58 protein-coding genes (1 of these 58 only partly in view) are annotated in these 54,740 nt (G+C 74.0%); 27 read left to right on the top strand and 31 right to left on the bottom strand.

Features of this window, described 5'->3' with window-relative positions; translation table 11 throughout:
* Nucleotides 1-336: 336 nt before the first annotated feature.
* From IF27_RS07260 to mshA, 3 genes are read right to left on the bottom strand one after another with little or no spacing between them, the layout of a single operon-like run.
* Nucleotides 337-1,095, bottom strand: a complete 759-nt coding sequence (locus IF27_RS07260; RefSeq protein ID WP_052848561.1) for a phosphoglyceromutase — start codon at nt 1,093-1,095, stop codon at nt 337-339.
* 46 nt (nt 1,096-1,141) lie between these two features.
* A complete protein-coding gene (locus IF27_RS07255; RefSeq protein WP_052848560.1) occupies nt 1,142-1,645 on the bottom strand; it encodes a type III secretion system chaperone family protein in 504 nt (167 codons plus the stop codon).
* Nucleotides 1,646-1,664: 19 nt separating this feature from the next.
* Complete coding sequence (mshA, locus tag IF27_RS07250) at nt 1,665-2,990, bottom strand: D-inositol-3-phosphate glycosyltransferase (RefSeq protein ID WP_110945645.1); 1,326 nt, start codon at nt 2,988-2,990, stop codon at nt 1,665-1,667.
* 77 nt (nt 2,991-3,067) lie between these two features.
* Here mshA and IF27_RS07245 point away from each other — a divergent pair, with 77 nt between their 5' ends.
* Nucleotides 3,068-3,862 (top strand): class I SAM-dependent methyltransferase, encoded by a 795-nt coding sequence (locus IF27_RS07245; protein ID WP_052848558.1) that lies wholly within the window; start codon nt 3,068-3,070, stop codon nt 3,860-3,862.
* On the opposite strand, the gene IF27_RS07240 is transcribed toward IF27_RS07245, so the two are convergent.
* The 3 genes from IF27_RS07240 to mshD form a co-directional block, all read right to left on the bottom strand.
* Nucleotides 3,843-4,265, bottom strand: coding sequence for an NUDIX hydrolase (locus IF27_RS07240; protein ID WP_052848557.1), 423 nt, complete (start codon nt 4,263-4,265; stop codon nt 3,843-3,845). The genes IF27_RS07245 and IF27_RS07240 overlap by 20 nt on opposite strands.
* On the bottom strand, nt 4,258-6,426 hold the full coding sequence (locus tag IF27_RS07235) for an RNA degradosome polyphosphate kinase (protein WP_110945644.1): 2,169 nt from the start codon (nt 6,424-6,426) through the stop codon (nt 4,258-4,260). Before IF27_RS07235 ends, IF27_RS07240 begins: the two co-directional genes overlap by 8 nt.
* Before the next feature lie 148 nt (nt 6,427-6,574).
* On the bottom strand, nt 6,575-7,483 hold the full coding sequence (gene mshD / locus IF27_RS07230; protein WP_052848841.1) for a mycothiol synthase: 909 nt from the start codon (nt 7,481-7,483) through the stop codon (nt 6,575-6,577).
* A 163-nt stretch (nt 7,484-7,646) separates the two neighbouring features.
* Between mshD and IF27_RS07225 the strand changes: the two genes are divergently transcribed.
* The gene (locus IF27_RS07225; RefSeq protein WP_052848556.1) at nt 7,647-9,458 is read left to right on the top strand and encodes a bifunctional metallophosphatase/5'-nucleotidase; all 1,812 of its coding nucleotides are present in this window, start codon (nt 7,647-7,649) and stop codon (nt 9,456-9,458) included.
* A gap of 88 nt (nt 9,459-9,546) precedes the next feature.
* Here IF27_RS07225 and IF27_RS07220 read toward each other — a convergent pair whose 3' ends face one another.
* Nucleotides 9,547-10,209: a 4'-phosphopantetheinyl transferase family protein gene (locus tag IF27_RS07220; RefSeq protein ID WP_052848555.1), complete on the bottom strand. Its 663-nt coding sequence runs from the start codon at nt 10,207-10,209 to the stop codon at nt 9,547-9,549.
* Nucleotides 10,206-11,045, bottom strand: a complete 840-nt coding sequence (locus tag IF27_RS07215) for a metallophosphoesterase family protein (RefSeq protein WP_052848554.1) — start codon at nt 11,043-11,045, stop codon at nt 10,206-10,208. The genes IF27_RS07220 and IF27_RS07215 overlap by 4 nt, the downstream gene beginning before the upstream one ends.
* A gap of 94 nt (nt 11,046-11,139) precedes the next feature.
* Here IF27_RS07215 and soxR point away from each other — a divergent pair, with 94 nt between their 5' ends.
* Nucleotides 11,140-11,763 (top strand): redox-sensitive transcriptional activator SoxR, encoded by a 624-nt coding sequence (gene soxR / locus IF27_RS07210; RefSeq protein WP_110945643.1) that lies wholly within the window; start codon nt 11,140-11,142, stop codon nt 11,761-11,763.
* Here the strand turns inward: soxR and IF27_RS07205 are convergent.
* Nucleotides 11,717-13,660: a glycosyltransferase gene (locus IF27_RS07205; RefSeq protein WP_052848553.1), complete on the bottom strand. Its 1,944-nt coding sequence runs from the start codon at nt 13,658-13,660 to the stop codon at nt 11,717-11,719. The genes soxR and IF27_RS07205 overlap by 47 nt on opposite strands.
* Nucleotides 13,661-14,031: 371 nt before the next feature.
* On the opposite strand from IF27_RS07205, the gene IF27_RS30905 reads away from it, so the two are divergent.
* Entirely contained in the window at nt 14,032-15,063 is a 1,032-nt protein-coding gene (locus tag IF27_RS30905) for a hypothetical protein (protein ID WP_190232845.1), read from the top strand.
* Nucleotides 15,064-15,143: 80 nt separating this feature from the next.
* On the opposite strand, the gene IF27_RS07195 is transcribed toward IF27_RS30905, so the two are convergent.
* The 6 genes from IF27_RS07195 to IF27_RS07170 form a co-directional block, all read right to left on the bottom strand.
* Entirely contained in the window at nt 15,144-16,592 is a 1,449-nt protein-coding gene (locus tag IF27_RS07195) for a HAMP domain-containing sensor histidine kinase (protein ID WP_223290949.1), read from the bottom strand.
* Nucleotides 16,593-16,600: 8 nt separating this feature from the next.
* Nucleotides 16,601-17,314 carry a response regulator transcription factor gene (locus tag IF27_RS07190; protein ID WP_052848550.1) on the bottom strand — a complete coding sequence of 238 codons (714 nt, stop codon included), beginning with the start codon at nt 17,312-17,314 and terminating at the stop codon, nt 16,601-16,603.
* 40 nt (nt 17,315-17,354) lie between these two features.
* A complete protein-coding gene (locus tag IF27_RS07185; protein WP_110945642.1) occupies nt 17,355-18,320 on the bottom strand; it encodes a S1C family serine protease in 966 nt (321 codons plus the stop codon).
* 63 nt (nt 18,321-18,383) lie between these two features.
* On the bottom strand, nt 18,384-18,989 hold the full coding sequence (locus IF27_RS07180; RefSeq protein WP_052848549.1) for a Uma2 family endonuclease: 606 nt from the start codon (nt 18,987-18,989) through the stop codon (nt 18,384-18,386).
* A 132-nt stretch (nt 18,990-19,121) separates the two neighbouring features.
* Nucleotides 19,122-20,138: a LacI family DNA-binding transcriptional regulator gene (locus tag IF27_RS07175; RefSeq protein WP_052848839.1), complete on the bottom strand. Its 1,017-nt coding sequence runs from the start codon at nt 20,136-20,138 to the stop codon at nt 19,122-19,124.
* A gap of 63 nt (nt 20,139-20,201) precedes the next feature.
* A complete protein-coding gene (locus tag IF27_RS07170) occupies nt 20,202-20,957 on the bottom strand; it encodes a winged helix-turn-helix transcriptional regulator (protein ID WP_052848548.1) in 756 nt (251 codons plus the stop codon).
* 360 nt (nt 20,958-21,317) lie between these two features.
* Between IF27_RS07170 and IF27_RS07165 the strand changes: the two genes are divergently transcribed.
* From IF27_RS07165 to IF27_RS07145, 5 genes are all read left to right on the top strand, one after another.
* Nucleotides 21,318-21,584: a MoaD/ThiS family protein gene (locus tag IF27_RS07165; protein ID WP_052848547.1), complete on the top strand. Its 267-nt coding sequence runs from the start codon at nt 21,318-21,320 to the stop codon at nt 21,582-21,584.
* Nucleotides 21,581-22,372: a hypothetical protein gene (locus IF27_RS07160; RefSeq protein WP_052848546.1), complete on the top strand. Its 792-nt coding sequence runs from the start codon at nt 21,581-21,583 to the stop codon at nt 22,370-22,372. The genes IF27_RS07165 and IF27_RS07160 overlap by 4 nt, the downstream gene beginning before the upstream one ends.
* Nucleotides 22,373-22,486: 114 nt before the next feature.
* Nucleotides 22,487-23,203, top strand: coding sequence for an LmeA family phospholipid-binding protein (locus IF27_RS07155; protein WP_052848545.1), 717 nt, complete (start codon nt 22,487-22,489; stop codon nt 23,201-23,203).
* 343 nt (nt 23,204-23,546) lie between these two features.
* Nucleotides 23,547-24,386 (top strand): sulfurtransferase, encoded by an 840-nt coding sequence (locus IF27_RS07150; RefSeq protein ID WP_052848544.1) that lies wholly within the window; start codon nt 23,547-23,549, stop codon nt 24,384-24,386.
* A 38-nt stretch (nt 24,387-24,424) separates the two neighbouring features.
* Nucleotides 24,425-24,712 carry a DUF1416 domain-containing protein gene (locus IF27_RS07145; protein WP_052848543.1) on the top strand — a complete coding sequence of 96 codons (288 nt, stop codon included), beginning with the start codon at nt 24,425-24,427 and terminating at the stop codon, nt 24,710-24,712.
* Nucleotides 24,713-25,094: 382 nt separating this feature from the next.
* Here the strand turns inward: IF27_RS07145 and IF27_RS07140 are convergent, their stop codons facing one another.
* Nucleotides 25,095-25,457 (bottom strand): DsrE family protein, encoded by a 363-nt coding sequence (locus tag IF27_RS07140; RefSeq protein WP_052848542.1) that lies wholly within the window; start codon nt 25,455-25,457, stop codon nt 25,095-25,097.
* 414 nt (nt 25,458-25,871) lie between these two features.
* Between IF27_RS07140 and IF27_RS07135 the strand changes: the two genes are divergently transcribed.
* Nucleotides 25,872-26,450 carry a heme-binding beta-barrel domain-containing protein gene (locus IF27_RS07135; protein ID WP_052848541.1) on the top strand — a complete coding sequence of 193 codons (579 nt, stop codon included), beginning with the start codon at nt 25,872-25,874 and terminating at the stop codon, nt 26,448-26,450.
* A 27-nt stretch (nt 26,451-26,477) separates the two neighbouring features.
* Here IF27_RS07135 and IF27_RS07130 read toward each other — a convergent pair whose 3' ends face one another.
* Nucleotides 26,478-27,233 (bottom strand): SDR family oxidoreductase, encoded by a 756-nt coding sequence (locus IF27_RS07130; RefSeq protein ID WP_052848540.1) that lies wholly within the window; start codon nt 27,231-27,233, stop codon nt 26,478-26,480.
* A 286-nt stretch (nt 27,234-27,519) separates the two neighbouring features.
* Between IF27_RS07130 and IF27_RS07125 the strand changes: the two genes are divergently transcribed.
* Both IF27_RS07125 and ygfZ read left to right on the top strand, forming a co-directional pair.
* Entirely contained in the window at nt 27,520-27,978 is a 459-nt protein-coding gene (locus IF27_RS07125) for a Fur family transcriptional regulator (RefSeq protein WP_052848539.1), read from the top strand.
* 10 nt (nt 27,979-27,988) lie between these two features.
* Entirely contained in the window at nt 27,989-28,963 is a 975-nt protein-coding gene (gene ygfZ / locus IF27_RS07120) for a CAF17-like 4Fe-4S cluster assembly/insertion protein YgfZ (protein ID WP_052848538.1), read from the top strand.
* Between the two features lie 38 nt (nt 28,964-29,001).
* Here ygfZ and dtd read toward each other — a convergent pair whose 3' ends face one another.
* Nucleotides 29,002-29,427 carry a D-aminoacyl-tRNA deacylase gene (dtd, locus tag IF27_RS07115; RefSeq protein ID WP_052848537.1) on the bottom strand — a complete coding sequence of 142 codons (426 nt, stop codon included), beginning with the start codon at nt 29,425-29,427 and terminating at the stop codon, nt 29,002-29,004.
* A gap of 130 nt (nt 29,428-29,557) precedes the next feature.
* Between dtd and IF27_RS07110 the strand changes: the two genes are divergently transcribed.
* Genes IF27_RS07110 through IF27_RS07100 form a run of 3 tightly spaced genes read left to right on the top strand, consistent with a single transcriptional unit; the run spans nt 29,558 to nt 32,388 of the window.
* Complete coding sequence (locus tag IF27_RS07110; RefSeq protein ID WP_052848536.1) at nt 29,558-30,097, top strand: RsiG family protein; 540 nt, start codon at nt 29,558-29,560, stop codon at nt 30,095-30,097.
* Between the two features lie 41 nt (nt 30,098-30,138).
* Complete coding sequence (locus IF27_RS07105) at nt 30,139-31,083, top strand: asparaginase (RefSeq protein ID WP_052848535.1); 945 nt, start codon at nt 30,139-30,141, stop codon at nt 31,081-31,083.
* A gap of 57 nt (nt 31,084-31,140) precedes the next feature.
* Nucleotides 31,141-32,388 carry a GNAT family N-acetyltransferase gene (locus tag IF27_RS07100; protein ID WP_052848534.1) on the top strand — a complete coding sequence of 416 codons (1,248 nt, stop codon included), beginning with the start codon at nt 31,141-31,143 and terminating at the stop codon, nt 32,386-32,388.
* Between the two features lie 119 nt (nt 32,389-32,507).
* Here the strand turns inward: IF27_RS07100 and IF27_RS07095 are convergent, their stop codons facing one another.
* Nucleotides 32,508-32,693, bottom strand: coding sequence for a hypothetical protein (locus IF27_RS07095; RefSeq protein WP_052848533.1), 186 nt, complete (start codon nt 32,691-32,693; stop codon nt 32,508-32,510).
* Between the two features lie 157 nt (nt 32,694-32,850).
* Between IF27_RS07095 and IF27_RS07090 the strand changes: the two genes are divergently transcribed.
* From IF27_RS07090 to IF27_RS07080, 3 genes are all read left to right on the top strand, one after another.
* Nucleotides 32,851-33,717, top strand: coding sequence for a winged helix-turn-helix domain-containing protein (locus IF27_RS07090; RefSeq protein ID WP_223290947.1), 867 nt, complete (start codon nt 32,851-32,853; stop codon nt 33,715-33,717).
* Nucleotides 33,718-34,410, top strand: a complete 693-nt coding sequence (locus IF27_RS07085) for an HAD family hydrolase (RefSeq protein WP_052848531.1) — start codon at nt 33,718-33,720, stop codon at nt 34,408-34,410.
* A 105-nt stretch (nt 34,411-34,515) separates the two neighbouring features.
* The gene (locus IF27_RS07080; RefSeq protein WP_110945641.1) at nt 34,516-35,667 is read left to right on the top strand and encodes an aminoglycoside phosphotransferase family protein; all 1,152 of its coding nucleotides are present in this window, start codon (nt 34,516-34,518) and stop codon (nt 35,665-35,667) included.
* Here the strand turns inward: IF27_RS07080 and IF27_RS07075 are convergent.
* The 3 genes from IF27_RS07075 to IF27_RS07065 all read right to left on the bottom strand — a co-directional run bounded on the left by IF27_RS07075 (nt 35,555) and on the right by IF27_RS07065 (nt 38,832).
* Nucleotides 35,555-37,720, bottom strand: coding sequence for an MMPL family transporter (locus IF27_RS07075; RefSeq protein WP_110945640.1), 2,166 nt, complete (start codon nt 37,718-37,720; stop codon nt 35,555-35,557). The two genes, IF27_RS07080 and IF27_RS07075, sit on opposite strands and share 113 nt — an antisense overlap.
* 150 nt (nt 37,721-37,870) lie before the next feature.
* Nucleotides 37,871-38,572 (bottom strand): response regulator, encoded by a 702-nt coding sequence (locus tag IF27_RS07070; protein WP_052848529.1) that lies wholly within the window; start codon nt 38,570-38,572, stop codon nt 37,871-37,873.
* A gap of 71 nt (nt 38,573-38,643) precedes the next feature.
* Nucleotides 38,644-38,832, bottom strand: a complete 189-nt coding sequence (locus tag IF27_RS07065; RefSeq protein ID WP_052848528.1) for a hypothetical protein — start codon at nt 38,830-38,832, stop codon at nt 38,644-38,646.
* A 243-nt stretch (nt 38,833-39,075) separates the two neighbouring features.
* On the opposite strand from IF27_RS07065, the gene IF27_RS07060 reads away from it, so the two are divergent.
* On the top strand, nt 39,076-39,483 hold the full coding sequence (locus tag IF27_RS07060) for a hypothetical protein (RefSeq protein ID WP_190232844.1): 408 nt from the start codon (nt 39,076-39,078) through the stop codon (nt 39,481-39,483).
* A 19-nt stretch (nt 39,484-39,502) separates the two neighbouring features.
* Here the strand turns inward: IF27_RS07060 and IF27_RS07055 are convergent, their stop codons facing one another.
* Complete coding sequence (locus tag IF27_RS07055; RefSeq protein ID WP_052848526.1) at nt 39,503-40,009, bottom strand: DinB family protein; 507 nt, start codon at nt 40,007-40,009, stop codon at nt 39,503-39,505.
* Between the two features lie 45 nt (nt 40,010-40,054).
* Here IF27_RS07055 and IF27_RS07050 point away from each other — a divergent pair, with 45 nt between their 5' ends.
* A complete protein-coding gene (locus tag IF27_RS07050; protein WP_190232843.1) occupies nt 40,055-41,452 on the top strand; it encodes a hypothetical protein in 1,398 nt (465 codons plus the stop codon).
* Here IF27_RS07050 and IF27_RS07045 read toward each other — a convergent pair.
* Nucleotides 41,410-42,645 (bottom strand): sensor histidine kinase, encoded by a 1,236-nt coding sequence (locus tag IF27_RS07045; RefSeq protein WP_110945639.1) that lies wholly within the window; start codon nt 42,643-42,645, stop codon nt 41,410-41,412. The two genes, IF27_RS07050 and IF27_RS07045, sit on opposite strands and share 43 nt — an antisense overlap.
* Before the next feature lie 78 nt (nt 42,646-42,723).
* Between IF27_RS07045 and IF27_RS07040 the strand changes: the two genes are divergently transcribed.
* Entirely contained in the window at nt 42,724-43,140 is a 417-nt protein-coding gene (locus IF27_RS07040) for an ankyrin repeat domain-containing protein (RefSeq protein WP_052848523.1), read from the top strand.
* A gap of 19 nt (nt 43,141-43,159) precedes the next feature.
* Here IF27_RS07040 and IF27_RS07035 read toward each other — a convergent pair whose 3' ends face one another.
* The 3 genes from IF27_RS07035 to IF27_RS07025 form a co-directional block, all read right to left on the bottom strand.
* Nucleotides 43,160-43,972 carry a phosphotransferase gene (locus tag IF27_RS07035; RefSeq protein ID WP_052848522.1) on the bottom strand — a complete coding sequence of 271 codons (813 nt, stop codon included), beginning with the start codon at nt 43,970-43,972 and terminating at the stop codon, nt 43,160-43,162.
* 20 nt (nt 43,973-43,992) lie between these two features.
* Nucleotides 43,993-44,934, bottom strand: coding sequence for an NADP-dependent oxidoreductase (locus IF27_RS07030; protein WP_052848837.1), 942 nt, complete (start codon nt 44,932-44,934; stop codon nt 43,993-43,995).
* 118 nt (nt 44,935-45,052) lie between these two features.
* A complete protein-coding gene (locus IF27_RS07025) occupies nt 45,053-45,700 on the bottom strand; it encodes a nitroreductase family protein (RefSeq protein ID WP_052848521.1) in 648 nt (215 codons plus the stop codon).
* Nucleotides 45,701-45,935: 235 nt separating this feature from the next.
* Here IF27_RS07025 and IF27_RS07020 point away from each other — a divergent pair, with 235 nt between their 5' ends.
* Nucleotides 45,936-46,406, top strand: coding sequence for a MarR family winged helix-turn-helix transcriptional regulator (locus tag IF27_RS07020; RefSeq protein ID WP_223290946.1), 471 nt, complete (start codon nt 45,936-45,938; stop codon nt 46,404-46,406).
* Nucleotides 46,407-46,433: 27 nt separating this feature from the next.
* Here the strand turns inward: IF27_RS07020 and IF27_RS07015 are convergent, their stop codons facing one another.
* Nucleotides 46,434-47,309, bottom strand: coding sequence for an NAD(P)-dependent oxidoreductase (locus tag IF27_RS07015; protein WP_052848520.1), 876 nt, complete (start codon nt 47,307-47,309; stop codon nt 46,434-46,436).
* A gap of 96 nt (nt 47,310-47,405) precedes the next feature.
* On the opposite strand from IF27_RS07015, the gene IF27_RS07010 reads away from it, so the two are divergent.
* From IF27_RS07010 to IF27_RS06995, 4 genes are all read left to right on the top strand, one after another.
* Entirely contained in the window at nt 47,406-47,780 is a 375-nt protein-coding gene (locus IF27_RS07010; protein WP_052848519.1) for a winged helix-turn-helix transcriptional regulator, read from the top strand.
* 215 nt (nt 47,781-47,995) lie between these two features.
* Complete coding sequence (locus tag IF27_RS07005; RefSeq protein WP_223290945.1) at nt 47,996-48,529, top strand: TetR/AcrR family transcriptional regulator; 534 nt, start codon at nt 47,996-47,998, stop codon at nt 48,527-48,529.
* A 53-nt stretch (nt 48,530-48,582) separates the two neighbouring features.
* Nucleotides 48,583-50,082, top strand: a complete 1,500-nt coding sequence (locus tag IF27_RS07000) for an MFS transporter (RefSeq protein ID WP_052848518.1) — start codon at nt 48,583-48,585, stop codon at nt 50,080-50,082.
* Nucleotides 50,079-51,035, top strand: coding sequence for a phosphotransferase family protein (locus tag IF27_RS06995; RefSeq protein ID WP_052848517.1), 957 nt, complete (start codon nt 50,079-50,081; stop codon nt 51,033-51,035). Before IF27_RS07000 ends, IF27_RS06995 begins: the two co-directional genes overlap by 4 nt.
* Before the next feature lie 274 nt (nt 51,036-51,309).
* Here the strand turns inward: IF27_RS06995 and IF27_RS30900 are convergent, their stop codons facing one another.
* From IF27_RS30900 to IF27_RS06985, 3 genes are all read right to left on the bottom strand, one after another.
* Entirely contained in the window at nt 51,310-51,489 is a 180-nt protein-coding gene (locus IF27_RS30900; RefSeq protein WP_190232842.1) for a hypothetical protein, read from the bottom strand.
* 526 nt (nt 51,490-52,015) lie between these two features.
* Nucleotides 52,016-52,954, bottom strand: a complete 939-nt coding sequence (locus tag IF27_RS06990) for a LolA family protein (protein WP_190232841.1) — start codon at nt 52,952-52,954, stop codon at nt 52,016-52,018.
* A 317-nt stretch (nt 52,955-53,271) separates the two neighbouring features.
* Nucleotides 53,272-54,282, bottom strand: coding sequence for a polyprenyl synthetase family protein (locus IF27_RS06985; RefSeq protein ID WP_052848515.1), 1,011 nt, complete (start codon nt 54,280-54,282; stop codon nt 53,272-53,274).
* A gap of 218 nt (nt 54,283-54,500) precedes the next feature.
* On the opposite strand from IF27_RS06985, the gene IF27_RS06980 reads away from it, so the two are divergent.
* Nucleotides 54,501-54,740: the 5' end (the start) of a hypothetical protein gene (locus IF27_RS06980; RefSeq protein ID WP_190232840.1), read on the top strand. The gene runs 330 nt beyond the window's last position; the window shows 240 of its 570 coding nt (coding positions 1-240); the start codon lies at nt 54,501-54,503; its stop codon lies beyond the right edge, outside the window.

Below are 54,740 nucleotides of genomic sequence, written 5' to 3'. Positions count from 1 at the left end.
GTTGGCCGAGCTGATCGCGCGGAGCGTCACGGCCAACCTCTGCGGCTTCGTGCTGCCCGCAGTGGCAGGACCGGTGGAGGTCGTGCCGCTCGCCGCCCTGGCGACCGAGGAGACGTCCGAGAACCCTCCGGGTCGTGGCGAACCGTGGCGGGCTGCGCGCCGTCAAGGCAGGGGACAGCTCATCGCGCAGCAGCAGGAAGTGGCTGGAACAGTACGAGCGGTCGAGGTACCGGCGAGCGCGGCCCGCAGGAGGGTGCTGACCGTCCTGGGCACTGGGGAAGTGCCCTCTGCCACCGGAGGAACCGGCGGCAGAGGGCACCTGCGTTCCGCGGTGCGTTACTTCTTGCCCTGGTTCTTGACGGCCTCGATGGAGGCGCGGGCAGCCTCGGGGTCGAGGTAGGTGCCACCGGGGGTCACGGGGTGGAAGTCGGCGTCCAGCTCGTAGAGCAGCGGGATGCCCGTCGGGATGTTGAGGCCGACGATGGCGTCGTCCGAGACGTTGTCGAGGTGCTTCACGAGGGCGCGCAGGCTGTTGCCGTGGGCGGTCACGAGGACGGTGCGGCCCGCGCCGAGGTCGGGGACGATCGCGTCGTACCAGTACGGCAGCATGCGGACGACGACGTCCTTCAGGCACTCGGTGCGCGGGCGCAGCTCGCTCGGGATGCCCGCGTAGCGCGGGTCGTCGCTCTGCGACCACGCGGCGCCGTCGGCCAGCACCGGCGGCGGGGTGTCGTAGGAGCGGCGCCACTGCGTGAACTGCTCCTCGCCGAACTCGGCGAGCGTCGCCGCCTTGTCCTTGCCCTGGAGCGCGCCGTAGTGGCGCTCGTTCAGCCGCCACGAGCGGTGCACCGGCACCCAGGCGCGGTCGGCGGCGTCGAGGGCGAGGTTCGCCGTGCGGATGGCGCGCTTGAGCGTCGAGGTGTGCAGCACGTCGGGGAGCAGCCCGGCGTCCTTCAGCAGCTCGCCGCCGCGGACCGCCTCCTTCTCACCCTTCTCGGTGAGATTGACGTCCACCCAGCCGGTGAAGAGGTTCTTCGCGTTCCACTCGCTCTCTCCGTGGCGGAGGAGGATCAGCTTGTACGGTGCGTCGGCCATGGTGCCGAGGGTAGACGGCGCGCGGGCCCGGTGGCGGGGCGACCCCCTATCCGCCGGTGGGGCGTGTGAGGTGCGCGAACGCGTCCAGATTGCGGGTGGACTCGCCCCGCGCGACGCGCCAGGCGTACTCCTTCCTGATCGCGGTCGCGAAGCCGAGTTCGAGGAGCGTGTTGAAGGAGCCGTCGGCGTTCTCCAGGACGGTTCCCAGGACACGGTCGATCTCGTCGGGCGCGAGGGCCGTCAGGGGGAGGCGCCCGGCGAGGTAGATGTCGCCGTGCGCGTCGATCGCGTACGCGACGCCGAACAGGCGGAGGTTCCGCTCCAGCAGCCAGCGGTGGACGGCGGCGTGGTTCTCGTCGGGGCTGCGGATGACGAAGGCGTTGACGGAGAGCGCGTGGCGTCCGACGACGAGGGAGCAGGTCGTCGAGAGCTTGCGGGTGCCGGGGAGGGAGACGACGTAGTGCCCGGGGGACGGGCTCTCCCAGGGGGCGCCGCACGCGCGCAGCGCCTCTTCGACCGCGTGCAGGGCGCGGGGATCGGGTGCGGGCATGCGGTCGATGGTAGGCCGGTCAGCCGGTGGCGGGCTGGGTGAAGCGGTGGGATTCGCGTGCCGTCTGGTAGACGGTGAGGGTGTCGGCGGCCGTCGCGTCCCAGCCGAAGCCGTGGGCGTGCCGGTGGGCCTCGGCGCCGAGCCTCGCGGTGAGGGGCGGGTGGTCCACGAAGTGGCGCAGGGCCCGCGCGTAGTCGGCGGGGTCGTGGCCGTCGATCAGGAAGCCGGTCCGCCCGTCCCGTACGACCACCGGCAGGCCGCCCACCGCCGCGGCGATGACCGGGGTGCCGCACGCCTGGGCCTCGGCCGCCGCGAGGCCGAAGGACTCGCTGTACGACGGCATGACCAGCACGCTCGCGGCCCGGTACCAGTCGGCCAGCACCTCCTGCGTGACCGGCGGGCAGAAGCGCACGAGGTCGGTCAGGCCGAGGCGGGCGGCGAGCTTCTGAAGGCGTTCCGGCCGCGCCAGCCCCGACCCGGACGGGCCGCCCACGACGGGGACGACCATCCGGCGGTGCAGCTCAGGCCGCGCGTCCAGCAGGTGGCGGACGGCGTACAGCAGGATGTCGGGCGCCTTCAGCGGCTGGATGCGCCCGGCGAACAGCGGCACCAGCGCGTCCTGCGGCAGCCCGAGGCGGGCGCGTGCGGCGGCGCGGCCGTCCGCCGGGCGGAAGCGTTCGAGGTTCACGCCCGGGTGGACGACCATGGTGCGCGCCGGGTCGGCGTCGTAGTGCCTGACGAGGTCGGCGGCCTCCTCGGCGGTGTTGGCGATCAGGCGGTCGGCGGCACGGACGATCTGCGTCTCGCCGATGACGCGCGCGGCCGGTTCCGGGGTGTCGCCGGTGGCGAGGGCGGCGTTCTTCACCTTGGCCATGGTGTGCATCTGGTGGACGAGGGGGACGCCCCAGCGCTCGGCGGCCAGCCAGCCGACCTGCCCCGACAGCCAGTAGTGCGAGTGGACGAGGTCGAAGTGGTCGGGCCTGCGCCCGGCCCAGAAGCGCATGAGGCCGTGCGTGAAGGCGCACAGCTGGGCGGGCAGCTCCTCCTTGCTGAGGCCCGCGTACGGTCCCGCGTCCACGTGCCGTACCAGCACGCCGGGCGCCAGTTCGACGGTGGGGGCCAGGCCCCCGGCCGTGGCGCGGGTGAAGATCTCGACCTCGACGCCCTGCCGCGCGAGCTGCCGTGACAGCTCCACGATGTACACGTTCATCCCGCCCGCGTCCCCGGTCCCCGGCTGGTGGAGCGGCGACGTGTGCACGCTCAGCATCGCGACGCGGCGGACCTGTGGCACGGCTCTTCCTCTCCTCGGCGGGTGCGACCTGTCAGCCGGGGGCACCGCTCCCATTGTGCCCACCCGCGTTCGCGGCCCGCTCTCCCGTCCACCCCCGGTGCCCGCCCGGCGCGGGGGTTACGCTCTCGCGCATGCCGGAGGGGAACGTGACCAGGGGGACGACGGGGCCCAACCGCCTGCGCCGCATGGACCGCTGGATCGCCGCCGCGCACGGCCCCGCGCTGCGCCGTGCCGCCGCGCCCCCGGCGGCCGTTGACCTGGGGTACGGCGCCGCGCCGTGGACCGCCGTCGAGCTGCTGGAGCGGCTGCGCCGGGTGCGGCCGGACCTGCGGGTGACGGGCGTGGAGATCGACCCGGCGCGGGTCGCGGCGGCCCTGCCGTACGTGCGGGACGGGCTCGCCTTCGTCCGCGGCGGCTTCGAGGTGCCGCTGCCGGGCGGGGAGCGGCCCGCGCTGATCCGCGCGGCGAACGTCCTGCGCCAGTACCCGGAGGACGGCGTGCCCGCCGTGTGGGCGCGGCTGTGCGGGCGGCTGGCGCCCGGCGGGCTGCTGGTGGAGGGCACGTGTGACGAGATCGGGCGGCGGCACGTGTGGGTGGCGCTGGGTCCCGAGGGGCCGCGCAGCGTGACGTTCGCCGCGCGGCTCGGCTCGCTCGGCACCCCGTCCGACCTGGCGGAACGCCTGCCGAAGGCGCTGATCCACCGGAACGTGCCGGGCGAGCCGGTGCACGCCTTCCTGCGCGGCTTCGACCGCGCCTGGGCCGCCGCCGCGCCCTGGGCGCCGCTGGGCGCACGGCAGCGCTGGCTGCGCGCCGTGCGGGCGCTGGCGGCCGACTGGCCGGTGCTGGACGGTCCGGCGCGCTGGCGGCAGGGCGAGGTGACGGTGGCGTGGGCGGCGCTGGCGCCGGTCAGCGGGCCGGGAGCGTGACCAGCGCCTCGTCCAGCAGGGTGCGGTCCGGCTCGCCGGTGAGGCGGACGCGGGCCTCGGGCGGGGCGAGCCAGGCGACGGCGTCCACCTCGTCGTTCGGCACGAACCGGCCGCGTACGGCCTCGGCGATCCAGTAGCGGACGATCTTGGCGCGCCCGCCCTCGGTCAGGTAGCGCGCCGTGGGCAGGGCGTGGCCGAGGACGCACTCCATGCCCGTCTCCTCGCGGACCTCGCGGACGGCCGCGGCGTCGTGCGGCTCGCCGAGGTGCAGCTTGCCCTTGGGGTGCGACCAGTCGTCGTACTTGGGCCGGTGCACGAGCGCCACCTCGATGCCGCCCCCGGCCGACCTGCGCCACAGGACGCAGCCGGCCGCGCGTATCGGCGCGGGCGCCGGGTCAGTCACCGGCCGCACGGCGCTTCCTCCGCACGTCTATGAGGGCTTCCTGGACGTTGGTGAGGCGCCGCCCGTCGGCGTCCTCGGCGTGGCGTGTCCAGCCGCCGTCCGCGTCGAGGTGCCAGGACTCGGAGCCGTCCGACATGCCGGTGGTCAGCAGGCGGCCGAGCGTGGCGCGGTGGCCCGGGTCGGTGACGCGGACGATGACCTCGATGCGGCGGTCGAGGTTGCGGTGCATCAGGTCGGCGCTGCCGAGCCACACCTCGTTCTCGCCGCCGGCGGCGAACGCGTAGAGGCGCGAGTGTTCGAGGAAGCGGCCCAGGACGCTGCGGACGCGGATGTTCTCCGACAGCCCCGGCACGCCGGGGCGCAGGGCGCAGATGCCGCGCACCCACACGTCCACGGGGACGCCCGCCTGCGAGGCGCGGTAGAGGGCGTCGATGATCGCCTCGTCCACGATCGAGTTGACCTTGATGCGGATGGCGGCGGGGCGCCCGGCGCGCTGGTGGTCGATCTCGCGGCGGATGCGGGTGATGAGGCCGTCGCGCAGGGAGCGGGGGGCGACGAGGAGGCGGCGGTAGTTGTCGCGCCGCGAGTAGCCGGAGAGGCGGTTGAAGAGGTCGGACAGGTCGGCGCCGACCTCGGGGTCGGCCGTCAGGAGGCCCAGGTCCTCGTACACGCGGGCCGTCTTCGGGTGGTAGTTGCCGGTGCCGACGTGCGCGTAGCGGCGCAGGCCGTCGCCCTCCTGGCGGACGACGAGGGACAGCTTGCAGTGCGTCTTCAGGCCGACCAGGCCGTACACCACATGGCAGCCGGCCTCCTCCAGCTTCCGCGCCCACTTGATGTTGGCGTGCTCGTCGAAGCGCGCCTTGATCTCCACGAGGACGAGGACCTGCTTGCCCGACTCGGCGGCGTCGATCAGGGCGTCCACGATCGGCGAGTCGCCCGAGGTGCGGTAGAGCGTCTGTTTGATGGCGAGGACGTCGGGGTCGGCGGCGGCCTGTTCCAGGAACGCCTGGACGGAGGTGGAGAACGAGTCGTACGGGTGGTGCAGGAGCACGTCGCGTTCGCGCAGCGCCGCGAAGATGTCGGGCGCGGACGCCGACTCGACCTCGGCCAGGTCGCGGTGGGTGCGGGCGACGAACTTGGGGTACTTCAGGTCGGGCCGGTCGAGGGAGGCGATGGCGCGCAGACCGGTCAGGTCCAGCGGGCCTGGCAGCGCGTACACCTCCTCGCGGCTGATCTTCAGCTCGCGGATGAGGACGTCGAGCACCTCGGGGTCGATGGACTCCTCGACCTCCAGGCGGACGGGCGGGCCGAAGCGGCGGCGCAGCAGTTCCTTCTCCAGGGCCTGGAGGAGGTTCTCCGCGTCGTCCTCCTCGACCTCCAGGTCCTCGTTGCGCGTCACGCGGAAGACGTGGTGCGCCAGCACCTCCATGCCGGGGAACAGCTCTTCGAGGTGGGCGGCGATGACGTCCTCGACGGGGACGTAGCGCTGCGGCGACGCCTCCATGAAACGGGTCAGCAGCGGCGGGACCTTCACGCGTGCGAAGTGTTTGTGGCCGCTGGCCGGGTTGCGGACCATCACGGCGAGGTTGAGGGAGAGCCCGGATATGTAGGGGAAGGGGTGGGCCGGGTCCACGGCGAGCGGGGTGAGGACCGGGAAGATTCGTTTGCGGAAGAAGGAGAACAGGCGGGTCTGCTCCTCCTCGTCGAGGTCGGGCCAGCGCAGGAGGTGGATGCCCTCCTCGGCGAGCCGCGGCCCGACGTCCTGCCGGTAGACGGCGGCCTGGCGGGCGAGCTGGTCGCGCGCCATGGTCCAGATCGTGCCGATGACCTCGCGCGGCGGGCGGCCGGTGAGGGAGCGGGTCGCGACGCCGGTGGCGATGCGGCGCTTGAGCCCGGCGACGCGCACCATGAAGAACTCGTCGAGGTTGCTCGCGAAGATGGACAGGAAGTTGACGCGCTCCAGCAGCGGCGTGCCGGTGTCCTCGGCGAGTTCGAGGACGCGTTCGTTGAAGGCGAGCCAGCTGCGCTCGCGGTCGAGGAAGCGGTCCGGGGGAAGCTCACCGCCGTCGCCCCCTGACGTGGCGGACGCGGCGCGTCCGTCCGGGGACACCGGCTGGGGCAGTGCGGGCGTGTCCGGGCGGACCGTGGCTCCCTGAGTCATGGCTCCATTCTCGCGCCGTCCGGGCTAACGGGGCACGTCGGAGAGGTGAACAGGATGAACAGCGCCGTCCGCACACGGGCGCGCGCCGTGCCCGCGTCGCCCGCGCCCCGCTCGCCGTCGCGGCGCGGGCCCGGCGCGTGCGGGCGTGTCAGTGCTCCGTGCGGTACATGAGGTCGGTCTCGAACGTGCGGAAGCCCAGGCTCTCGTACACCCGGACGGCCGCCGTGTTGTCCGCGTCCACGTAGAGCATCGCCGTCGGCAGCGACCGGTCGGCGGCCAGGTGGCGCAGACCTGCCGCGGTGAGGGCGCGGCCGAGGCCCTTGCCCTGCGCGTCGGGCGAGACGCCGACGACGTACACCTCGCCGAGGCGCTCGGCCTCGTGGACCTTCGTCCAGTGGAAGCCGAGGATGCGGCTCTCGTCGTCGTCCGGCACGGCGAGGAAGAACCCGTCGGCGTCGAACCACGGTTCGGCGACGCGCGCGTCCAGGTCGGCCTGGGTGAGGGCGCCCTGCTCGGGGTGGTGGGCGAACGCGGCGGCGTTCACGGCGAGCCAGGCGGCGTCGTCCTGCCCGGGGCGGAACGTCCGCACGCGCACGCCGGGCGGCAGGTCCACGGGCGACGAGCCGAGTCCGCCCAGCGGACGGCGCAGTTGGCGCAGTTCACGGAAGGGGGTCAGCCGCATCGACTGCGCGAGGTGGCGGGCCGCGGCGTGGCCGCCGTGCGCCCACACGCGCAGCCGGTTCCCCGACTCGGCCAGCAGGGCGGCGCCCAGCGCGCGCCCGTACCGCCTGCCCCGGTGGCCCGGATGGACGACCAGCTCGCCGGTCGGCGGCTCGACGACGTCGCGGCCGTCGAGCTGCGCGTAGCCGACGAGCGTGCCGTCCTCGGCGCGCAGGAGGAGGTGGAGCACGCCCGCGCGCGGGCCGCCGCGCAGCAGCAGCCTGCCCTGCTCGGAGACGGCGCTCTGGCCGTCCCGTCCGGCCGCCGCCTCGATGAGCGCCAGCGCCTCGTCCCGCTCCTCGGGCGTCACCTGGTCCTGTACCACGACGTCACTCATGGACACGACTGTAGTGCGGGCGCCGGGCGTCCCCCGGCTTCGTCCGCCCGTTACGCCGTCGTCATCTCGGGCGCCTGTATGGCTACGCGCGTAGCCACTAGGGTGCGGCGCGACGGGTATGTCTCAGGATCAGCTCCCTTGACACGAAAGGGATTCACCCCACATGCAGGTAGCACGTAGGTACAGACTGACGGCGGGCGCGGCGGTGCTCGCGGTCGCGGGGGCGCTCGCCGTCGCCCTGCCGAGCGCGCAGGCCGCGCCCGGCGCGCAGGGTGGCGGTCACGGCGGCCACGGCGGCGGTCACGGGCACGGCAGGACCGTCGATCTGCAACTCCTCGCCCTCAACGACCTGCACGGCGCGCTGGAGCCCCCCAGCGGCTCCAACGGGCAGGTGACGCACGAACATCCGGACGGCACGACCGAGACCGTGACCGCGGGCGGCGTCGAGTACCTGGCGACCGGGCTGCGCGCCGCGCGGCGCGGCGAGCCGCGGTCGCTGACGGTGGCGGCGGGCGACCTGGTCGGCGCGTCGCCGCTGTTGTCGGGTCTCTTCCACGACGAGCCGACGATCGAGGCGCTGAACGAGCTGGACCTCGACGTCGCGGGCGTGGGCAACCACGAGTTCGACGAGGGCTGGGCCGAGCTGACGCGGCTCCAGGACGGCGGCTGCCACCCGGTGGACGGCTGCTACACGGAGGGCCGCGAGTTCGAGGGCGCCGACTTCCCCTACCTGGCGGCGAACGTCGTGCGCGAGGACACGGGACGGCCGATCCTCGCGCCGTACACGATCGAGCGGGTCGGCGGCGTCGAGGTCGGCTTCATCGGCGTGACGCTGGAGGGCACGGCCGACATCGTGACCCAGGCGGGCATCGAGGGCCTGGAGTTCCGCGACGAGGTCGAGACGATCAACCGGTACACGCGTGAGCTGCGGCGCAAGGGCGTGAACGCGGTGGTCGCGCTGATCCACGAGGGCGGCTACCCGGCGACGGCGGCCTACAACCGCGACTGCGACGGCGCGGACGGCGGCCTGTCGGGCCCCATCGTGGACATAGCGGAGCGCACGGACCCGGGCGTGGACGCGCTGGTCACCGGCCACACGCACCAGCCGTACGTCTGCACGATCCCCGACCCCGCGGGCCGCGACCGGCTGGTCACCTCGGCGGCGTCGAACGGGCGGCTGTTCACCGAGCTGACCATGGAGTACGACCTGCGGACGCGCGACATCGTGCGCGCCTCGGTCGAGGGCACGAACCGCGTCGTGGACCGGGAGCAGCGGCGTGACCCGCGGCTCACCCGGCTGATCGGCGAGTGGAACGAGCTGGCCGCGCCGGTCGCGAACGCGCCGATCGGCTGGATCTCCGAGGACATCGCGGGCCGGGGCACGGGCGCGCCCGAGTTCCCGCTCGGCGACCTGATCGCGGACGCGCAGCTCGAACACGCGCGGGAGATCGACCCGGAGGCGGACCTCGCGCTGATGAACCCGGGCGGCGTGCGCGCCGACCTGGTGTACGCGGCGTCCGGCGCGGAGGGCGACGGCGTCGTGACGTACGGGGAGGGCTTCACCGTCCAGCCGTTCTCGAACACGGTGAATCTCGTCGATCTGACGGGCGAGCAGCTGCTGAGCGTGCTGCGCGAGCAGGTGACGGGCGGGAACGAGGCGGCGCCCAAGTACCTCCAGCCGTCGGACGGCCTGGCGTACACGCTGGACCTGTCGGCGTCGGGCGCCGACCGGATCGTCGCGGACTCGGTGACGGTCGCGGGCGAGCCGCTCGACCCGGCGGCGACGTACCGGGTGGCGGTGAACTCGTTCCTCGCCGGGGGCGGCGACGGCTTCGCCACGCTGGCCGAGGGCGGGAACCCGGTGGTCGGCGAGGACGACATGGCGGTCCTGCGCGACTACCTGACGGCCCATTCGACGGCCGACGCCCCGCTGGCGGCGCCCGCGGCGGACCGGATCACGGTCATCGGCGGCTGAGCCGGGCCGGACGCAGGGCGGCGGCGCCGCGTCCCCGTACGTGCGGGGGCGCGGCGCCGCCGTGCGTGCGCGGGGGTCGCGCGCGTGGTCACAGAGGCAGCGCGATCGCCGTCACGAGGAGTCCTTTTTCGGCCACGAACCGGCCGTGGAGGGTCCGGAAGGGGCTGTCGGCGGGCAGCAGGCGGGCGGTGAACGTGCCGTCGTCGGGGTGGAAGGTGACGGTGGCCTCCTCGAAGCCGAGCCAGCGCCCGGTGAGCGGGAACCACGTCTTGTAGACGCTCTCCTTGGCCGAGAAGAGCAGCCGTTCCCAGTGCAGCTCCGGGCGCTCGGCGGCGAGGCGGGCGAGGTGGGGGCGCTCGTCCGGCAGGGAGATCATCGGCAGGATGCCGGGGTCGGGCAGGGGCGCGTCCGGTTCGGCGTCGATGCCGAGGGAGGCCAGGTCGCCGACGCGGGCGACGGCGGCGGCGCGGTAGCCCGTGCAGTGGGTCATGCTGCCGAGGAAGCCCGGCGGCCAGCCGGGGGCGCCGTGTGCGCCGGGGAGCAGGGGCAGGCGGGGCGCGCCGAGGCGGGCGAGGGCGGTGCGCGCGCAGCGCCGCACGGTGGCGAACTCGGCGCGGCGTGCGGGGACGGCGCGCGCGATGTGGACGGTCTCCTCGGGGAGGAGGTCGTCGGGGCCCGGCGGGTCGGTGAACACCTCCTCGGTCGCGGCCGGGGCGCCGAGGAGCCGGGCGAGCGGCCCGCCGTCCGTCACGGCGCGACCGTGGCCGGGAGCACGGGCACCAGCAGGCGCGGCGGGGTGGAGCGGGGCAGCCACTCGCGGGGATAGCCGAGGGAGACCTCCTGGTGGGGGATGCCGTCGTGGTGGATCAGCCGGGGGATGTGGAGGTGCCCGTAGACGACGGTCGCCGCGCGGAAGCGGCGCGGCCAGTCCTCGGTGGCCTCGGTGCCGCACCAGAGGGCGAACTCGGGGTGGCGCAGGATGCGGGTGGGCTCGCGGACCAGCGGCCAGTGGTTGACGAGGACGGTCGGCAGCCCGGCGGGCAGTTCGGTGGCGAGCCGCGCGGCGGTGGCGGCGACGCGGGCGCGGGACCACGCCTCGCGGCTGGGGTACGGGTCGTGGTGCAGGTGGAACTCGTCGGTGCAGACGATGCCCGCCGCCTCGGCCACGGCGAGCGCGGACGCCTTGTCGTGCGTGCCCGGCGGGCGGAACGTGTAGTCGTACAGCGTGAACAGCGGCACGACCACCGCGGGGCCGCCCTCGCCCTCCCACACCGGGTAGGGGTCCTCCGGCGTGACGACGCCGAGCCGTCGGCACAGGGCGACCAGCGCCTCGTACCGTGCGACGCCGGTGAGGGGCACCGTGTCGTCCTGGAGGGTCCACAGCTCGTGGTTGCCCGGGGCCCAGACGACCTTGGCGAAGCGGCGCGCGAGGGTCGTCAGCGTCCACTCGATGTCGTCCCACAGCTCGCCGACGTCCCCGGCGACGAGCAGCCAGTCGTCGTCCGCCGTGGGCCGCAGCCCGCCCGTGATGACGCGGTTCTCGCCGTAGCGCACATGCAGATCGCTGATGGCCAGCAGTCTCCCCATCGCCCTCCCCCTCGCCGACGGCCCGTCCCGTCGCGGGTGACCGTACCCAGCGCGATGTTGAAGCAAGCTTGAGATCGGTGGCTACGATGACCGTATGACCGCCACCATCGCCAAAGAGCTGACCATCGGCCAGTTGGCCCAGCGCAGCGGTGTCGCGACGTCGGCGCTGCGCTTCTACGAGGAGCAGGGCCTCATCTCCAGCCGCCGCACCTCGGGCAACCAGCGGCGCTACCCGCGCGACATGCTGCGGCGCGTGGCGTTCATCCGCGTCTCGCAGAACGTCGGCATGCCGCTGAGCGCCATCCGCTACGCCCTCGACCGGCTCCCGGAGGGCCGTACGCCCACCCACGAGGACTGGGCGCACGTCTCCGAGTACTGGCGCCAGGACCTCGACGCCCGCATCGCGCAGATGAGGCGGCTGCGGGACAACCTGTCCGAGTGCATCGGCTGCGGCTGCCTGTCGCTGGAGAGCTGCATGCTGGCCAACCCGTACGACGTGCTCGGGGAGCACGGTGCCTGCGGGCCGGTGCGGCTGCTCAGCGACGACCGCCGGGTGGCGGACGAACCCGAGGCGGAGGGCGAGGCGCTGGCGCGGGCGAAGGCGGCGGGCGGGGCGGCGGCCGTGGGCGCCACCGTCGTCAAGGACCCCTGCGCGCCGCCGCCCACGCCCCTCAACCCACCGCGTCCGCCGCGACCGCGAGGCCGTGCTGGGCGGTGAAGAACGGCCGCAGCCACGTGCCGCCGAGGGCCACGGGCGGGAACGCGTCGGTGCGCGCCAGGTCGATCGTGTCCCCGCCGATCCGGCCGACCGGCACCAGGCCGCGCCCTGACGGGCCGAGGCGCAGCTTGAGGTCCCAGACGTCGCGGCGGACCGCCGCCGTACGGCGCGCCAGGGCGTCGGCGTAGGAGAAGGTGAACGCGACCCGGCCGTCCGGCAGCGCGCGCAGGGGCATGCGCAGGTCGCCGCCGTCGCCCGACCGCGCGATGGCGACGGCCTCGGCCTCCCGCACGGCGCAGCGCCGGGCGCCGGGGCCCAGGAGGACGGCGGTGACGGTCGCGGCGCCGTCGGCGACGGTGACGCGCTCCACCTCGGCGTGCACGCGGCGCAGCCAGGTGCGCAGCGTCAGGTCGCCGTCGGCCGTGGTGTAGGGCAGCCAGCAGGAGACGCCGTGCTCGTTCTCCGTCGGGGCGAGGGTGACGAGCGCGGCGGCGTCGATGGTGTCGGCGGCGATGCGGCGGCGCAGCCCTTCGTCGCGCGGCTCGACGTAGCAGTCCCAGCGGCCCTCGGGCAGGACGCGCGAGGCGCGGTCGAGGGTGACGGCGGTCTCGCCGGTGCCGGGGGCGCGGCGGATGGGCACGCGGATGCGGTGGCCGTCCGGGTCCTCGCGGCGCTGGGCGACGAAGTCGGACTGCCCGGCGGGCGGCAGGGTGTCGGGCGCGAGGACGACGGTGAGCGAGCCGTCGGGCGCGACCGTGCAGTGGCCCCGTGCGCGGGGACGGCCGTCCGGCTCGGTGGGCCGTGCGGGGGGCGCGGAGCGCAGGCGCAGGACGCTGCGGAGGCGGCGCGGGCGGCGGCGCAGGGTGGCGGCCAGCTCGGCGAGGCTGCGGGCGGCGTGGGCGGGGCCGTGCGCGGCGGCGGTGCGCAGGGCGGCGGCGCCCATGCGGCGGCGGTCGGCCGGTGAGTCGATCAGGCGCAGCAGGGCGTCGGCGTACGCCTCGCTCCCGCCGTCGCGGGGGACGAGCAGGCCGTCCGTGCCGTGGGTGATGACCCCGGCGGAGCCGAAGGCGCAGTCGGTGGAGACGACGGGGAGGCCGCAGCTCATGGCTTCGAGGAGCGTGCGGTCGAACGGTTCGCCGCTCGTGGTGACGGCGGCTATCGCCCCCTTGATCCACTCGGTCTCCATCCGCTCCATCGGCGGCAGCGCGCCCATGAGGCGGACGCGGTTGTAGAGGCCGAGGTCGTCGATGCGCTGCCGGAGGCGCCCGGCGAGACGGCCCTCGCCGTAGATGCGCAGGCTCCAGTCGGGCCGCCGGGGCGCGAGGGTCGCGAAGGCGTCCACGAGCAGTTCGTGGCGGCCGACGGGGATGAGCCTGCCCGCCGCGACGATCGTCCGGGACGCGCCGGACGCGGGGCCGACCGTGACGGCGGGCGCGGGGCCAGGGATGGCGACGACGCGGGTGGTCGCGCCGGGGGGCAGCGCGGCGCGGTGGCGGGCGGCGTCGGCGTCGGAGGTGGCGGCGAACGCGTCGAGCCTGGCGAGGACGGCGCCGGGCAGGTGGGCGTGCGGCTCGGGGCTGCGGCGCCCGATGCGGACGTACCGGTCGTGGCCGTACTCGGCGAGCCAGCGCACGAGGGTGGGGCGGGTGGCGATGACGACGTCGGCGTCGGTGCGGCGCAGGTAGGCGGCGACGCGGTGGCGGGAGTCGATGACCGGGCCGAGGGTGACGCCGGGGGTGAGGCGGGGGCGGGGGCGCCCCGCGGGCGTGGCGTGGGGGTCGCGGACGACGGCCAGCTCGACGTCGTGCGTGGCGCCGAGCGCGGACGCGAGGTCGGCGGTGGCGCGGTCGGCGGTGCCGGTGCCGTTCAGGTCGTGCAGCAGGAAGGCGATTCTCACGTGGCTTCACTCGTGCCGGACCGCCGCGGGGCATGGTGCCGGTGCGGCGCAGAGGCCACCGTCCGCCATGGCGCGCGGGCGGGTCAAGGCCGGGGCGGGTGTCTTTACGTGATGCTGACGCGGCGGCCCGGAACCGGTACCGGCGGCGGGGCGGGGGTGCGGCGGCCGGTGCGCGGCGGGAATTCCGGACGGACTGTCAGACCCGGCTGTTAGCTTGTGCGTGTCAGTGGGGCGGCGCCTTCAACGGCCTTCACCTGCGGGCTTGTTGTGCATCCGACGCTTTGGCGAACGGTTTGCGGAGCATGCCCCTCCGGGTGCCGGTCGGGTGCCGGACCGCTGCACGTCACCGATCCGCTCCGAAAGGAAGCCGTGTGAGGACATCAGGACTGTGGGCAGCCGCCACCGTCGCGGGAGTCGTGCTGGCCGGGCAGGGTGCGCTCGGCGCAGCCGCCGCCGAGCGGCCCACGGACGTACGCGCCGACACGTGGGAGGTCGTGGAGAGCGGCGGGCCGGAAGGGGCCCGCGCCTGGGAGTACGTGGAGAGCACCTCCTCGGGCGACGTGCTGTTCGCCGAGGAGGACCAACCCGTCCGCTGCTGGGACGGCACGGACATACGCGCGATCGGCGCCCCGCCGATACCGGAGGGCCCCGGCCGGAGGATCGCCTCCGTCGGGGGCGTCTCCTGCACCGACGTCACCCTCTTCGACCGGCAGGACACGCCGCACCGCTGGCACTACGACGGCACGTCCTGGACCTCGGCCCCGACAGGCACCCGGTTCCCCGTGGACACGGTGCGCGCGTTCGCCGAGGACGACATCTGGGGCTTCGACTCCATCACCGGCGAGACCGTGCGCTTCGACGGCACGGTCTGGGGAGCCGCCACCCGGCCGCCGATCGAGACGGAAGGTGTCGTCGGTACGTCGGGCGACGACTTCTGGGCGCTGGGCGACGCACCCGGCGGCTGGGACATGCTCGCCTCCCACTGGAACGGCACCCGCTGGACGGCCGCGCCCGTCCCCGCCACCTGGGAGGGCTCGGCGCACGAGACGGTGGCGGTCTCCGCCGACGAGCTGTACGTCTTCGGCACCACCACGACCCAGGGCTACCTGCGCTGGGACGGCACGGCATGGCGGCACGAGAACACCGGCGTCAGCGGTGAGTACGTGCACGGGGCCGCCGCCGCGGACGGCACCCTCTGGCTCGGGCTGTACGACAGCTTCCTGCGGCTGCGTGACGGCGCGTGGGAGCCCGTCGCCTTCCCCGAGGTGGACGACCCGTACGGCCTGGTCATCAGGGACCTTGCGGCCGACCCGCGCACCGGGACCGTCCTCGGCGGCGGTGCCACCGGCTACGTGGAGGGGGCGAGGACACCGACCGTCATAGCCAACCGCCCGGCGGGCTGACGGGCACCTGAGCCGCCGACCCCCTGAACCGTCCGGTGGCGGCGCTGGTCGCCGCCACCGGACGCGGCGGGCGTCCCGGGCTACGCCTGGGGCAGCGCGGGGGGACCTGCCGGGGTGCCGGGCGGCGGGACGGCAGCGCCCGGCAGCGTCAGGACCGCCTCGGTGCCCCCGCCCTCCGCCGGGCGCAGGGTGATGTCGCCGCCGCTCTCCCGGACGGCCCGCGCCACGATCGACAGGCCGAGGCCGGAGCCGGGCAGCCCGCGGGCGCCCGGCGCCCGCCAGAACCGTTCGAAGACGTGCGGCAGCTCGTCGGCGGGGATGCCGGGGCCGTGGTCACGGATGCGCAGCACACCGTCGTGCAGCGTGACGCGGACCGCGCGCTCGCCCTCCGACACGGCGCCGAACTTGACCGCGTTGTCCAGCAGGTTGACCACCGCGCGCTCCAGCGCGGACGGCTCTGCCCGGACGAACCAGGGGTCGAGCTGCGCCGTCAGTGTCATACCGTGCGCGCGCAGCCGGGCGCGGGAGACGGCCCGGCGGGCGACGTCGTGCAGGGGGATGACGTCCAGACGCGCCGTGCCGATGGCGCGCTCGGGACGCGACAGCTCCTGGAGGTCGCCGATCAGCACGCCCAGCTCGCCGAGCTGCGCCGTCACGGACGCGAGCAGCTGGCGGCGGTCGGTCTCGGGGATCGGCCGTCCGGTCTCCTCGCTGCGCACGAGCAGTTCGATGTTGGTCCGCAGCGACGTGAGCGGGGTGCGCAGCTCGTGTCCCGCGTCCGCGATGAGCTGCTGCTGAAGGTCGCGCGACGCGGCGAGGGCGGCCGTCATCGAGTTGAACGAGCGGGACAGGCGGGCGATCTCGTCGTCGCCGTCCGCCGGGATGCGGACGTTCAGGTCCTCGGTGCGGGCGATGTGCTCGACGACGCCGGTCAGCCGGTTCACCGGCCGCAGCCCGGCGCGCGCGAGGACGACGCCGATCCCGGCCGCCCCGACGGCGCCCGCCGCCGCGACCAGCGCGAGGACGAGGACGAGGGACCGCAGCGGGTCGTCCACCTCGCTCAACGGCCGGGCGACAGTGGCGGCGGCGCCGCGCCCCGAGGTGTTCGGGGTGTCGAGGCTGTAGGTGAGCACGCGGTACGTGCGCCCGTCGGAGCCGGTGGCGTCGTGCAGCGCCTCGACGCGCTCCCGGTTGGCCACGGCGATGTCGGCGTCCGAGACGTCCACGGTGGCCTGGCCGTCGAGGATGCAGCTGTCGCCGTTGGCGAAGGTGACCTGGAGGATGTTGCCGAACGAGGGCAGCCGCTGGTTCTCCGGCACCTGACCGACGCGCGTCCAGCAGTCGCCCGCGCTGACGCGGCGGATGATGTCGGCCGGGTTGGCGCGGTTGTCGTGCAGCGTGTCGTCGAGCGACGAGCGGAGCTGGTCGCGCACCAGGAACCACGCCGCCGTCGCGCACACCGCCACCGCCAGCGCGACGGCCAGCGCCGTCAGCAGCGCGAGCCGCGAGCGCAGCGGCAGCTCCCGCACGCGGCGCCTCACGTGCGCAGGACGTAGCCGACGCCCCGGACGGTGTGCAGGATGCGGGGCTCGTGGCCCGCCTCGGTCTTGCGGCGCAGATACATCATGTAGACGTCGAGGGAGTTGGACGAGGGCTCGTAGTCGAAGCCCCACACCGCGTGGAGGATCTGCTCCCGCGTGAGGACCTGGCGGGGGTGGGCGAGGAACAGTTCGAGCAGCGTGTACTCCGTCCTCGTCAGCTCCATGGTGCGCCCGCCGCGGGTGACCTCGCGGGTCACCGGGTCCATCCGCAGGTCGGCGAAGGCCAGCCCGCCGGGCCGCGGCGCGGCGGACACCGCGGCGGCGCCGTCCGCCGCGTACGCGCCACGGCGCAGCAGGGCCCGCAGCCGGGCCAGCAGCTCGTCCAGCTCGAACGGCTTGACCAGGTAGTCGTCCGCGCCCGCGTCAAGGCCGCTGACGCGGTCGCCGACCGTGTCGCGGGCGGTCAGCATAAGGATCGGGACGCGGTCGCCCGCCGCGCGCAGTCGGCGCGCGGCGGTCAGACCGTCCATCCGGGGCATCAGGACGTCGAGGACGAGGGCGTCGGGGTCGTACGCCTCCCGCTTCGCGAGGGCGTCGAGGCCGTCCACGGCGGTCTCCGTCGCATAGCCCTCGAAGGAGAGGCTGCGCCGCAGCGCCTCCCGTACGGCGGGCTCGTCGTCCACGATCAGCACACGGGAACCGTCACTCACGGGGCCAGTCTCGCATCGGGGCGCGTCGGGCGGCGCGGTCTCACGCCCGGCCGTCCGCCCCGGCGCCGGTGTCGAACCCGAGGTCGGCCAGCGCGGCCTTCGCGGTGTTGGCGGGGATGGCGAAGCCGAGCCCGGCGCTGCCCGCGTCCTGGGCGGTGCTGTACATGGCCGAGTTGATGCCGACGACCTCGCCCGCCATGTTGACGAGGGCGCCGCCCGAGTTGCCCGGGTTGAGCGAGGCGTCGGTCTGGATGGCCTGGTAGGTGGTGGTGGTCTGCCCGACGTCGCCGTTGTACCGGCCGCCGCCGAACTCGAACGGCCACTCCTCCGGGCTGCCGCCCTGCCCGCCGCCGTCCTCGCGCGGGACGGTCACGTCGCGGTGGAGCGCGGAGACGATGCCGCTGGTGACGGTACCGGTCAGCCCCTCGGGCGACCCGATGGCGACGACCTGGTCGCCCACGGCGACGCCGTCGGAGTCGCCGAGCGTGGCGGCGGTGAGGCCGCTGACGTCCTGGGCCTTGATGAGCGCGAGGTCGTTGTCCGGGTCGGTGCCGCTGACGGTCGCCGACGCGGTGGAGCCGTCGCTGAAGGTGACCTGGACGCCCGAGCCGGGCGCGGCACCGGCGACGACATGGTTGTTGGTGAGGATCTGGCCGTCCGAGGAGAGGATGACACCGGACCCGGTGGCGTTCCCGGTGGAGATCTCCACGACGCTCGGGCTGACGGCGGCGGCGACGGAGGCGACCGTGCCGTCCGTGTGCTGGGCCACGGCGGTACCGGCGACGCTGCTCGCCGCAGTGCCTGAGCCGTCGGGACCGTCCAGCAGGGCGGCCGTGCCGCCGCCCACGGCGGCGGCCACGAGGGCGACGGCCGCCATCAGCGCGGCGGGCCGCCCCGCACGCGCGCGCCCCTTCGCCCGGTGCTGTCCGCCGCCCGGCGCGGGCTCCTGCTCCGGCATCGGCGGGTAGAGGGGGATCGGCCGGTAGACGTGCTGCTCATCGCTCATGTCTTCGACTGTGCGCCGCGAACATGAGAGGAGTCTGAGTACCGCCTCAGAAGTCTCTGGGGATCATGGTCTACGGCGACCGTCGGACAGGGCGAAGTCCTTTGTCTCCAGTACCCCTCCAAGCGGCTTCGGCAGGGAGACGGTCTCCCCGAATTTGACCGAGGCGAGCGTCTCGTATGCGTCGGCGATCGGGTTCCCGTAGAGCGTGATCAGGGGACCGTGGGCATCGAACGGGTCCACCAGCAGGTAAAGCGGAACGGCCGCCGCCGCGTATCCGGCAGGCTTCGCCACCCTGTCGTGCCGCAGGCTGCTGGGAGAGGTGATCTCCACGACCAGTTCGACCATGTCGGCCATGACGTAGTGCCCGTCGGTGTTCACAGCGGTCTTGGGGACCACGACGAGGTCAGGGCTGTACAGACCTGCGCGGGGTGGTGCAGCCACACCGAGCGTCTGATAGATGCCCCACTCCCGACCGAGCGCCGTGAAGAGCTGTCCGTGCAGCTCAGAGGCGATGTGGTTGTGGCGCATCGACGGTGGCGGCGACAAGGCGATGATCCCCTCAATGATCTCCGCCTTATACCCCTCGGGGGCGTCGAGCTCTTCCCAACCCCTGACAAGATCGTCCCAGCCGTATTCACTGTCCTGCTGCTGGACGGTAGCTACGCTCATGGCGGTCTCCTCCGACAACTCTCGACACCCACTCCAGCATGCGACCGGTCAGGTATCCAAGGCTAGCGGGAACCCTTCACTCGAACGAGTGTTCTCAGGGCCGGACGGGTGACGCCGCGTCCCGCCGCCGCGTCACTCGCAGCCGCAGGAACGGCGGATCGTCAGCGTCACGGGGAACTGCCGCACCCGGTCGTTCAGCGCCTCGTCCTGGTCGCCGATCGCCAGGTCGAGCGCCGCGCGGGCCATCGCCTCGCGGTCGGAGGCCACCGTCGTCAGCGGCGGATCGGTGAGCGCCGCCTCCTTGACGTCGTCGAAGCCCGCCACCGCCAGCTCCCCCGGCACGTCGATGCGCAGCTCACGCGCCGCCCGCAGCACGCCGATCGCCTGGTCGTCCGTCGCGCAGAAGATCGCCGGGGGCCGGTCGGGACCGGACAGCAGGTCGAGCGCGACCTGGTAGGAGCCGTAACGGCTGTACGGGGACAGGAAGAGCCGGCCCTCGGTGTCGAGCCCCGCCTCCGCCATCGCCTGGCGCCAGCCCGTGATGTGGTCGGTCACCGGGTCGCCCGACTCGGGCGTGGAGTCCATGCCGCCGAGGCACGCGACGTACGGGTAGCCGTGGTCGGCGAGCAGGTGCCTGACCAGCCGCTGCGCCCCGCCGATGTCGTCCAGCACCACCGCCACGTCGTCGATCGCGTCGGGACGCCGGTGCAGCAGCACCACACGGGCGTCCCACGCGTCGATCTCCACGGCGGCCTGCTCGCTCAGGCCCGAGCTGATCAGCACGAGCCCCGAGACCCGCATCCCGAGGAAGGCCCGCAGGTAGTGGACCTCCCGCTCGTCGCGGTAGTCCGAGTTGCCGACCAGCACCATCTTCCCGCGCTCGGCGGCGGCCTGCTCGACGGCGTGCGCCATCTCGCCGAAGTACGGCTGCCGGGCGTCCGGCACGATCAGCCCTATGAGGTCAGTGCGCTGCGAGGCCATCGCCTGCGCGACGCGGTCGGGGCGGTAGCCCAGCTCCTTGATGGCGGCGAGCACCCGCTCCCGGGTGGCGGCGGCCACCGGCCGCGGACCGTTGTTGATGACATAGCTCACGACGGCGGTCGAAGTCCCCGCCAGTCGCGCCACGTCGTCCCGCGTCACTTTGGCCACGGCGGTCAGTCTACGCGCGAAGCGGCCCACCCCGGTACAGGGTCCGGCCACCGGACACCCGGCTCAACTGCGCCGGGCCGCCGCCTCCTTGACGAGCTGCTCCGCCTCACGCGTGACCGCGCGCGCGTGCTCGTCCTCGTGCTTCTCCTTCTCAGGAACGACGAAGCGGTACCCGACGTTGCGCACCGTCCCGATGAGCGACTCGTGCTCGGGGCCGAGCTTCGCCCGCAGCCGCCGCACGTGGACGTCCACCGTGCGCGTGCCGCCGAAGTAGTCGTAGCCCCAGACCTCCTGGAGGAGCTGCGCCCGGGTGAACACGCGGCCGGGGTGCTGCGCCAGGTACTTGAGGAGCTCGAACTCCTTGAAGGTCAGGTCGAGGACCCGGCCCTTCAGCTTGGCGCTGTACGTCGCCTCGTCCACGGACAGGTCGCCGTTGCGGATCTCCATCGGGCTGTCGTCGGCGGAGAGCTGCTGGCGGCCGGTGGCCAGGCGCAGCCGCGCCTCCACCTCGGCCGGGCCCGCCGTGTCGAGCACGACGTCGTCCACGCCCCAGTCGGCGGTGACGGCGGCGAGGCCGCCCTCGGTCACGATGAGGACGAGCGGGCAGCCGGGGCCCGTCGAGCGGAGCAGCTGGCACAGGGAGCGGACCTGCGGGAGGTCCTTGCGGCCGTCGATGAGGATGACGTCCGAGCTGGGGGCGTCCACGAGGGCCGGTCCCTCGGCCGGTGCGACGCGGACGTTGTGCAGGAGCAGTTCGAGAGCGGGCAGTACTTGCGAGGACGGCTGAAGCGCATTGGTCAGGAGAAGCAGCGAACTCATGTCGGGGGCGTTTCCTTCCTCAGTCCTGGCGGGGACGATCGAGCGGCTCTGCCCGGAAAGCACAAAAGGACCCTGTTCGGCGTCTGCGCCCGGGTCCTTCCTGCCGAGCAGCATAGCCGAAACATTTCTCGGTGCGCAGGGGCGCGTATCACACTGCGCCTCGTGCTCCCCCGAACCCGCCGCGTACACGGGGCGAATCCGCGGCGGACGGACGGCATCATGGTGCGGCGCGGACGGGCCACGGCCGCCCCACGCGTGACAGCGCGGTCACGGGCGTGTGACGGTGGCGGCCCGGGGCGGCACGTCAGGAGCGGCGGCGGTATGACTGCGGTACGAGAGCGACACGAGAGCGGAGGCCAGATGGCCAGCGGCACGATCCGGTACTGGGCTGCGGCGAAGGCCGCGGCGGGTACGGCGGAGGAGCGCTACGAGGCGCCGACGCTCGCGAGCGCCCTGGCCGCGGCCAGGGACCGGCACGCGGACCGGCCCGAGTTCGAGCGGGTGCTGCTGCGCTGCTCGTTCCTCGTGGACGGCAGGCAGGTCGGTCCGCGGGCGCACGAGCAGGTGCGGCTGGCCGACGGGGGCACCGTCGAGGTGCTGCCGCCGTTCGCCGGGGGTGCCAGGTGACGGCGCAGGCGGGGGTCGCGTCCCCGGCGCCGCCGCCGTCCCGCAGACACCGGGCGCGGTCGCCGATCATCCCGCCCGGCCCGCAGCCCGCGGCGCTGACGGCCGTCCTGGCCGGGCTGCTCGCGGTGACGGCGCCGCTCGGGGAGGCCGCGGCCGTCCCCGCGGTCGTGGTGCTCCAGCTGGTGACGGCGGCGGGCTGGTTCCGGCTGAACGGGATGTGGCCCGCCAGGCAGGGCATCGCGCTGGCCTTCGCGAGCGGCCTCGCGGTGGACGCCGCGCTCCTGCTGGCGCCTGACGACCGGCTGCCCGAGGCGCTGATCGGGGTGCTCGGCGCCTGGTTCATGGCCGTGCTGGTGCTCCAGCTGCGGCACCGCGGCTCGGCGGACGAGCGTCTCGACGCGCTCACGGCGACGGCCGCGTCCAGCGTGCTGACGGTGCTCGCGGGCGGGCACCTGGCGGCGGCCGACCTGTCGGGGGACGCCGTGGCGGCCACGGCGATGGGGGTCGGGGCGGCGGCGCTGCTGCGGTCCGTGCCGGTGCCGTTCCTCTCCTTCCTGCTCGCGCTCGGCGCGGCGGCGGGCGCCGGGGTGGCCGCGGGCCGGGTGACCGAGCTGGCGGGCGGTGACGCGCTGGCGTTCGCGCTGGCGGGCGGCGTGGCGGCGCTGATCGGGCTGCGGGTGGCGAGCTACGACTTCCCGTCCCGGTTCGTCCACTTCACGGCGGGGGTGGCGCTGCCCCTGACGGCGGCGGCGCCCGTCGCGTACACGCTGGTCCGCGCCCTGTTGTGACGGCGGGTGCGTCTGTAACGGCCGTGCTGCAAGTCCGGGTCACGACCGCGCCCGCCGTACGGACGCATTACGCTCACCGCATTTGCACCATTGACCACGTGGGGGCCCGTCCCGATGCGCGCACTGCGAATACTCTCGATCCTTCTCGGCATCCTGATCGTGCTCGGCATCGCCGCCGACCGCCTGACGGTCTGGTTCGCCGAGAACGAGGTGGCGGGCCGCCTCCAGACCCGGTACGGGCTGGCCGAGGAGCCGGACGTGACGATCCAGGGCTTCCCGTTCCTGACGCAGGTCGCCGGGCGGAGCTTCGACCACGTGGACGCGACCCTGAACTCGTACGAGGCCGCCGTGGACGGCCAGTTGCTGACCGTCGAGGACCTGCGGATCGAGCTGCGCGACGTCGAGGTGACGGGCGGTTTCACGGACGCGGCGGCCGAGACGGCGACGGGGTCCGGGCTGATCTCCTACGAGGAGCTGACCCGCGCCTACGGTGAGCTGCTCGGCGGCGTGGACAACGGTTTCAGCGTCGAGTTCCGCCAGGGGGAGGGCGATCAGCTGCTGCTGGCGCTCCAGGTGGCGGTGGCCGGGCAGTCCCTGACGCTGGACGAGATCCCCGGCACGCTGGTCGTGGACGACGGCGCGATCACGCTGGAGGTGGACGACGCGGACATCCCCGACATGCCGGGGGACGCGGGCGCCACCGTGCGGGAGCAGCTGAACACGCCCCGCAGCATCGAGGGGCTGCCGCAGGGGCTCGCCCTGGACAGCCTGACGCCGACGGAGGGCGGGCTGCGGGCGGACGTCTCGGGCAGCGGCGTCGTCCTGAACTGACCCGGCGGGCCCGCGCGGGCGGGGGCGTGAGGGCCGGTCCCACATGTCAGACACGGGCGTCTCAACATGCGGGCAGACGGTGACATGGGCGGTATGCCCTCCGATACGATCTGCCGCATGACGCGACAGGCTGCGGGCACCCCGGCCGGGGGACTGACCAAGCGACGGACGGTGGATCTGTGCCGCGTCGCCGCCATGCTCTGTCGCCGCGACGGCTGACCGCCACACCGCCGGACCTCGATCCCCCCCGTGCCGCGCCCCGCCCCGCCTCCCGGCGGCGGCTCTTCCGCGCGTGCCCGGCCACGCACCTCCCGCAAGAGCCAGATCGCCGAAGGAGAACCGCATGAGCCGCAGTGACGTCCTCGTGGACGCCGACTGGGTCCAGGAGCACATCGACGACCCGAAGGTCGTGCTCGTCGAGGTGGACGAGGACACCTCGGCCTACGACAAGAACCACATCAGGAACGCCGTCCGCATCGACTGGAAGACCGAGCTGCAGGACGCCGTCCGCCGCGACTTCGTGGACCAGGCCGGCTTCGAGAAGCTGCTGTCCGCCAAGGGCATCGCGGGCGACGACACGGTCGTCCTGTACGGCGGCAACAACAACTGGTTCGCGGCGTACGCCTACTGGTACTTCAAGCTCTACGGCCACAGCGACGTGCGGCTGCTGGACGGCGGCCGGAAGAAGTGGGAGCTGGACGCCCGCGAGCTGGTCGAGGAGACCCCCGAGCGCGCCGCGACCGAGTACACCGCGCAGCCGCAGGACACCTCGATCCGCGCGTTCCGCGACGAGATCGTGCCGGCCATCGGCGTGCAGAACCTGGTGGACGTCCGCTCCCCCGACGAGTTCTCCGGCAAGCTGCTGGCCCCGGCCCACCTGCCGCAGGAGCAGTCCCAGGTCGCGGGCCACATCCCGTCGGCCCGGAACATCCCGTGGTCCAAGGCGGCCAACGACGACGGCACCTTCCGCTCCGACGCCGAGCTGAAGGAGCTGTACGAGGAGGCCGGGGTGGACCTGTCCAAGGACACCATCGCCTACTGCCGCATCGGCGAGCGCTCCTCGCACACCTGGTTCGTGCTGCACGAGCTGCTCGGCGCGCCGAACGTCAAGAACTACGACGGCTCCTGGACCGAGTACGGCTCCCTCGTGGGCGTCCCGGTCGAGACCGGCCCCGCCAAGTAACCACAGCACCTTCCCGCCGAGACGAGAGAGAGCGCGCCATGTGCGGAGCGAAGCCGGGCGGCCCCGACGCCGCCTCCATCAAGCCGGGTGAGACCACCATCCAGGGGTCGGTCACCCGCGAAGGCCAGCCGGTGAGCGGCTACGTCCGGCTGCTGGACAGCACGGGCGAGTTCACCGCCGAGGTCCCGACGTCGGCGACCGGCCAGTTCCGGTTCTACGCCGCCGAGGGCACCTGGACGCTCCGCGCGCTGGTGCCGGGCTCGACGGTGGACCGTACGGTCGTCGCCCAGCAGGGCGGTCTGACCGAGGTCGCCATCGCCGTCTGACGCCCTCACCCACGGCGAGGCGGGTGGACAGGCAGGGAGGCCGTGTCCCGGTGTGTGCCGGGGCACGGCCTCCGCCGTCTTCTCCCGATGCGGGTCGTGCTCAACCGCTCGCCGAACGCGGCTCGAAACTGATCGAGCACGGACCGCGGTGCGGCCATGTCCGGCCTGCTCCCGATCGGCCGCGGGCCGAAAGTGAACGGGCGGCGGTTCCCCCCGGTACCGCGCGGACCGCATGGCCGTGGATGGTTGCGGGTCGTTCCGGACAGGGCGCGGAGCGCTCCGCGCCGTCAGGCGGTACGGCGGGCCCTTCCCGGCGGCGTCCGGCCGCTCCGGGACGTCCCGCGCCGTTCCGTCTCGCTGATCGGCGTCCGTGACCAGTGGCTCAGTAGACGAGGGCCCGCACGCCGTCGGGCATGATCTCGCTGACGAAGACCTGGGCCCCGGCGATGCGCACTCCGTCCATCACATCCTCCTCCTTGATCCCCCTCCTCGCGGCACACTGCGTACACAGTGTGATCCGCCCGCCCGCCTGAACACCGGCGATGAGGTCAGGCAGCGGCGCCGCGTGCGGCAGTTCGAACTCCGCCGCCCGGTCGGGCAGCGCGAACCACGCGGACTCCCCCGTCAGCCAGAGGGACACGTCCACTCCGGCGGCGGCGGCGACCGCCGCCACGGTGAAGCCCTGCGAACACCTCTCGGGGGCGTCGGCCCCCGCCGTCACCTTCAGCACCAGTTTCTCGGCCATGACGGCACGGTAACCCGCGCCGTGGAGCTAACGTGTCGTGCCGCAGATGGCGCAGACCCAGTCGCCCGCGGGGCCCTGGTGCATCATCCCGCCACAGTTCGGACAATTCATGATCACATCCTTTCCACGCGCTTAGACGCGCGTCGTGCCAAACGCGTTCAGCCGCAGTGATCACAAAACGGTCAAGGCCGCCCGCGGTGCCGGACAGTCGAGCGGCCCACCCTCAGTGAGCTTCCCCGGATGCCGGGGACTAGACTCCCCGGTGGACCGTAAATTCCTGGCCCCGTCGCCACCTGTCGCAAGGAGCAGCCGTGGAGGCTTTCTTCATCACCCTCATGGCGCTGGTGGTCGTCGGCACCGCCGCGTTCACCGCCCTCGTCGTGGCGAAGCTCTACCAGGGACAGCGCTGACCGCATGATCGAGATCCCCTCCGACCTGCACCCCGGGCTCGTCCCGCTGGCCTTCCTCCTCGGCACCTGGCAGGGCGCGGGCGTGGCGGCGCTGAACGCCGAGCGCACCGGCCCCGGCGAGGAGTCCTGCAACTTCGGCCAGCAGGCCACCTTCTCCCACGACGGGCGCGACTTCCTGGAGTACTCCTCCCGGTCGTGGCAGCTCGACGCGGAGGGCAACCGCACGGAGCCCCTGGAGTCCGAGCACGGCTTCTGGCGCATCACCGACCGGCAGGTCGAGGCCGTCATGGTGCGCGACCAGGGCATCGTCGAGATCTGGTACGGCGAGCTGGCCGAGGGCAAGCCGCAGATCGACCTCGTCACGGACGCCGTCGCCCGGACGGCGGGCGCGCCGCCCTACACCGGCGGCAAGCGGCTCTACGGCTACGTGAACGGCGACCTGCTGTGGGTCGGCGAGCGCGCCACCCCTGACACGCCGCTGCGGCCCGCCATGTCGGCGCAGCTGAAGAAGTCGGTCGATCCGCGCGAGTGGATCGCGGACGTCAAGGACCTGCCGGACGACGGCATCGCGTTCTTCCGCTGACGCGCCCGGCCCGGCCGTCCCGCGCCCTCACAGCGCGCGGGACGCGCCGCCGTCCACGGGGACGACCGCGCCCGTCACGTAGCTGGCGGCGGGCGACAGCAGGAACGCGGCCGTCCGCCCGAACTCCTCCGGCTCGCCGTAGCGGCCGAGCGGGATGCCCTGCTCGGTCCGCTCCTTGGCGCCCGGCCCCGCCGCCGCGTCCAGCTGCACCATGCGGTCGGTCGCGATGCGGCCGGGCAGCAGCCCGAAGACGCGTATGCCGCGCGGCCCGAACTCGTCCGCCATGTCCTTGGCGACCATGGCGAGGCCGGGCCGCAGCCCGTTGGAGATGCCGAGGCCGGTGATCGGCGAGCGCGCCGAGCCGGAGAGCACCATGCCGATCGCGCCGCCGTCCGTCAGCCGGGCGGCGACGGTGCGGGCGGCGCGCACGGCGCCGAGGAACACGGATTCGAACGCGGCACGCCACTGGGCGTCGCTGGCGCCCGCGGCCGTCGCGGGCGGCGGGCCGCCGACCGACACGAGCGCGCCGTCCAGCCTGCCGAAGGTCTCCAGCGCGAGCGTGACCAGCCGCTCGGGCGCCTCGGGGTCGGCGAGGTCGGCGGTGGCGCCCGCCGCGCTCGCGGGGCCGCCGAGCCGCTCGACGGCGGCGCGGACGTGCTCCGGGTCGCGCGAGGACGTCACGACGCGCGCGCCGTCCGCGGCCAGCGCGGCTGCGGTGGCGAACCCGAGGCCCTTCGTGCCGCCCGTGACGACGTACACCCGGCCCGACAACCCGAGATCCATCCGCGCGTCTCCCCTCTCGCCCACGGGGCACCCACGTCGCACCCGCCCCGCCCCAGCATCCCCCGGGAGGCCCCCCGCGGACAACGCCGGGACGCGTCCTTACGGCGGCTTGACATACGACGGCGCACGATAGGCAGTGCCTCCTCGCACGGGCCCCGCCCACTCCCCTCGGACGGGGCCCGTGCCCCCTTCGGCGCGGAGTCGGCCGGACGGGTCACGGCGGCCGGGCGGCCCGCTCGGCTCCGGGCTTTCCGGCTACGCCGCGCTTCCTCCTACACTGGGTCCCGTGGTGAGCACCGACTGGCAGACCGACCTGCGCAACCGCGGATACCGGCTGACCCCGCAGCGGCAGTTGGTGCTCGAAGCTGTGGACAAGCTGGAGCACTCGACGCCGGAGGACATCCTCACCGAGGTGCGCCGCACGGCGGGCGGCGTCAACATCTCCACGGTCTACCGGACGCTGGAGCTGCTGGAGGAGCTGGGCCTCGTCTCCCACGCCCACCTCGGCCACGGCGCCCCCACCTACCACCTCGCCGAGCGGCACCAGCACCTGCACCTGATGTGCCGCGACTGCGAGAAGGTGCTCGAAGCCGATCTGGACGTCGCAGAGCCGTTCGCCGCACAGCTGCGCGAGAGCTTCGGATTCGACACCGACATGCGGCACTTCGCGATCTTCGGCCGCTGCGCGGACTGCGCTGGGGCCGCGCCTCCGAGCGCCCGCGGGACCGGGGACACGACGACGTAGGCTTGTCCGTATGTCGTCCTACGAAAGCCCCTTGCTGACCCTGCCGAGCGCCGTGGCCGCGGAGGGCCAGGACGCCGGAGTCGCCGCGCACTACGGAGACCTCTTCCGTGAGCAACGCGCGCTGGCGGGCGGCGAGGGGTTCGTGGACCTGTCGCACCGGGCGGTCGTCACCGTGTCGGGCCCCGACCGGCTCGGCTGGCTGCACCTGCTGATCACCCAGCACGTCGCGGAGCTGGCCCCCGGGCACGCCACCGAGGCGCTGGTCCTCTCCGCGAAGGGCCACATCGAGCACGCGCTCTACCTCGTGGACGACGGAGAGACGACCTGGCTGCACACCGAGCCCGGCGGCGCCGAGGCGCTGGTCGCCTATCTGGAGAGCATGAAGTTCTTCTACCGGGCGGAGGTCGCCGACCGCACGGCCGAGTTCGCGCTCGTGCACCTGCCCGCCGGGTCGATCGCCACCGCGCCCGAGGGCACGGTGGTGCGCGAGACGGCGTACGGACGTGACCTGTTCCTGCCGCGCGCCGAGCTGCCCGCGTTCGCCGCGGAGCACGGCCCGGCGGCCGGCGTGCTGGCGTACGAGGCGCTGCGCGTGGAGGCGCACCGGCCGCGCGTGGGCCGCGAGACGGACCACAGGACCATCCCGCACGAACTGGGCTGGCTGGAGAGCGCCGTGCACCTCCAGAAGGGCTGCTACCGGGGCCAGGAGACCGTGGCGCGCGTGCAGAACCTCGGGCGTCCCCCGCGCCGTCTGGTGTTCCTGCACCTGGACGGCAGCGAGGTCGCGATCCCGGAGCACGGCGACCCGGTGCGGCTGGCGTCCGACGGGCCCGAGGGCCGGGCGCTCGGCTTCGTCACGACGGCGGTCCGTCATCACGAGCTGGGGCCGATCGCGCTGGCGCTGGTGAAGCGGAACGTCCCGGCCGACGCCACGCTGCTCGCGGGCACGACCCCGGCGGCGCAGGAGACGGTGGTCGCTCCCTAGGGACCGTCGCTACCACGGAGCGGTGGAGCCGCGCCGTGTCAGACGTCGAGCAGGACCGTGAAGGGGCCGTCGTTCGTCAACGTGACGCGCATCTGCGCGCCGAAGCGCCCGGTGGCCACCTCCGCGCCCAGCGCGCGCAGTTCGGCGCACACCGCGTCCACCAGCGGCTCGGCGACCTCGCCGGGCGCGGCGGCCTGCCAGGTGGGTCGGCGCCCCTTGCGGGCGTCACCGTAGAGGGTGAACTGCGAAACGACCAGCAGGGGGGCGCCCACGTCCGAGCAGGACTTCTCGCCGTCGAGGACGCGCAGCGTCCACAGCTTGCGGGCGAGGCGCACGGCCGTCTCCGCCGTGTCGCCGTGCGTGGCGCCGACCAGCACACACAGACCCTGGCCCACGATTTCACCGACCGTCTCACCGGCGACCACGACGGCCGCGCCGTCCACCCGCTGTACCACCGCTCGCATGCGGCCCATCATGCCGTACGCCGCCCGGCGCACCCGGTGACAGCCGGATGGGTGCCAAGTCGCTGCGCACGATGGGTACACAGTGACACGATGCGTGTCACGGGGTACGTACCGCGCGCCACCGCACCGAATGGGGACGAGGGGACAAAAGCGCATGATCACACCGGGTCGGGACCTGTGCCGGCGTATCGACCAGCCCGAGCTGCGGACACTGCGCCTGTCCGAGCTGCGCGACCTGCGGCGCTCGGCGCAGCGCGAGGAGGCGGACCTCAGCTTCGTCCGGCGGCTGCTCCAGGGCCGCATCGACATCCTGGAGGCGGAGCGGCGGCGGCGGATCGCGAGCGATCCCGGCGTCCTGGACCAACTGCCCGCCATCCTGACCGACGGCCCCTCGCGGCACCGCACGTCGGCGCGTCACGTGACGCTCGGCATGCCGCTCGACGACCGCTACCGGCGGCTCGCCGAGGAGATGCTCGGGCAGGTCGGGCTCTCCGACCTCGCCGGTCTCGACGACGCCGAGCTGCGCGACGCGCTGGCCCGGCTGGCGCGGCACGAGGCGCAGGTCTCCCGGCGGCGGCAGCGGCTGCACCGCACGGCGGACGGATGCAGCGCCGAGATGGCGCGCAGGTACCGTGAGGGCGAGGCGCAGGTCGAGGACCTGCTGACCTGACGATCCGCCCGCACGCCCCGCACGCCTTGGAAGGCCCGCGCATGTCCGCACCCATAGCCGTCCCGCCCGAGCCGTCCGCCCCGGCGGCACCCCCCGTCCTGGCGGAGGTGGTGCGCTCGGGATTCGTCGAGGGGCGGCACCGCGGCTCGCTCGTGGTGCTGGCGGCCGACGGCTCGGTGGCCCGCTCGCTCGGCGAGCCGGGGACGCCGGTCTTCCCCCGGTCGAGCAACAAGCCGATGCAGGCGGCCGGGGTGCTGCGGGCGGGGCTCGACCTGGCGGGCGAACGGCTCGCGCTCGCCGCCGCGAGCCACGCGGGCGAGGACTTCCACCAGGAGCTGGCCCTGCGGATGCTGGACGAGGCCGGGCTCACCGAGGACGCGCTCCACTGCCCGCCGGTGGACGGCCGCCGCATCGCCATGAACTGCTCTGGCAAGCACGCCGCGATGCTCGCCGCCTGCGTCGCCAACGGCTGGCCGACCGCCACCTACACCGATCCTGACCACCCGCTTCAGCTCCTGATCCGCGACACCGCGGAGGCGGCGACGGGCGAGCCTGTGGCCGCCACCGGCGTGGACGGCTGCGGGGCGCCGCTGTTCGCGTTCTCGCTGACGGGCCTGGCGCGGGCGTTCCGCGCGTTCGTGCGGGCGGCGCCCGGCAGCCCCGAGCGGCGGGTCGCCGACGCGATGCGCGCGCACCCGGAGTACGTCGGCGGCACGCTGCGGGCCGACTCGCTGCTGATGAGGGCCGTGCCGGGGCTGCTGTCCAAGGCAGGGGCCGAGGGCGTGCAGGCCGTGGCACTGCCGGACGGGCGGGCGCTGGCCTTCAAGATCGAGGACGGCGCCGCGCGGGCACGCGGCCCGGTGCTCGCCTCGCTGCTGCGCGCGCTGGACGTGCCGTTGCCCGACGTCCCGGGGCTGCGCGCGTCGCTGCGCTCCGACCTGGACGGGGGCGACGGGATCGTCGGCGAGGTGCGCGCCGTCGTCTGAGACCGGGTGGCCCTATGCCTTGGCGGAGCGGGCGGGCGGGTCCGTAGTGTTCCCGGCATGTCTGTACACACCCGTTTGGTCGCCGGCAACAAGGAAGACACGGAGGCGTGGGTCCGCGCCGTACACGTCGGATTCCTGAGACTCCAGGAGCTGACCGAGGAGGACCTCGCGACGCGGCAAGCGCGGCAGGACTTCTCCCGGGCGGCCGGGGTCTTCGACGGCGACCGCTGCGTGGCGACGTACAAGAGCTTCGCGCAGGAGATGACCGTTCCCGGCGGCGGCGTCGTCTCCTCGAACGCGGTCACCGGCGTCACGGTGACCGCCACGCACCGCCGCAAGGGCCTGCTGCGGGGGCTGATCACGGAGGACCTGCGGGCCGCCAAGGAACGCGGCGACGTGGTGTCGGCGCTGGACGCCGCCGAGTACCGGATCTATGGCCGATTCGGGTACGGCCCGACGACCTCGGCCGTCACCTGGCGGGTGGACGTGACGCGGGCGGGGCTCGACGCGCGGCGGACGGGCCGGGAGGGCGAGGGCGGCATCAGCTTCCTCGACGCGGCACAGGTGCGCGAGATCGGACCGGAACTGCACGAAAGGTTCCGCCGTACGCAGCCGGGCGCGATCGATCGCGACCCGCTCTTCTGGGACCTCCACACCGGAGCCGTCCGGGTCGGCTCCCGGCCGTGGGAGCTTCCCTACTGGGCGCTCCACCGCGACGCGGACGGTGTGCCGCAGGGGCTCGTCAGCTACCACGTGACGCACGGGCGTCGCGGCAACCTCGACACCGCCGAGCTGAAGGTCGGCAGCCTCATCGCGGCCACCCCGGCCGCCGAACGCGCGCTGTGGCTCTTCCTGCTCTCCCACGACCGCGTGACCACCCTGACGGCCGAGCTGTCCGCCCCCGACGCGATGCTGCCCCTGCTCCTGCCCGACCGGCGCGCCGCGTCGGTCACCGAGGACTCCGACTTCATCTGGCTGCGCCCGCTCGACCTGCCGCGCATGCTGGAGGCCCGTACCTACGGCGTGGAGGACGAGATCGTGCTCGACGTCCGCGACCCGCTGGGCCTCGCGCAGGGCCGCTACCTGCTGGCGGCGTCCCCCGAGGGCGCGTCCGCCACCCCGACCGGACGTGACGCGGACCTGACGCTGGACACGACGGCGCTCGCCCAGCTGTACCTGGGCGACGAGTCCGCCGTGCGGCTGGTGGCGGCCGGGCAGGTGACGGCCGGACGCGCCGAGGCGCCGGTCCGGGCGGATCTGCTGTTCCGCACCGGCCGGCGCCCGTGGTGCCCCGACGGGTTCTGAGGACCCGTCCGCTCCCTGCTCCGACCCACGCGGGCCCGACGCCCACGTGCCCTGCTCACGCCTCTCACGGCCACGTCCGCGGCGGGCCGGATCACCGGCCCGCCGCTCCACGCCCCGCGTCAGACGCCCGTGACCACCAGGGTCACGAGCACCGACGCGCCCACACAGGTGCAGGTGAAGTTCCGCCTGCCGAGACCGGTCCGCAGTATCAACAGACCGATCAGTCCCGGAAATCCGAGATGGCCTTCGACCGCCCGCTCCAGCGCGATGCCGAGGGCGGCCACAGCGATCGTCGATACGAGCATTGCATCCCTCCTTACATCACGACAACTTGATTCAAGTTCTTCGAAGTTGGTTAGGTTGTCCACCAACTATATGCTTGTTTTCCCCAGTTGGCGGTCAGTTGGAAACGTCCTGGTATCAACCTTCCGCATCTGTCCGAAAGTTGTAGGGTGTTGAGCCGTGAGTCAGGAGATCGCACCGGACAGCGATGCCATACGGACCACCGATGAGGCGGCCTCTCCCGACCACGTGGCGGGGGTGCTGCGCGAGCGGATACGGGTGGGGAAGCTGCCGGAGAACGCCCGGCTGCCCACCCAGCGGGCCCTGGTGGAGGAGTTCGGCACCAACCGGACCATCGTCCGCCAGGCGCTGGCGATCCTGGAACGCGAGGGCTACCTCAGCGCACGTGGCCGCGGCGCGCCCGCCGTCGTCACCGTCCCCGGGCAGGCCGTGCCCCGCCCGGCCGGGGTCGAGGTGGTGGACCGCATCGCCGTGGCGTTCCACGCCGAGGACGTGTCCATCGACGCCTTCTGCCTGACCACCGAGACCCTGAACGCCGCCCTCGCCGGGCCCATCATGGCCATCTCCACCGGGCGGCTCACCCCCCGGTCCATCTCCATCCGGGCCCTGCTGCCCAACCCGGACGCCCCGCTGGCCTACCCCCGGCTCGTGTCGGACCCGAACGACCCCCGCCCGCTGGCCAGGTTGCGCCAGATCACCCGGACGTTCTCCACCTCGCTGCGCCACCAGCTGACGTCCCTCGCGGAGATGCAGCTCGTGCCGAAGGTCAGCGTGGAGATCCGCAGCGTGCCGATCACCCCTGTGCAGAAGCTCTATCTGCTGAACGGCGCCGAGGTGCTCAGCGCCTACTACCAGGTGGTGCCGCGCGTGGTCGAGTACGAGCACGAACAGCTGGAGATCTACGACGTCCTCGGGCTCAGCTCCAAGATCTTCCGCTCCTCGTCCGACACCGCGTTTGTTGAAGAGTCACAGCTCTGGTTCGAGTCCCTCTGGTCAACGCTGGCGCAACCGCTCACACTCGGTTAGATGAGGGAACTCATCAGTAACGCCCGCTGTGTTCTCTTCGACTTCGACGGGCCGGTCTGCCGTCTGTTCGCCGTCCACAGCGCCGAGATCATCGCCGGGAAGCTCCGCGAGCTGACCGCGGAGCTGTCCGCGTCCGCCCTGCTGACGGAGGAGCTGCGGACCTCCCCCGACCCCCACGAGGTGCTCCGCCAGATAGCGCGCCGCCGCCCCGGGGGCGCGCTCGTCGAGCGGCTGGAGGCGGCGCTCACGCGGGAGGAGGTGTCGGCGGCGGCCAGCGCGCACCCGACGCCGTACGCCGCCGCGCTCATCGCCGCGCTCTCCCGGCGCGGGCGGCAGGTCGCCATCGCGACGAACAACTCGGCGCTCGCCGCCGAGCACTACCTGCGCCGCCACCACCTCTCCGGCTACCTCGGAGGCCGGGTGCACGGGCGCACGGGCGACATCACCCTGCTCAAGCCGCATCCCGATTCGCTCCAACGCGCCCTCGCCTCCACGCGGACCGCCGCGCACCGCTCCCTGATGATCGGCGACAGCGTCGCCGACCTCGACGCGGCACGCGCGGCGGGCGTGCCGTTCCTCGGGTACGCGCCGACCGAGCCGGTCGCCGCGGCCTTCCGCACGGCGGGCGCCGAGCACGTGGTCACCTCCCTCGAACTGGTCCTGACGGCCCTGATCGCCCCCACCTACGGATGAGTTGCACTCTTTTGAGCCATCGGCAGGGGACGGTGCGGGGCGTACGGTTCTGCTACTCGCACGCACCGGTGCCGGGGGACGCACGACCGTCGGGGGACGCACGCCATGAGCCAGCCGCTGCCACGGCCTACCCTTCGCGGGAACCACCGCGTCTGGCAGGTCGTGAAGGCGGAGGGCGAACTGGCTTCCCTCGGGCGGCTCAAGGCCGGGCGCCCGCGCCCCGGCGTGCACCGGTTCGACCCGCGCTGCTTCGGCAGCGAGGAGGACGTGCTGATCGAACTGGCCCTGCTGGGGATGCAGCGCATCGCGCCCGTCTACCAGCTGGGCAGCCCGGACGACGACCTGCGCGTGCACGGCTACATCGAGGGCGAGGCGCTGTCCGTCTCCCGGCCCCCGGGGTCGCCGCTGAGCGGTGGCGAGCTGACGCAGCTCGCCGAGCTGTCCGGGCGGCTCGCGACCGTGCCGCCGAGCGCCATGGCGCTGGTGCACCGCTGCCCCGTGGTGCTGCGCCCGCGCAACAGCCGCGAGTTCCTGCACGGCCTGATCCGCTTCACGCGCCGCCGTGTGTACGCCGTGCACCGGCCCGCGATGGAGGGGCTGTTCACCGCGCTGCACATAGGGCCTGGCGTCCTCGCCCCCTCGGGGCCGCTGTCGCGCGAGGCGTCCCGGCTGACGGACCGGCCGTTCTGCCTGCTCCACGGCGACCTGCACCGCGACAACCTCATCGTGGCCGAGGCGGACGGGCTGCTGTGGACCATCGACTGGGAGCTGGCGCTCGTCGGCGATCCCCTCTACGACCTCGCCACCCACCTGCACCTGATGCGCTACCCGCCCGGCCAGGAGCCGGAGATGCTGACGCGCTGGGCCCGCGCGGTGGAGGCGGCCCTGCCGGGCGCCACGGACGGGCTCGCGCGTGACCTGCCGCGCTACCTGGCGTACAAGCGGGTGCAGTCCGTCTTCACCGACGTGATCCGGCAGGCGCTGCTCGTCCGGGCCGCGCCCCCCGACGAGGTGGACGCGCAACTCGCGCGCGCCGCCGAGGTGGTGCGCGCGGCGCTGCGGGCGGCGGCGCGGATGCTGGGGCTGGGCAGAGTGCCCAGCCCCAGTGCCGTACAGGGGGCGTACGCCGCCTGGCGTACCGGTCTCAGTGGCGCTCCAGCTCCACCTTCGGCAGCGACCGGGCCAGTGACGCGGGCAGCCACCAGGCCCGGCGGCCCATCAGCTGCATCGCGGCGGGGACCATCAGGCAGCGGATGATCACCGCGTCCACGAAGATGGCCACCGCCATGCCGAATCCCATCTGCTGGAGCATCCGGTCGGAGCTGAGCAGGAAGGCGCCGAAGACGACGATCATGATCGCCCCGGCGGCCGTGACGACCGAGCCGGTGTGCGCCAGGCCCTCGCGCACGGCCCTGCGGTGGTCGCCGTGGGTGCGCCACTCCTCGTGGATGCGGGAGACGAGGAAGATCTCGTAGTCCATCGACAGGCCGAAGACGACGGCGAAGATCATGACGGGCAGGAACGACTCGACCGGTCCCGGCTCGACGCCGAACAGCCCGTTCTGGAAGACGGCGGTCATGGCGCCGACGGCCGCGCCGATGCTGAGGAGGTTCAGCAGGGCGGCCTTGAGCGGTATGAGGAAGGAGCGGAAGACGACCAGCAGGATGAGCAGGGAGACGCCGACGACCAGGCCGACGAACAGCGGCATCCGCCCGGCCGTGGTGGCGGCGAAGTCCTCGTTGGCCGCCGTGGCGCCGCCGACGACGTGCTCCGCGCCGGTCCGCTCAGCGAGCCCTGGCAGGACGTCGTCGCGCAGGTCGTCGAACAGGTCGGCCGTCGCGGCGTCCTGCGGCGCTGAGTCGGGGAAGGCGACGACGGTCGCGACCGCGCCGTCGGGGGACGGGACGGGCGGGGTCGTCGCGGCGATGCCGGGGGTGTCGGCGAGCAGGGCGGAGGCGTCGGCGGCGGCGCGCTCCGCGCCGTCGTGCCCGCCCGCGGTGACGACGACGAACGGTCCGTTGAAGCCGGGGCCGAAGCCGTCCGAGAGCAGGTCGTACGCGGCGCGGCTGGTGGTGGTCTCGGGGTCGTTCCCCGCGTCGGCGAAGCCGAGGCGCATGCCGAGCGCCGGGGCCGACAGCCCGAGCAGCGCGGCCACGGCGAGCAGGAGCGCGAGGAGCGGACGGCGCTGCACGGCGCCCGCCACGGTGCGCCACCGGTCGCCCGAGGGGCGTGCGCCGCGCGCGGCGCGCTTGGTGTCCCGGGCCGCGAAGCGGCGGGCGAGGCGGGCGCCGGTGAAGCCGAGCAGCGCGGGCAGCAGCGTCAGCGCGGCGGCCATGGTGACCAGGACCGTGAGCGCGACGGACAGACCGATGCCCTGGAGCGAGCCGAGCCCGAGGGCCACCAGGCCGAGCAGGGCGACGATGACGGTGCAGCCCGCGAAGAAGACGGTGCGGCCCGCGGCGTCCAGGGCGTTGACGGCGGCGCGTTCCGGGGTCTCGCCCCCGGCCAGTTCGGTGCGGAAGCGGGCGAAGATCAACAGCGCGTAGTCGATGCCGACGCCGAGGCCGACGAGCATCATCATGTAGGGCGTGTAGTCGGCGATGGTGAAGGCGTGCGAGGCGATGACGATGACGCCCAGCGTGGAGCCCACGGCGAGGAGCGCGGTGATGATCGGGAGACCGGCCGCGACGACGCTGCCGAACAGCAGGACCAGGACGACCAGGGCGGCCAGGATGCCGAGGCCCTCGCCCGCGCCGCCGCTCTCGGCGAGCAGCCGGGCCGCGTCGCCGCCGAGTTCGACCCGGAGCCCGTCGGTCTGCGCGTCCCTCGCGGTGTCGAGGATCTCCTGGACCGCCGGGGCCGTCATCCGCTCGGACGGGACGGCCAGGACGACGGTCGCGTAGCCCGTGGTGCCGTCGCCCGAGAGGGCGGCCCCGGCGGCGTAGGGGCTGACGACCTCGGTGATGTCGGGGAGGCGGCCGACCTCGTCCAGCATCGCGGTGACGCGGCCCTCGGTGCCGCCCGCGCGCAGCCCCGCCTCGTCGTACAGGACGATGTCGAGGGTGTCGGCGCCCTGGTCGGAGCCGTGCGCGGCCAGCAGGTCGGCGGCGCGCTGGGAGTCGGTGCCGGGGAGCGAGTAGTCCGCGCGGTAGTCGTCGCCCGTGGCGCTCGCGACGCCCCAGACGGCGGCGAGGAGGGCGATCCACAGCAGCACCACGAGCTTGCGGCGCCGGAAGGAGAAGGCGGCGGTGCGGGCGAAGGGTGAGGGCTTCGAGGCGCGGCGCGCCCTGCCGGGTGAGGTCTCGGTCATGTCCACGGATCAACAGTCGCGGCAGGGCACCGTGGTGCGCGTCCCACAGCGGAGGACACCTGCCGTACGCCCGGGGTGGTAGGGCGGAGGGCCCGCGTACCACCGAAGTTGATCCCGACGGGCGCCCGGGACGTGGTGCCGGGCCGTGGGTCAGGCGAGCCAGCCGGGCGTGATCATGCCCGACTCGTATGCCAGGACGACCAGTTGGGCGCGGTCGCGGACGGCGAGCTTCGTCATGACGCGGCTGACGTGCGTCTTGGCCGTGGCCGGGCTGACGACGAGGCGTTCGGCGATCTCGTCGTTGCTGAGCCCCGCGCCGACCAGCGCCATGACCTCGCGCTCGCGGTCGGTCAGCCCGTTCAGCCGCGGTCCCGGGTCGGGCTGCCTGGCGCGGCCCGCGAACTCGGCGATGAGGCGGCGCGTCACCGTGGGCGCGATGAGGGCGTCGCCGCGGGCGCAGACCCGTACGCCGTGCAGCAGTTCCATCGGCTCGGTGTCCTTCACGAGGAAGCCGGAGGCGCCCGCGCGCAGGGCGCCGTAGACGTGGTCGTCCACGTCGAAGGTGGTGAGGATCAGGACGCGGACGTCCGCGAGCCGTGCGTCGGCGACGATCTCGCGGGTGGCGGCCAGGCCGTCGAGCCCCGGCATGCGGATGTCCATGAGGACGACGTCGGGATGGAGTTCGTGGGCCAGCCGGACGGCCTCGGCGCCGTCGGACGCCTCGCCGACGACGGTGATGTCGTCCTCGTCCTCCAGGATCGAGCGGAACCCGGCCCGTACGAGCCGCTGGTCGTCGGCGAGGAGGACTCTCACGCGGGGTGTGTCCTGGTGGCCGGGGCGCGTCGCGGTCATGGGCCACAGCGTAGGCGGCCGTCGCCGAGGGCCCCCGGCCGCGTCCGGGCCGGGCGACTCCCCGGCGGCGGTCAGACGCCGCCGGAGCTGGACGACGAGCCCGCGTCGGCCGAGTTGCCGGGCGTCGAGGTGTACCGGCCCTCCCGCCTCCCCTTCCGCGCGCGGCGCCCGAGGGTCGCGCCGAGCAGGGCCATGAAGCCGAGGCCCACCACGAGCCAGCCGAGGACGACGGCCAGGATCACCAGCAGAACGTCAGGCATGTCCCTACCCCCTCGCGGCTCGCCCTGTCGGCACCCTCAGCGTAACGACGGCCCCGCGCACGGGCATCGCTCCGGCGGGCGGCAACCCGAGGCGGGAGCGCAACACTCCGAACGCACGGGGCAGCCGCGCTGCCGCGCTCCACCACCCCGGCGCAGTCGTCCGCGTCCCGCGCGTGTGCCGGGGCGGCCGGGCCGGGCAGCCGTGATAGGCACGGCAGGCGGGGCGGGCGAGAGGAGCCACACATGGGGATTCCCGGGGAGATCCGCGAAGTGCACTGGCGGGCATGCGGGCTGGACTGTCCGGTGCTGGACAGCGGCACGTGCCGGAGGACCTGGGGCCTGCGGTGCAGCGCGCCCGAGTGCGGCTCGGCAGCCGCGGAGATCCTCTCGCTCTGGACGGTGCACACCCTCCAGGACGAGGAGTGCGGGACCGTCAACCTGGGGAACGGGTGGCACGCCCTGTTCCGGCGCGAACTGGCCGTCCTGCGCAACATCGGCGCCGTGCAGGACATCGATCTGTACGGCGACGTCGGCAGCCAGCGGTCCCTGTGCGCGTTCCGCTTCGGCTCGGACGCCGACCTGGACGAGGCGTGGCACCGGTTCAGGGCGGGGGCCGCCTATCCGCCGGTGGCGCCGCACCGCTGGTACTGAGGGCTGGTACCGAGGGCGCTCAGACGCCCGTGCGCCCGTCGATCGCCTCCCGCAGGAGGTCGGCGTGCCCGTTGTGGCGCGCGTACTCGTGGATCACGTGCTGCACGACCATCCGCAGCGAGACCGTCTCGCCCGTCCTCGCCACCACCCCCGTCACGTCGAGGGACGGCGCGGCCCGTTCGATCCGGCGCGCCTCGCCGATCTCGGCCCGCCAGGCCGCGTACGCCTCGGCGCGGGTCGTGGCGCCCGGGTCGTAGGCCGCCTGGAAGTCGCCGTTCGCGGACCACACCAGCGGGACGTCCTGCCCGTCGATGACGCGCCGGAACCACGCGCGCTCGACCTCCGCCATGTGGCGCACGAGGCCGAGGAGGGACAGCGACGACGACGGCACGGCGCGGCGGCGCAGCTGGGCGTCCGTCAGGTCGTCGCACTTCCAGGCCAGGGTGGCGCGGTGGTGGTCGAGGAAGCCGCGCAGGGTCGCGCGTTCGCCGCCGGTGAGGGGCGGATCGGGGCGCTCGGTGGTCATCGTGGGTCCTTCGCTCCACCCCAAGGGTGTGATATCCGGGCATATATGGATGTTCGTGAGGTACCGGCCGAGGAGCCGGTGGCGCGGGTCAAGTGGATCAGACGGGTCGGACGGGCCGGGGTGGTGGGGGGCCCGGCGCGTCCGCTGGGCGTCGTCGCCGTGCTGTTCGGCGCCGTCGCGCTGGTGCTGGTGCCCCCCTGGCTGGCGCTGGGGTGGGACGAGATCGTGTACGTGAGCCGGTGGGACGCGTTCGGGCCCGCCACGCCGTTCAGCGCGCCGCGCTCACGCGGGGTGCCGCTGCTCGTCGCGCCCGTCGCCGCCGTCACGGACTCGGTGGTGGCGCTGCGCTGCTACCTGGCGGTCACGGCGTCGCTGGCGCTGTACTGGGGTTTCCGGCCCTGGGTCGGCGAGTTCACGAGCCGCGCGGCGGTCCCGGTGGCGGCGGGGGCGTACGGCAGCCTGTGGTTCGCGCTGTTCTACGCGGGCTCCGCCATGCCGAACCACTACGTCGCGATGGCCGCCGTCGCCGCCGTGGGCTGCGCGCGCCGGAACCTGTGGCTCGGGCTCGCCGCCGCCGTCGCCGTGGCCGGGCTGATGCGCGCGACCGACGCCCTGTTCCTGGCCCTCCCGCTGCTGCTGTCGGCCTGGCGGCGGCCGAGGACGCTGAGCGCGGTCCTCGTGGGGCTCGCCGCCGGGGTCGGCCCCTGGGTGGTCGAGGCGCAGCGGCGCTTCGGCGGCGTACGCGAACGGCTGGCGGAGGCGAGCGAGATCCAGGGCGGGACCGACTGGACGTTCTCCCTCTTCAAGCACGCCACCGCGCTGGACGGCCCGCTGCTGTGCCGCCCCTGCGAGGGCGACCCCATGGCGTGGCAGTTGCTGGTGTGGTGGCTGCTGCTCCCGCCGCTCGTGGCGCTCGGGCTGTACGCGGCGCGCCGTCAGGTCGGGCTGCTGGTGGTGACGGCGGCCTCCATGTCGTTCACCTACCTGTTCCTCATCGACTACGCGGCGGCCCGATTCCTGCTGCCCGTCTACGCACTGCTCGCGCTGCCCGCCGTACTGGGCCTGGAACGCTTCACTTCCCACCTGTCCTCACCCGCCGCGGCCACGCTGCTCGTCGCCATCGTCGCGGGGCAGCTCGCGCTACAGCTGACCGTGCTACGCGGCCACGCCCGCATCCAGGAGGACGCGCGCGCCGACTGGGACCGGGTGGCCGGGGTGCTGCGGGACGAGGGCGTCGGGCCCCCGTGCGTCCTCGACGGCCCGCAGGCCATCCCCGTGGCGCACACACTGGGCTGCACGACGGCGGGTCCTGGGCAGTCGCCGCCCGACGCCACGGTGCTGCGCGGCGACGACGACCCGGGCCCGGCCGCCGGTGGGCGCACCGTGGACGTGCCTGGCACCTACAACGCGGACTGGCGCGTCGTCGTGCCCGCTACGCGCTGAACCCCGTCCGCCGCACCCTGCGGCAGCGGCAGCCACGCGGCCACCCGGAACCCGTCGCCCGTACCCGACGCCTCGAACCCACCACCCAGCGCCCTGGCCCGCTCCGCCATACCGCCGATGCCGCTGCCGCCACCCGCCACCGGGGGCCCGTCAGGCGTGCCGCGCCCGTCGTCCTCGATCCGCAGCCGCAGTTCCCCCGGCGCCCAGCTGAGGGTGACGTCCGCCCGCGTCGCCCGCGCGTGCCGCGTCACGTTGGTGAGCGACTCCTGCACGATGCGGTAGGCCGCCAGGGAGATCTGCGGCGGGACGACGGCCGCGTCCCCCTCGGTCGTGACGGTGACGGCCAGGCCCGTCGCCCCGGCGCGTCCGGCCAGTTCGGCGAGGCGTTCGAGCCCCGCCGGGGCCGGTTCGACGGGCGCCGCCTCGTCCACCTGGCGCAGGACACCCAGGGTGGCGCGCAGTTCGCGCAGGGCCTCCTTGCTCGTGTCGCGGACGGACGTGAGCGCCGCGATCAGCTCCGCCGTCTCGCCCGGCCGCTTGGCGCTGCGGTGCAGGGCCGCGGCCGTCTGGACGCTGATCAGCGAGATGTTGTGCCCCAGCACGTCGTGCAGCTCCCGGGCGAGCCGCAGCCGCTCCTCCGTGGCCGACTGGAGGGCGCGGACGTCCCGCTCCCGTTCGGCCGCGAGCGCGCGCTGCTCCGCCTCGCTCTGGTACGCCTGCCGGACGCGCATCGTGTGCCCGAAGAGGATGAGGCTCGCCATCCAGCCGCTGAGCAGGACCAGGGCGGCGTTGTCCACGTGCCGGTCGTCGGCCGCGCCGAGCACGAACTCGCCGTAGGCGATGCCGAGGACCGCCGTCACGGCGATGACGACGGCCGGGACGAGCCGCCCCGAGCGCGTCACCGTGTACAGCGCGAGGACGAAGGAGATCATCGGCGTGACGCAGTCCAGCTCGGAGAGCGGGTAGTGCAGCGCCGACACCAGCAGGGTGAACACGGCGACGCCCACGGGCCACCGGTGGCGCAGGCCCAGGGACGCCCAGGTGAGGACGGGCTGGAGGAGACCGAGCAGCGTCTCCCAGGCGGGAATGCCGAGGTCGCGGAAGGGCAGCGCGGCGGCCTCGACGGCCAGGACCGTACCCACCAGCCACACGGCCCCGTCCGCCCGGAACACCCGGTGGAGAGGGGGAAGCATGCGTGCCAGAGTACGTAGGCTGGTCGCACGGCAGCACGGTCCGCTCCCGGCTGCCTTTGGATCGAGGAGGACGTCCCCATGACCGGCCCGGCACCCGAGAGCAACGAACCCGCGCACGACCCCGAGGTGCTCCAGCTCGCGACGAAGATCTTCGACCTCGCGCGCGACGGCGACACCGACACCGTCGCCGCCTACGTGGACGCCGGTGTCCCGCCGAACCTCAGCAACGACAAGGGCGACACCCTCCTGATGCTCGCCGCCTACCACGGGCACGCCGAGACCGTCCGCGCCCTGCTGGCGCGCGGCGCGGACGCGAGCCGCAGCAACGACAAGGGCCAGACCCCGCTGGCCGGTGCCGTGTTCAAGGGCGCGGCCGACGTGGTGCGCGTGCTGCTCGACGCGGGCGCGGACCCGGCGGCGGGCCAGCCGTCGGCCGTGGACACGGCCCGGATGTTCGGCCGTACGGAGCTGCTGGAGATGTTCGGCCAGGGCTGAGCCCGCAGCGGCGCGGCGCTCAGGCGAGCAGCGCGCGGAGGAACGTCCCCCTCGTCCGCGCGCACCAGTCCTCGACGCGGTCCCAACGCGCCCAGCCGCCGTACGCCGCGAACGCCGCCTCGTACACCGGGTCGCCCGCCTCCACACGCCGCGCCACGAACGCGCGGCCCGCGGCGACCGTCTCCCCGATGACCGCGGGCAGCGCCTCGCGTCCGGCGCGCGCCAGGCCGTACCCGTCGGCCAGTACGCGCAGGCGCCGCACGGGATCCTGCCCGGCGCGGCCTGCCGACGCGGCGGATTCCGGGTCCAGCACGGGCGCCCAGTAGCGGGCGGCCATGGCCACGTCCCACAGGGGGCGGCCGGGGGCGGCGAGGTCGAAGTCGATGAGGGCGACCGGGCGGCCGTCGCGGAAGACCACGTTCTCGGGGCACACGTCGTTGTGGCACAGCAGCGTGCCACCGCGCGGGTCGGCGAGATCGGTGGGCCACGCGGTGGACGTGTCGGGGGCGGGCAGTGTGGCGGACGCGTCGTGCAGGCGCCGCAGCAGGGCGCCGACGGCGGCGAGCACGTCCTCCGTCATCGACCAGGCGGGGAAAGGCGGCAGGGGCACGTCGCCGTGCAGGAACGTCAGACGCTCGCGGCCGGTGGCCGTGTCGAGCGCGACCGGCGCGGGGACGCCGGGGAAACCGGCCGCTGCCAGGGCGCGCAGGTGACGGTGGAGGGCGGGGGCGTGCGCCTGCGCGGGCCGCTCGACCACGTCGCCGTGGCGCACGACCGCGCCCGCGTTCGCCATGCCGCCCGCCAGCGGCTCGCCGCCCCGCGCGTCCCCCATGAGCCCTCCCGCGCCGTGTGTCACACCGTCAGCACGATCTTCCCAGTGGTGCGGCGCGACGCGACGCGCCGGTGGGCCTCCGCGGCCTCGGCCAGCGGCAGGACGGCGCCGACCTCCGTCCGCAGCCGCCCGTCCGCCACGAGGGCCGCCAGCGCGTCGAGTCCGGCGCGGTCGGGCTCGACGAGGAAGCCCGTCGCACGCAGGCCGCGCCCGGCCGCCTCCTCGGCCACCGCCGGGTCGAGGCTGCCGGGCACGGCGATCAGCAGGCCGCCGGGGCGCAGGGCGTCGAGGGACCGGCGCTGGTGCTCGGCGCCGCCGACGAGGTCGAGGACGACGTCGGCGTCGCGCACGGCCTGCTCGAACGCCACGCGCGTGTAGTCCACGACGGCGTCGGCGCCGAGGCCGCGCAGGAAGGCGTGCTTGTCCGCGCGGGCGGTCCCGGTGACGCGGGCGCCGCGCGCCTTGGCGATCTGCACGGCGAGATGGCCGACGCCCCCGGCCGCGGCGTGCACCAGGACGTGCTGCCCGGGGCCGACGCGCGCGGTGTCCACGAGGGTCTGCCACGCCGTCAGCCCGGCGAGCGGCAGGGCGGCGGCCTGCGCGTGGCCCGTGCCGGGGGGCGTGCGGGCGAAGTGCCGTGAGGGCGCGGTGACGTAGGCGGCGTACGCCCCGGCCCGGCGCGGGAACCAGGGCATGCCGAAGACGTCGTCCCCCACGGCCAGGGTGGTGACGCCCCGTCCGGTCGCCTCGACGGTGCCAGCCACGTCCCAGCCGACGGTGAACGGCGGCGGGCCGATGACGTCGGCCATGCCGCCGCCCTCGCGGGTGCTCAGGTCCACCGGGTTCACCCCGGCGGCGCGGACGCGGACCAGCACCTCGGTCGGCAGCGGCTCGGGGCGCGGGACGTCGGTGAGTGTCAGGACGTCGGGGTCGCCGAGACGGTCCTGGGTGATCGCCCGCATGGTGCCGCGCGGGCTCGCGTCGTCGTGTCCGTCGTGGTGTCCGTCGTTGCTTCCGTCGCTCATGGGGTCATGCTGGCGCGCGGAGCGGTCGGGACGCGGGCGCCGCGTCGGTGCCGTCCTACCAGCGGTCCCAGTGCAGCACCTCCTCGCGGGGCACGCGGCGTGCCGGGCGGAAGTCGGTGCCGAGGGTGAAGGCGAGCGGGAGGAACGCGGCCAGCATCACGCGCTCGTACGGCACGCCGAGCGTGGCGGCCAGCTCGCGTTCCAGCGGGGCCTGTGCGGTGGTCCACACCGTGCCGAGGCCGCGGGCGCGGGCGGCCAGCATGAAGCTCCAGGTGGCGGGGAGTATCGAGCCCCAGGTGCCCGCCTGGTCGGTGACGGAGGCGCGGTCGGTGCGTCCCTCGACGGCGGGGATGACGAACGCGGGGACGCGGTGAGCGTTGTCGTACAGGTGGCGCAGGCCGCCCGCGATGCGCTCCATGCTGCCGGGCGCGTCGTACATGCGGCGCACGTCGTCGTCGGTGAGCCGCTGCGGGACGTTGGCGTCCAGCGAGCGGCGGAACAGGTCGGCGACGGCGGCGCGGCGGCCGGGGTCCGTGACGACGAGGAAGTGCCAGCGCTGCCGGTTGCGGCCGGTCGGCGCCTGGGTGGCGAGGTCCACGCACTCCTCGATCAGGGCGCGCGGGACGGGGCGGGTGAGGTCGAGCCGCTTGCGGACGGCGCGGGTGGTGGAGAGCAGCTGGTCGGGTGTCAGGGGGAGCGTCATGCGGGTCCTCCGGCACGGGGCGGCGGCGGCCGGTGCGCGGGCCGGGACGCGGACGGTCCGGCGGGAGGCGCGCCCACAGCCGTCCGCACCCCGATGATCTGTGCACCGATGATTGACGAACATACGATTGCCGTCGTCGGCTGTCAAACAATCTGCCCCCAGACGGTTCTGGTACGGTCGTCGCCCTGGGGACCGCGCGCAGCGGATGAGCAGCAGGGAAGGAACGGGAGGCGCCGTGCCGGACAAGGACGTGACACCGGGACCGCCGCCCGCCGGGTACTTCGCCCGGCTCGCGGCCGAACGCCCCGACATCGCGCTGTGCCGCGCCTCGGCCTCCGTCGCCCGCGCCGCCGACGCGCACGCCCACGGCCTCGGCACGGGCGTGGGCCAGCACCTGGTCCTGCGGATGCTGGACGCCGTGGGGCCCTGCTCGCAGCGCGTGCTGGGCGAGGAACTGCGCATCGACCGCACGGTGATGGTCGGGATCTGCGACAGCCTGGAGGAGGCGGGACAGGTCAGGCGCGAACGCGACCCCGCCGACCGCCGGGCCTACGCCGTCACGCTCACCGACGCGGGCCGCGCGCACCTGGCCCGCGCCGAGGCCGCGACCCCCGCGTTCCTCGACCGGACGTTCGCCGCGCTCTCCGCGGCGGAACGCGACCAGCTCTCCGCGCTCCTCGGGAAGCTCCTCTTCCCGCCGGAGTGAGCGCGCGGGGCGGGGCGCGGCCGGGCCTCAGACGCGCAGCAGACCCGGCAGACCGGCCAGGCCCTCGTCGCCGTGCCCCGCGGCCACGCGACGCTCCATGAGCGCCATGAACGGGGCGAGCAGCTCGTTGCCAACACCCTGCTCCGCGGCCGTGCGGACCAGCGTGCCGTTGCCCGTCGTCATCATGGCGAGGTTGGAGACGACGCCGCGCGTCAGGTCGCCGCTGTCGAGCTGCGCGGCCAGCTCGTGCGCGCCGCCCGCCATGGCGCCGAGCCAGTCCGCGAGCAGCCCCGCGAAGTCCTTGCGCGCCACGTCGGCGCCTTCCACGAGGGCGAACGCCTGCGTGACACCGGCGAACATGCCCGTCATCGCGGTGAGCAGCGCGACGTCGTGCAGCGCCGCCAGGCCCGCGTCCGCCCCGACGTAGGCGGTGGCCGCGACGACGGCGAGCACGTCCCTGCGCTCCTCGAAGAGGTCGGCCGAGCCGCTGTAGAAGACGGAGGCGCCCGGCACGCCGATCATCGGCGGCACGGCCATGATCCCGCCGTCCAGGAAGCGCGCGCCACGGGCGGCGGCCCAGGCGGCGCGCTCGCGCGCCTCGCCGGGGGTGGAGGTGGTGAGGTTGACGACGTCCTTGCCCGCCAGGTCGGCGTCGGCGAGGGCGGTGCCGACGGACGCGTCGTCGAGGAGGCAGACGACGACCAGACGCGAGGCGGCGACGGCCTCTGCGGCGGTGGCCGTGGCGGTGGCGCCCTCGGCGACGAGGGCGTCGGCGCGGCCAGGAGTGCGGTTCCAGACGGTGAGCGGGTGCCCGGCGGCCAGCCAGGCGCGGGCGAGGGCCGTGCCCATGGCACCGAGCCCGAGCAGGGTGAGGGGAGTCGGCCGTGTGGCGTTGTCAGTCATGCGGATTAGGCTCGTTGACGGGCGGACGAGCAACAAGTACGCACATGGAAGTGGGTACTCACCTCCGGGTGAGTCAGCAGGTGGGAGGCGTCTGCGATGACGGCGAGGACACGGCGACCCGGCGCGTACCACTGCGGGATCGACGCGGCGATGGACCTGATCGAGGGGAAGTGGAAGGTCTCGATCCTCTGGGCGCTCGACGAGGACGCGCGGCGGTTCGGCGAGCTGCGCAGGATGCTCCCCGGGATCACGGAGAAGGTGCTCGCGTCGCATCTGCGCGAGCTGGAGCAGGCGGGGATCGTGCACCGGGAGGCGTACGACGAGGTGGTCCCGCGCGTCGAGTACTCGCTGACACCGGCGGGGACGTCGCTCAACGCGGCGTTGGTGCCGCTCGGCGCCTGGGGCAAGGAGAACCTGCTGGGCGTCGCGGCCTATCCGGGGCTGCCAGGACCGGCCGACACGGCGGTCTGAGCACCCCACGGGCGCGCGGATGGAACGTTTGCGTTCCATCCGGGCGACCCTCTACACTACCCGACGGAACGGAACCGTTCCGTTCCATCCAGGTCCGGCGGCCCGTCGGCCCGGATACCGTCCGTCCACCTGCCTTCGAGGAGCCCGTCATCTGCCCGCCCGACGCCGACCCCCCGTCCCGCCGCCCACGGGTCACGGCGGAGCGCGAGACCGAGGTGCTCACCGCCGTCGTCCAACTGCTCCACGAGGTGGGGTACGAGGGACTGACGATGGACGCGGTCGCGGGCCGCGCCCGCTGCGGCAAGGCCACGCTCTACCGCCAGTGGCAGGGCAAACCGCGGCTCGTCGCCGCCGCCCTGCACGCGACCCGTCCCGACGGGTTCGGGGAGATCGACACCGGCAGTCTGCGCGGCGACCTGATGGCCGTCCTGCGGGCCCTGGGCGCCAAGGCGGCCGACGAGACCGTGCTCATCAGCGGTCTCGCCCGCGCCATGCTCGACGACAAGGAGCTGGCGCGCACGCTGCGGGACACCCTGGTGGCCCCGCAGGACGCCAAGCTGGCAGCCATCGTGGACCGTGCGGTGGCACGCGGCGAGTTGCCCGCGCGGCCCGCCGCCACGGCCTGGCTCGGCCAACTGGTGTTCGGCACGCTGCTGTGCCGCCCGCTGATCCAGGACGAGTACGCCGACGACGCCTATCTCGTCCGGTTCCTCGACGAAGCCCTCATACCCGCCCTGCTGCACAGCTAGCCGTGCAGCGGCCCGGCCCACCGGCCGACAGCACATCGGAGCCCACCCGAACCATGGCACAGACCACCCTCACCAAGCCCGACGGCCCACCGCCCCCCGGGCCCGCCACACGTCCCGGCCACCGCTGGTGGGTCCTGGCCGTCATCGCCCTGGCGCAGCTCATGGTCGTCCTCGACGCGACCATCGTGAACATCGCGCTCCCCTCCGCGCAGGAGGCGCTCGACTTCTCCGACAGCGGCCGGCAGTGGATCGTCACCGCCTACGCCCTCGCGTTCGGCAGCCTGCTGCTGCTCGGCGGGCGGATCGCCGACCTCTTCGGCAAGAAGATCACCTTCCTCGTCGGCCTCGTCGGCTTCGCCGTCGCCTCCGCGATCGGCGGCGCCGCGCCGAACTTCGAGGTCCTGGTGACCGCCCGCGCGCTCCAGGGCGTGTTCGGCGCGCTGCTGGCGCCCGCCGCGCTGTCCCTGCTGTCCACCACCTTCACCGACACCAAGGAGCGGGCCAAGGCGTTCAGCGTCTACGGCGCCGTCGCCGGTGCCGGAGGTGCCATCGGCCTCCTCCTCGGCGGCCTGCTCACCGAGCACCTCAGCTGGCGCTGGACCCTCTACGTCAACCTCTTCTTCGCCGCCGTCGCCCTGGTCGGCGGCATCGTGCTCCTGGCGCGCACCCAGCGCGACCGGTCCATCAAGCTGGACGTGCCGGGCACGATCCTCGTCTCGGCCGGGCTCTTCGGCGTCGTCTACGGCTTCGCCAACGTCGAGTCCCACGACTGGGCCCACCCGGCGACCTGGACCTGCCTGATCGTCGGCACCGCGCTGCTCGTCGCCTTCGTCTGGTGGCAGCGCCGGGCGCCGCAGCCGCTGCTGCCGCTGCGCGTCCTGCTGGACCGCAACCGGGGCGCGTCGTTCATCGCCGTCCTGATCAGCGGCGTCGGCATGTTCGGCATATTCCTCTTCCTCACCTACTACCTCCAGGCGTCGCTGAGATACACGCCGGTCGAGACGGGCCTCGCGTTCCTGCCGATGATCGCGGCCCTGACCGTCGCGGCCACGGTGTCCACGACGGGGCTCCTGCCGCGCGTCGGACCCCGGCCGATCGTCCCGCTCGGCATGGCCGTGGCCGCCGCCGGGCTCGTCTGGCTCACCGGGCTCGACCTGGAGAGCACCTACGTCACGCACGTCCTGCCGCCGCTGATCGTCATCGGTCTCGGCATCGGGCTCATGATCGCCGCCTCCATGAACCTGGCGATCTCCGGCGTGACGGCCGAGGACGCGGGCGTCGCCTCCGCGACCGTCAACACCATGCAGCAGATCGGCGGTTCCATCGGCACGGCGGTCCTCAGCAGCCTCGCCGCCGGGGCGTCGGACGACTACCTCGCCTCGCACGACCCGACCAACCCGCTCGACCAGGCCATGGCCGCGCTGGAGAGCTTCTCGACCGCCTACTGGTGGTCGGCCGGCTTCTTCGCCGTCGGCGCGGTGATCTGCCTGTTCGTCTACCGGCGTGGCGTGCCGGAACCGGCCTCGGGCGACGCGCCCGCGGTCCACATGTGAGCGGTCCCCCCGCCCACCTCGCCGCAGCCACCCGGGCCTGGCTGGCCCGGGTGCTGCGGCCCGGCGAGCGCGTCGTGACGGCGGAGGTGCTCGGCGGCGGCTGGACGTCCGACATGCGGCTGCTGCGCACCACGGAACGGGAGCTGGTCCTGCGGTCGTTCACCGCCCCGTTCTTCCGGCGGCACGCGCCTGGCCTGCTGACGCGCGAGGCGGACGTCCTGCGCCTCCTCGACGGCAGCGGCATCCCGGCGGCGCAGCTCGTCGCCGTGGACCCCACCGGCGCACACTGCGCCGCCCCCTCCCTCCTGATGACCCGGCTGCCCGGCACGCTGCGCCTCGGCGCCCGGCGGGACACGGACCGGGGCACGGCGCCGGCGCTCGCCGACCTCCTGACCCGCGTGCACGGGCTGCGCGTGGACGCCGATGACCGGCCGCGGGCCTACCAGGCGTGGACCGGGCCCGAGCGCGTCGCCGTACCGCCCGGCACTGCGAGGCCAGGGCTGTGGCGACGGGCCGTCGCCGTCATCGACCGCGAACCCCCCGCGTACGAGGGCCGTTTCCTGCACCGCGACTTCCACCCGGGGAACGTCCTGTTCACCCCGGAAGGACGCGTCGGCGGCGTCGTGGACTGGGTGGAGACCTCCTGGGGACCGGCCGACCTCGACGTGGCGCACTGCGCGACGGCCCTGGCCCTGCTGCACGGCCCGGACCACGGGCTCGCCTTCGCCGACCTGTACGAGGCGGCGGGCGGCGTCCTGACGGCCGCGCCGGACGACCACCTGTACTGGCGCCTGCTGGACGCGCTCGCCTTCGCCCCCGACGCCGAACGGGTCGCCACACCCTGGCGGACGATGGGCCGCACCGACCTCACCCCACAGCTGCTGACCGACCGTCTGGAGCACTACGTCGCGGCGCTGCTCGACCGCTACGGCACCCGGGCGACGACCGCCTGATCCTCGGGAGCGGCTGCGCGGAGCACTCGGGACGGCGGTGGATCGGCGACGGATCGGCATCCCGGGACGCGGCTTCGGGGGCGACGCCGGGAACCTGCCCCTCCTCCAGGGCCACCACGAGCCGCCGGGGCCCCCGTCACCGCTGACCGTCAGATGCGGCCGTGCCGCGGCACCGCACTTCGCGCGGACGGCGGGAGACGGTTCACTCAGGCTCCACGGCCCCCGGACACGCCTGGGAGGTGAGCCGCCCTCCCCCTTCCAAGCCCTGACACCGTCACGCGACGGGCCGCTCGGCCGCCCCCTCCGGGCCGAGCACACAGGGCCGCACCGGCAACGTGCCGTCCCCCGACACGGCGGGCTCGGGAACAGCCGCCGCCACCTCTCCCCCGTCACCGGCCGCGCGCCGCCGCAGCCGGACGGCGAGCCGGTGGTCCCGTCGTGCGCGTAGGGACACCACGGCACTGGGGCACCGGCGGCAAGGGGTCGGGCCCTCGTGCGGGTGCCGCGCGGACTCCTCGGACAGCGGCGCGCCCGGGGCATGACGGGCCCGGGCGTCGGCGAGAATCCGGCACTCCTGCCGCACGTCCTCCGTGACACGCGCCTCCGGCCCCGGCCCCGGGTCGTCCGCGCGGACCGGCCAGGGCTTTCCGGCGGGCCACCGCAGCGGCCCAGCAGCCGAGCCGTCGCGCGCCCTGAGAGCGCCGGGACGCGGGGCAGCCGCACAGCCCTCCCGCCACCGGTCGGCCGGTCCGGGGGAGACCCGGGGAAGGCCGAGCGGGCGGGGCTGGGCTGGGCCGTGGCGTGGCGTGGCGTGGCGGCCGCCCCAGGTCGCCCCCGACCCAGGTCGCCCCCGTCCGCCCGTCCGCCCGGCAGTGCCCAGGACAGCCCAGGGAGGCGCCGCCGACACCCTGCCGCCGACGCCCGGTCCCCGGCGGGCCGCCGCCGGGGACCGGCGCGCCGCTCGCGGCCCGCCTCGGGGCTCAGTACCCGAAGTCGAACTCCTCCGGCACCGGAAGCGGAGGCAGGTCGTCGGTGAACAGCTCACTGGGCTGCACGGCACCGGGCAGCAGGTCGTCCGGCAGCAGCTCCGCCAGGCCCCCCGGGTCGTCGCCCAGCTCGATCACCCGCGCGCCGCTCGGCGGCGTGAAGTCGAAGACGCTGCCCGCGGGCTGGGAGTAGTCGATGCGCGAGAACGCGACGTCCAGGACCTGCTCCCCCTGGGCCTGCACCGTGACCGCGAGCGGGACGCCCGTCTCGGAGTCCACGGATATGCGCGCCCAGGCGGGGCCCGAGCCCTCCGTGACGTCCTCGTGCGGCGTGATCAGCAGCCGGTAGGCGTCCCGCCCGGCCACCCGCGCCGTGCCGTCCACCGTGATGTCGGCGTGGTCCCCCGCGCGCTCCAGCAGGAGATCGGCCGCCTCCTGCGGCGCCAGGGAGTCGAACGGCACGGCCTCCCGCTCGGCCGTCGCGTCCGCGGGCACCTCGCCGCGCAGGACGGTGTCGCTCTCGCTGTCGTAGATCCACAGCTCACCGTCGTTGTGGACGAGCTCCAGCTCGTCGTCGCCGTCCGAGACCGTGAGGCGCTGGCGGTCCGGGCCGTCCACCGCGACGTCCAGCGTGCTGTCGCCCGTCACGAGCGACGCGAGACGCCCGGTGGGGCCGTCGAGCGACTCCACCGCGCCGTCAAGGAAGCCGCCGAAGTCCGGCAGCCCCAGGTCGGCGGAAACCGTGACCGTGCCGGACAGCTGGGTCGTGTCCGATCCGGCGATCCGCACGACCAGGTCCTCCGCCGTCACCTCCGGCAGGTCGGGCCCCCCGTCGTTCGCCAGCGCGGGCCATACCCCGATCCCGACAGCCGCCACTCCGGCAGCCACCGCGATCGGAACGGCCGCACGGCCCACACCCTTTCGCATAGCCATCCGTCATCCCCTCCACTTCCGTCTGGACACCTACCAGTGCACCAGTCGGGGACGCTCCGGTCATCCACCGGAGGGAGGCATCCGCCGTACTCCCAGCGGATGACCGGTCACCCTCCGAGGGCGGGAAACCCGTAGGGGTCGCGGGGAGGCGGTGAGACGAAAGGTGTCGGTACCGCGTCGTACCGGGCCGACATCGGGCCACGGACGGGCCGGGAACCGGTCGGGACGGGCCGGGAACCGGTCGGGACGGGCCGCGAACCGGTGAAGGGCGCGTGCCCGCGGCGCCCTTCACCCCCGCGGCGCCCCGCGCCCCCCACTCACGACGTGCGGTCCGCCACGGCGTCGCACAGCTCGGCGAGCGCCGCCTTGGCCGACGTGTCGGGCAGCGGCTCCAGCGCCTGCCGCGCCTGCTCGGCGAACGACAGCGCGTCCGCCCGCGCCTGCGCCAGCGCCGGATGGGCCCGCAGCCCGGCCAGCGCCTCCGCGTGCCGCGCGTCGTCCGTCAGGTCGCCCGCCAGCAGGTCGAGCAGCGCCCTGTCCTCGGGCGAACCGCCCTTGGCCACCGACTCGCGCAGCCGCAGCACCGGCAGCGTCACCACGCCCTCGCGCAGGTCGGTCCCCGGCGTCTTCCCCGACTCCCGGCCGTCGCTGGTGATGTCCAGGACGTCGTCGGCGAGCTGGAAGGCCGTGCCGATGCGCTCCCCGTACTGGGCGAGGATGTTGACCACCGACTCGTCGGCGCCGGCCATTATGGCGCCCATGCGCCCGGCCACGGCGATCAGCGAGCCCGTCTTGCCCGCGATGACGCCCAGGTGGTGCGCGATCGGGTCCTCGCCCTCCTGCGGCCCCGCCGTCTCCTGGATCTGACCCGTCACCAGCCGCTCGAACGCCTCCGCCTGGATACGGACGGCCTGGGTGCCCAGTTCGGCCACTATCGATGAGGCGCGGGAGAAGAGGAAGTCACCGGTGAGGACGGCCACCGAGTTGTTCCAGCGCGCGTTGGCGCTCTGGACCCCCCGGCGCACCTCCGCCTCGTCCATGATGTCGTCGTGGTACAGCGTCGCCAGGTGCGTCAGCTCGACGACCACGGCCGAGGGCACGACGCCCGGCGCGTAGGGGTCACCGAACTGGGCGGCCAGCAGGAGCAGGAGCGGCCGGAACCGCTTGCCGCCCGCGCGCACGAGGTGCTGCGCGGCTTCCGTTATGAAGAGGACGTCGCTCTTCGTCGCCTCGACCAGACCGGCCTCGACAGCTGTCAGTCCCGCCTGGACATCGGCTTCCAGGGCCGGGTCCCGCACGCTCACCCCGAAGGGCCCCACGACGGTCACGAGCGCTCTCCCCTGTCTTCCGGTGCGTTGTCCCCCGCAGCGTAGCCGGTCGGAAGTGGATCACCGCCGGGGACGTACCGTCTGTCGTCCCCTCCTCGTCTCTGGGTGATCAATTCGCCGCAGTCCCGCATCGTTCTCCACAGGTGGGTAACAACCGGACACCCGTTGCAGATGTTCAGCTAACCTGCCCGGGTTCGCACAACCTTCGAGGGGAACCCATGCACAGGTCAATCCGGCTTGCCCTGCCCGTGACCGCGGCGGTCGCCGCTCTCGTCCTTACCGGTTGCAACGACGACGACGAGGCCGCCTTCGGCGTCGGGGACGGCGACACGTCGGAGTCGCCCGCCGAGGAGACCCCCGGTGGCGACGAGGCCGACACCGGCGGCGACACCACCGACCCCACCGAGCCCCCGGCCGAGGAGGACGAGGGCGAGGCACCCGGCTCCGACACGGCGGGC

It is taken from the genome of Streptomyces avicenniae (assembly GCF_000719135.1).
Taxonomy (GTDB): domain Bacteria; phylum Actinomycetota; class Actinomycetes; order Streptomycetales; family Streptomycetaceae; genus Streptomyces; species Streptomyces avicenniae.
Note: the sequence above shows the minus strand (reverse complement) of the source record. Positions and strands in the feature narration are given on the sequence as shown.

Bases quoted from the DNA above. Each gene is read 5' to 3' on its own strand.
- IF27_RS07055 (WP_052848526.1), bottom strand. From the start codon at position 40,009: ATGACCACCGAGCGCCCCGATCCGCCCCTCACCGGCGGCGAACGCGCG.
- IF27_RS07040 (WP_052848523.1), top strand. From the start codon at position 42,724: ATGACCGGCCCGGCACCCGAGAGCAACGAACCCGCGCACGACCCCGAG.
- IF27_RS07100 (WP_052848534.1), top strand. From the start codon at position 31,141: ATGTCTGTACACACCCGTTTGGTCGCCGGCAACAAGGAAGACACGGAG.
- IF27_RS07045 (WP_110945639.1), bottom strand. From the start codon at position 42,645: ATGCTTCCCCCTCTCCACCGGGTGTTCCGGGCGGACGGGGCCGTGTGG.
- IF27_RS07015 (WP_052848520.1), bottom strand. From the start codon at position 47,309: ATGACTGACAACGCCACACGGCCGACTCCCCTCACCCTGCTCGGGCTC.
- IF27_RS07010 (WP_052848519.1), top strand. From the start codon at position 47,406: ATGACGGCGAGGACACGGCGACCCGGCGCGTACCACTGCGGGATCGAC.
- IF27_RS07035 (WP_052848522.1), bottom strand. From the start codon at position 43,972: ATGGGGGACGCGCGGGGCGGCGAGCCGCTGGCGGGCGGCATGGCGAAC.
- IF27_RS07105 (WP_052848535.1), top strand. From the start codon at position 30,139: ATGTCCGCACCCATAGCCGTCCCGCCCGAGCCGTCCGCCCCGGCGGCA.
- IF27_RS07255 (WP_052848560.1), bottom strand. From the start codon at position 1,645: ATGCCCGCACCCGATCCCCGCGCCCTGCACGCGGTCGAAGAGGCGCTG.
- IF27_RS07155 (WP_052848545.1), top strand. From the start codon at position 22,487: ATGCGCGCACTGCGAATACTCTCGATCCTTCTCGGCATCCTGATCGTG.
- IF27_RS07075 (WP_110945640.1), bottom strand. From the start codon at position 37,720: ATGACCGAGACCTCACCCGGCAGGGCGCGCCGCGCCTCGAAGCCCTCA.
- IF27_RS07245 (WP_052848558.1), top strand. From the start codon at position 3,068: ATGCCGGAGGGGAACGTGACCAGGGGGACGACGGGGCCCAACCGCCTG.
- IF27_RS07135 (WP_052848541.1), top strand. From the start codon at position 25,872: ATGATCGAGATCCCCTCCGACCTGCACCCCGGGCTCGTCCCGCTGGCC.
- IF27_RS07000 (WP_052848518.1), top strand. From the start codon at position 48,583: ATGGCACAGACCACCCTCACCAAGCCCGACGGCCCACCGCCCCCCGGG.
- IF27_RS07050 (WP_190232843.1), top strand. From the start codon at position 40,055: ATGGATGTTCGTGAGGTACCGGCCGAGGAGCCGGTGGCGCGGGTCAAG.
- IF27_RS07215 (WP_052848554.1), bottom strand. From the start codon at position 11,045: ATGGGGAGACTGCTGGCCATCAGCGATCTGCATGTGCGCTACGGCGAG.
- IF27_RS07145 (WP_052848543.1), top strand. From the start codon at position 24,425: ATGTGCGGAGCGAAGCCGGGCGGCCCCGACGCCGCCTCCATCAAGCCG.
- IF27_RS07095 (WP_052848533.1), bottom strand. From the start codon at position 32,693: ATGCTCGTATCGACGATCGCTGTGGCCGCCCTCGGCATCGCGCTGGAG.
- IF27_RS07180 (WP_052848549.1), bottom strand. From the start codon at position 18,989: ATGAGCGTAGCTACCGTCCAGCAGCAGGACAGTGAATACGGCTGGGAC.
- IF27_RS07260 (WP_052848561.1), bottom strand. From the start codon at position 1,095: ATGGCCGACGCACCGTACAAGCTGATCCTCCTCCGCCACGGAGAGAGC.
- IF27_RS07085 (WP_052848531.1), top strand. From the start codon at position 33,718: ATGAGGGAACTCATCAGTAACGCCCGCTGTGTTCTCTTCGACTTCGAC.
- IF27_RS07065 (WP_052848528.1), bottom strand. From the start codon at position 38,832: ATGCCTGACGTTCTGCTGGTGATCCTGGCCGTCGTCCTCGGCTGGCTC.
- IF27_RS07030 (WP_052848837.1), bottom strand. From the start codon at position 44,934: ATGCGGGCGATCACCCAGGACCGTCTCGGCGACCCCGACGTCCTGACA.
- IF27_RS07225 (WP_052848556.1), top strand. From the start codon at position 7,647: ATGCAGGTAGCACGTAGGTACAGACTGACGGCGGGCGCGGCGGTGCTC.
- IF27_RS07150 (WP_052848544.1), top strand. From the start codon at position 23,547: ATGAGCCGCAGTGACGTCCTCGTGGACGCCGACTGGGTCCAGGAGCAC.
- dtd (WP_052848537.1), bottom strand. From the start codon at position 29,427: ATGCGAGCGGTGGTACAGCGGGTGGACGGCGCGGCCGTCGTGGTCGCC.
- IF27_RS07130 (WP_052848540.1), bottom strand. From the start codon at position 27,233: ATGGATCTCGGGTTGTCGGGCCGGGTGTACGTCGTCACGGGCGGCACG.
- IF27_RS07060 (WP_190232844.1), top strand. From the start codon at position 39,076: ATGGGGATTCCCGGGGAGATCCGCGAAGTGCACTGGCGGGCATGCGGG.
- mshA (WP_110945645.1), bottom strand. From the start codon at position 2,990: ATGGGAGCGGTGCCCCCGGCTGACAGGTCGCACCCGCCGAGGAGAGGA.
- IF27_RS07110 (WP_052848536.1), top strand. From the start codon at position 29,558: ATGGGGACGAGGGGACAAAAGCGCATGATCACACCGGGTCGGGACCTG.
- IF27_RS07070 (WP_052848529.1), bottom strand. From the start codon at position 38,572: ATGACCGCGACGCGCCCCGGCCACCAGGACACACCCCGCGTGAGAGTC.
- IF27_RS07165 (WP_052848547.1), top strand. From the start codon at position 21,318: ATGGCCAGCGGCACGATCCGGTACTGGGCTGCGGCGAAGGCCGCGGCG.
- IF27_RS07140 (WP_052848542.1), bottom strand. From the start codon at position 25,457: ATGGCCGAGAAACTGGTGCTGAAGGTGACGGCGGGGGCCGACGCCCCC.
- IF27_RS07185 (WP_110945642.1), bottom strand. From the start codon at position 18,320: ATGAGCGATGAGCAGCACGTCTACCGGCCGATCCCCCTCTACCCGCCG.
- IF27_RS07080 (WP_110945641.1), top strand. From the start codon at position 34,516: ATGAGCCAGCCGCTGCCACGGCCTACCCTTCGCGGGAACCACCGCGTC.
- mshD (WP_052848841.1), bottom strand. From the start codon at position 7,483: ATGAGTGACGTCGTGGTACAGGACCAGGTGACGCCCGAGGAGCGGGAC.
- IF27_RS07235 (WP_110945644.1), bottom strand. From the start codon at position 6,426: ATGACTCAGGGAGCCACGGTCCGCCCGGACACGCCCGCACTGCCCCAG.
- IF27_RS07025 (WP_052848521.1), bottom strand. From the start codon at position 45,700: ATGACGCTCCCCCTGACACCCGACCAGCTGCTCTCCACCACCCGCGCC.
- IF27_RS07170 (WP_052848548.1), bottom strand. From the start codon at position 20,957: ATGAGTTCGCTGCTTCTCCTGACCAATGCGCTTCAGCCGTCCTCGCAA.
- soxR (WP_110945643.1), top strand. From the start codon at position 11,140: ATGACCGCCACCATCGCCAAAGAGCTGACCATCGGCCAGTTGGCCCAG.
- IF27_RS06990 (WP_190232841.1), bottom strand. From the start codon at position 52,954: ATGGCTATGCGAAAGGGTGTGGGCCGTGCGGCCGTTCCGATCGCGGTG.
- ygfZ (WP_052848538.1), top strand. From the start codon at position 27,989: ATGTCGTCCTACGAAAGCCCCTTGCTGACCCTGCCGAGCGCCGTGGCC.